We start from the raw sequence: 55,010 nt of genomic DNA, 5'->3' as shown, positions 1-55,010 counted from the left end.
TCAGCGCGGACACCGCCGCGATGAGCACGACGGTGACGAACGATGCCATCGTGTTCGCACCGCTGAGCAGGCCCGCGGCGAACCCCGCGGAGGCCGCCGCGGTCGCTCCGCCCAGCCGGACCGCGCGATAGCGATATGGCCCTGCCGACTCGGCGAGCACCGTCGGCAGGGCGCCCGTGGAGACCAGGGCACCCGCGCCGATGTCGCCGAACGCGTAGCCGACGGCCATGGGAACCGCCATCGCCAGCGCGGCACGGACCGCCCTGGTCCACGGGATCGGCGCCGGAGTGCTGCGCAGGAGCTGGACCAGCCAGATCGGGGCAGCCAGGTCTGCGCGGTTGGACCGCACGACATCCTCCTCCCCCTGTATTCGTTAACTTGACGATCAACAACGAGCCAGGAGGCATCGATGCCGGCGAGGACATTCTCCTTCGAAGTCAATCGGCGCAGCAGCGCGAGCGCCACCGAACTCTTCCGGCTCGAGACCGACGGGGAACTGTGGTCGAGCTGGGCGCGGCCACTCGTACCGCAGTCCGGTTGGGAACGTCATGGGGATCCCGCACCCGGTGGCGTCGGTGCCGTCCGGAAGGTCGGGCTGTGGCCGTTGCTGTTGCGTGAGGAGACCGTCGAGTACGAACAGGACCGCCGCCACGTCTACACCTTCGCAGGCCCACCTGCCCCGGCCAAGGACTACCGGGCTGAGGTGTTGTTCACCCCCAACGCCGAGGGCGGCACGGACATCCGCTGGAGCGGCACGTTCGTCGAGGGACTACCGGGCACCGGGCCGGCGACCCTTGTCCTGCTGCGAACCGCGATCATCTTCCTCGCGGCGCGCCTGGCGCGAGCGGCAGAGCGAGCCTGAGTCACCCGACCGGCGCGACGGCCGCGAGCTGTTCACCCCATGCCCGGTACCCGGCGGGGCCCGGATGGAAGCCGTCGGCGGCGAACGAGTCAGCGGCGAGCAGCGCAGGCGGCAGCGGAGAGTGCGTCACTCCTGGCAGTGCGGCCAGCTCGGCCGCGGCCGCGTCGAGTACCCGCGAACGCAGGCCGAGTACGTAACGCAGCGGCTGCGGCAGGGTCGGGAACCCGCCCATCGGCGGCACTCCCGCGAGCAGAACGGGTGGTGCACCGAGGCGCGTTCGTAGCGCCGTGACCAGCCGAAGCAGGTCTCCGCGATAGCGGGTGGCGCTGTGCAGCCCGATCGTGTCGTTGACGCCGAGGGCGACGACCACGAGATCGGCGGGGCGATCACAGGCGGTGTCCAGCAGGTGGGTGTGCACGGCTCGGGCGTCGGCGCCGGAGCGGCCGACCGCCCGCCAGCGCACCGAGCGCCCCGAACGGGCGGCGAGCGCCGCGCCGATCTGCCCGGTCAGTGCCTCCTCGTGATCGCGAGCTCCGACACCGGCCACCGTGGACTCGCCAAGAACGAGCAGGTCCAGCGGCTCTCCCTGGCCAACGCTGCCGTCGGCCGGGCCCGTCGCGTCGGGCAGCCGGGGAGTGGTGCGCCGCACCCGCTTTCCCTGGACCGCGAGTGCCGGGGCGAGCAGGAGGGTCGCGGCTGTGGCGAGCAGCGGCTGGGCGAGAGGAGTCATATAACGACGTTATCGTATGGCGGTCAGCCAGCTTTGCGCTGTTCCTCCTGGCGTTGCTGGTGCCAGCGCTCGAACATGGCGGGCAGTTCCCTGATCATGAAGTCGAGGAAGCTGCACATCTCGCCGAGTCGCCTGCCCGCCGGGGTTTCTTCACCGAGAACGGACATTCCCTCGACGGTCGCGTCCCGCCACATGATCATCATGCGGTCGCGCTTGAGGAACGTCGAGTACCAGAGGTCGTCGACGAGGCAGTAGTGGTCGCGGCGGCCGCCGGGCTCCCGGCGTTTCGCGACAAGGCCGAGCTGGTCGAGAAACCGCACCGCGCCGGAGACCGCCGCGGGACTGACCGACAGCCGCTCGGCGAGCTCGGCAGCCGTGAGCTGACCGCTGTCAGTGGACATCAGGGTGGCGAAGACCCGGGCGGCCATCCGCTGGAAGCCCATCTCGGTCAGCACCATCGCGAGCCTTTCCACGTAGTGCTGGACCTCCGGTTCGTCCCGTTCGATGTTCGGATCACGCTGAGACTGCGGCCTGCTCGACATGACTCCATCCTCTCCGACGACGGTGGAAGGCCCCACCCGTTGTATACGTTTTCTTAACTTCACAACTTTGTGAAATGACAGTACAGTCTGATGCATGACCAACGCCATCTCGATCTCCGGCCTCCACAAGTCGTTCGGCCCCACCAAGGCCCTCGACGGGCTCGATCTGAACGTCGCCACAGGCGAGGTACACGGATTCCTCGGCCCGAACGGGTCGGGAAAGTCGACCACTGTCCGGGTGCTGCTCGGCCTGCTGCGCGCCGACTCGGGCGACATCCGGCTGCTCGGCGGCGATCCGTGGCGCGATGCCGCATCCCTGCACCGCAGGCTCGCCTACGTCCCCGGCGACGTCAACCTCTGGCCGAACCTGTCCGGCGGCGAGGTGATCGACCTGCTCGGGAGGTTGCGGGGCGGCCTGGACCCGCGACGCCGTAAGGATCTCATCGAGCGGTTCGACCTCGACCCGAGGAAGAAGGGGCGCACCTACTCCAAAGGAAACCGGCAGAAGGTCGCCATCGTGGCGGCACTTGCGTCCAATGTAGAGCTGCTGATCCTGGACGAGCCCACGGCGGGGCTCGACCCGCTGATGGAGGCGACCTTCCAGTACGCCATCCAGGAGGAGCGTGAGCAGGGCAGGACCGTGCTGCTCTCCAGCCATATCCTCGCCGAGGTCGAGGCGCTGTGCGATCGGGTGAGCATCATCCGCAACGGCCACACCGTCGAGAGCGGCACCTTGGCCGAGTTGCGCCACCTCACTCGCACTTCGATCTCCGCCGAACTCGCCGGCCACCCGAACGGGCTGACGAACCTGCCGAATGTGCACGACCTGCGCATCGACGGCAACACAGTGCACTTCGACGTCGAGACCACCGGACTGGACGTCGTGCTGCGCCAGCTGGCGGAGGTGGGCGTACGCAGCCTCACCAGTCAGCCGCCGACGCTGGAGGAATTGTTCCTGCGGCACTACACGAACGAGGCGTCGACAGCGAAGCCGGAAGCGAGGACCCGATGAACCGGCACACGGGCGCGACAGTCAAGGCGAGCCCCAACGTCGGGACCAGACACCTGGTCCGGCTGGCACTACGCCGGGATCGGATCATCCTTCCACTGTGGATCCTGTTGCTCGGGATCATGCCCGCGAGCACGGCGGGGACCTTCGAGCAGCTGTACCCCACGATGGCCGAACGTGCGGGACTGACCGCGGCGATGCAGGCGAACCCGTCGATCGCGGTGCTTTACGGGCCGGCGTTCGACCTCTCCACCGCCGGTGGTTTCGTCGCCTGGCGGCTCGGCGGGTTCATGGCCGTATTCGTCGCCCTGATGGCGATCTTCACCGTCACCAGGCACACCAGGGCCGAGGAGGACACGGGCAGGGGTGAACTACTTGGGTCCACTGTGGTCGGACGCTATGCGATGCTCACCGCCGCCGTGATCGTCGCGGGCGGCACGAGCGTACTCATCGGACTGATCCAGGCGGCTTCGTTGAGCGCAGCCGGCCTGCCCGCCGCAGGGTCGTTGGCCTTCGGCCTGGCCACCGCGAGCACCGGTCTGGTGTTCACGGCGGTGTCGGCGGTAGCGGTGCAGGTGGCGGAGTACTCCCGGACGGCCAACAGCATCAGCTCCGCCGTACTCGGCGCCGCGTTCCTGATCCGTGGGGTCGGTGACGCGAACGCCAACGGCGACCTCGGCTGGGTTTCGTGGCTTTCACCGCTGGGCTGGCCGCTGCAACTTCGGGCGTTCGCCGACGAGCGCTGGTGGGCCCTGTCCCTCTCGCTGGTGACGGCCGTCGTGGTCGGCGCGATCGGCTACAGACTGCTGCCCCGCCGCGACTTCGACGCGGGGATACTCCGGGGCAGGCCAGGACCTGCCACTGCCGCGCGGAGTCTGAACAGTCCGCTGGCACTCGCGTGGCGGCTGCACAAGGGCTCCCTGATCGGCTGGTCGGTCGGCCTGGCCGTGTCCGGGCTGATGATGGGGGCGATCGCCAACGGAATCGGCGACATCATCGGCGACAGCGAGCAGGGCCGGCAGATGTTCGAGCGGATGGGTGGCTCGGGCGGGATGATCAACGCCTTCCTCGCCGCGATGACCGGCATGTTCGGCATGGTCGCCGCGATCTACGGGGTCCAGGCCACCCTCCGCATGCGCGCCGAGGAGGTGGCCGTCCGAGTCGAACCGCTGCTGGCGACCAGGGTGAGCAGGCTCAGCTGGACCGCCAGTCATCTTGCGTTCGCGTTCCTCGGCACGGCACTGATCACGCTGATCGCGGGGTTCACCACCGGCCTGGCACACGGGCTGCAGGTGGGCGATGTTTCGGGAGCGGTCGGCGACGTACTGGCGGGCACGCTGGTGCAGCTGCCCGCGATCTGGGTGATCGTCGGGATCGCCGCGGCGATCTTCGGCCTGCTGCCGAAGTACACGTCCGCCGCATGGGGGATCGTGCTGGCGGCGCTGTTGCTCAGCATGTTCGGTCCGGCGGTGCAGCTGCCACAGGTACTGATGAACATCTCGCCGTTCACGCACATCCCGAAGATCCCGGGGTCGGAGTTCACCGCCGCTCCGCTGATCTGGCTGACCGCGATCGCCGCGGTGGCACTGGTCGGCGGCCTCGCCGCCTTCCGCCAACGCGACATCGGCTAGCGGCGCCGGGGTACCGCCCACCCTGCCCGCGTCGGGGCAGGCAGGGTGCCCCTTTCCCGGGAAAGCGCGAGTTCACACGCCTCGCACTTTCCCGGGAAAGCGCGAGTTCGGGATTGGCGTTAGGGCGTTAGCTCACGGATCTGGCGGATCAGCTCCACGCGCTCGTCCGCGGTATCGCCGAGCGGCTGCACCAGCAACGTGGTCACACCCGCCTCTGCGTGCGCGGCAATCCGTTCCCTGACGTGCCCCTCCGGACCGACCAGCGAGATGGCCCGGAGCAACTCGGCGGGAACCGCGGCTGCGGCCTCGACCTTCTTGCCCTCCAGGTAGAGGTCCTGGATTTCCTTGGCCTCCGCCTCGAAGCCGTACCGGCAGGCGAGATCGTTGTAGAAGTTCTTGCCCTTCGCGCCCATACCGCCGACGTACAGGGCGATCATGTGCCGATACGGCTCCAGCAGGTGGTCGACGTCCTCGCCGATGGCCAGCGGCATACTCGCGATCGTGTCCAGCTCGCCGAGTTCGGGGGCACGCTTGGCCTTTCCCTCGGCCAGCGAGGCGCCCCAGACGTCGGCGGCCTTCTCCGGATAGTAGAAGATCGGCTGCCAGCCGTCGGCGATTTCCGCGGTCAGCGCGACGTTCTTCGGGCCGAGGGCGGCGAGCTGGATCGGGATCCGCTCGCGCACCGGCTGGTTGATCAGCTTGAGCGGCTTGCCGAGACCGGTGCCCTCCTCCACCGGCAGCGGGATCCGATAGTGCTTGCCCTCGTGTACGAGCCGCTCGCGCCGCCACACCTGCCTGCAGATGTCGACGATCTCGCGGGTCCGGCCGATCGGGGCGTCGTAACGCACGCCGTGGAAACCCTCGATGACCTGCGGGCCGGAGGCGCCCAGACCGAGCGTGAACCGGCCACCGGACACATAGTCCAGGCCCGCGGCGGTCATCGCCGTGAGGGTCGGCGTGCGCGTGTAGATCTGCAGGATCCCCGACGCGAGTTCGACCCGTTCGGTCCTGGCCGCAAGATAGCCGAGCTGGCTCACCGCGTCGAAGGAGTAGGCCTCCGGAACGAACACGATGTCGAGACCGGCCTGCTCCAGCCGCACCGCCTCCTCGGCCATGTCGATGAAGTTGCCCGCGTAGCTGAGCTGAGTGCCGATCCGCATGCTGCGCCCTCCACGTTATTTACATGCCGCGTGGAACGTAACACTTGGAGACGTTCGGCAGTGCGTGAGTTCAGTCGCGCTGCTGCACCGAGCCCGACGCGTCGACCACGAGATGGGCCTGCACACCGCCCGGCGGGCAGTCGGGGCCGTTCGGATAGGTCGCGGCGGGGGTGGCCTCGGCTTCCTGTTGCAGCACCTGCCCGTCGGCACCGGTCAGCGTGAGCGTCGCCCGCACCGGAGCCTGCGGCAGGTTCTGGACATCGACGAACGCGTTCTTGCGCCCGTTCTCCCCCAGTTGCGCGGAGCAAGCGTCCGTCGGACCGTCGCCGGTGCACGTGGTGTCGCCCGCCTCGGTCGAGTTCATCAGCTGCAGGTCCCGGCGCACACACTCGCCGTCCCAGCAGACCTCCAGCGTCCCGCCGGTCACTTTCCCGGCGATCGGGGCAGCCACATCTACCCCGACACCGGTGGGCGCACCTATCTCGGTGCAGGCCTCCGATTCGACCCCGCCCGACCCAGCGCCACAGCCGGTCACAGCGACGAGGAACAACAGCAGCCACGGGTATCTACGCATATCCCCAAGACGGTGCGGGCCGTTCGCGGGGTTGCATGGGACAGCGCTGCATGCGTCGAGGCCATATCGGGTAACCACGGTCATGAGCGAACTGAGCGAGCAGATCCCCACCCAGCTCTTCGTCTACGGGAAGTGGCGGGACGCGGCCTCGGGCGCCCGGTTCCCGGTGACCGACCCGGCCACCGAGGACACGCTCGCCGAGGTGGCCGACGGGCAACACGAGGATGCCGTTTCAGCGGTGGACGCGGCTGCCCGCGCGCAGGCCGAGTGGGCCGCGACGCCGCCTCGCGAACGCGGGGAGATCCTGCGCCGCGCCTGGCAGCTGATGACCGAGCGCGCCGACGAGCTCGCCCGGCTGATGACGCTGGAAATGGGCAAGAGCCTGGCCGAGTCGCGCGCGGAGGTCACCTACGCGGCCGAGTTCTTCCGCTGGTTCTCCGAAGAAGCCGTACGCATCGACGGCCGGTACGCGCAGGACCCTTCCGGCGCCAAGCGCACCATGGTCACGAAACAGCCGGTCGGCCCTTGCCTGTTGATCACCCCGTGGAACTTCCCGCTGGCGATGGGCACTCGCAAGATCGGCCCCGCCATCGCCGCGGGCTGCACGATGGTGCTCAAACCGGCCCAGCTCACCCCGCTGTCGATGCTGAACCTGGCCGCGTTGCTGACCGAGGCAGGACTGCCGGACGGGGTGCTGAACGTCGTGCCGAGTACCTCCGCGAGCCGCATCGTGTCCCCGGCGCTGGAGGACCCACGGATCCGCAAAATGTCCTTCACCGGCTCGACCGAGGTCGGCAAGAAGCTGGTGGAGCAGTGTGCTCCGAACCTCCAGCGGATGTCGATGGAACTCGGCGGGAACGCGCCGTTCCTGGTGTTCTCCGACTGTGATGTGGACGTGGCGGTCGAGGGCGCTGTCGCCGCGAAGATGCGGAACAACGGTGAGTCCTGCGTCGCGGCCAACCGCTTCCATGTGGCCGAACCGGTCGTCGAGGAGTTCACCCGGCGGCTGACCGCCGCGATGGCGGAGATGCGGACCGGACCCGGCACCGAGGAAGGCGTCTCGGTCGGCCCGTTGATCAACATCGGCCAGCGCGACAAGGTCGTGGAACTGGTCACCGACGCGGTGGACGCGGGCGCGACCGTGACCACGGGCGGTGAAGTGCCCGAAGGCAAGGGTTTCTTCTACCCGCCGACCGTGCTCGCCGACGTGCCGGCGAACGCGCGGATCCTGCGTGAGGAGGTGTTCGGGCCGGTCGCCCCGATCACCACCTTCACCGACGAGGAGGACGCGCTGCGCCAGGCGGGCGACACCGAGTTCGGGCTGGTTGCCTACCTCTACACCCGCGACGCCGGCCGTGCGGTGCGCGTCGGCGAAGCGCTGCCGACGGGCATGGTCGGTATCAACACGGGAATCGTGTCGAACCCGGCCGCACCGTTCGGCGGCATCAAGGAATCCGGCTTCGGCAGGGAAGGCGGCGCCGAGGGTATCGAGGAGTACCTGGACACCAAGTACATGTCGCTGGCCCTCGGCTGAGCAGGCCTAGGGCGTGTCGTGCGTCAGACACGCCCTAGACCCGGGATCTGCGCCTGCGAACGTCGACCTGCCCGGATTTGACGTCACCGCGCAGATCCTTCACGAAGCCCACGCACATGGCGATGAGAACCAGCACAAAGGGCGAGGCGACCACGATCGCGCCCCACTGGAGGGCGTCGAGGCCGCCGACGATGAGCAACATCAGCGCCACCATGCCGACGAGCAACCCCCAGCCCACCGTGAGCCATTTCTTCGGTTCCGGGTTGCCCTTCGACGAGAACGTTCCCAGCACGATGGCACCGGCGTCGGCGCCACTGACGAAGAACACCGCGGCAAGGATGATCACCGCGATACTGGTCACCGTGGCCAGCGGGAACGCCTGAAGCACCTCGAACAGCGCGGCCTGCGCGCTCTCTCCCGCCGCGGCCGCGACGTCGACCTGCCCGGAGATCTGCAGGTCCAGCGAGGTGCCGCCGAGCACCGAGAACCACACCACCGTGGCGAGACTCGGCGCGATCAGCACACCGACCACGTACTCGCGGATCGTTCGCCCACGAGAGATCTTGGCCAGAAAGCTGCCAACGTACGGCGCCCAGGAGATACCCCACGCCCAGAAGAAGATGGTCCAGTTCTGCATCCAAGTGCCGTCGTCGAAGGCGCCGGTCTCGAAGGACATCGGCAGGAAGTTGAACAGGTAGCCACCGAGGGCTTCCGACAACAGGTCGAGGATGAACTTGAACGGCCCGAGCAGCAGGAGAAACAGCATCAACCCGATCGCCAGCAGTACGTTGAAGTCGGCGAGCCGCTTGATGCCCCGGTCGACGCCGGCCACCGCGGAGAACACGAAGGCGATGGTGAGCGAGCCGACGACCAGCACCAGCAGGAGGGTCGAACTCTTGATCCCCCCGACGAACCCCAGGCCCGCGATGATCTGCAACGTGCCGAGCCCGAGGGTCACGGCGTTGCCGACCAGTGTGGTCACGATGACCCAGGTGTCGATACTCCTGCCCACACCGCCGTCCGCGTGGTTGCCCAGCAGCGGCCGCAGCGTCGAGGTGACGAGGGAACTGCGCCCCTTGTTCATGGTGCTGTAGGCGAACGTGAGGCCTGCGACGCCGAAGAACGCCCACGGGTGCAGTGCCCAGTGGAAGATCGAGTACTGCATCCCGACGACCGCCGCCTCCTCGGTGCGCGGAGCCGGGCCGCCCGGCGGCGGCTCCGCGTAGAGCAGGACCGGTTCGTAGGCACCGTAGAAGATCAGCCCGATGCCCACGCCGAGGGCGAACATCATGGAGATCCAGGAGAACGTGGAGTACTCCGGCTTGTCCTCGGCCTTGCCGAGTTTGATCTTGCCGAATCGGCTGAACGCCAGGTAGAGAATGAAGAAGACAAATCCGGCGGTCGCGAGCACGAAGACCCAGCCGAACCAGTCGGCGATGAAGGCGTAGACGTGCAGCCCCGCGATCCGCAACTGGTCGCTGAATATGAGACCGATCGCGAGGAAGCCGAGCGCGAGGGTCGCCGCGACGATCGTCACGGGTAGGTCGATCCCGCTGCGCCATCCCTTCCCTTGGGAGTTCTCACCCTTGGACACGCCGGTCACCTCGGCAACGGGTCGAGGTAGGCGCCCGCGGTACCGGTCCGGCACAACTGCTCGGTCGTGACGTCCGCAGGCGGCATCTCGGCCTCGGTGAAACCGTACGGTTCGGTCAGCTTCAGGACTCTGCCCTCCCGTCGAAGCGCCGTCAGTTCGGTGTTGAACGCGTCGCGCAGCGGCTGGTCGGTTTTGCGGAACGCCGCGCCGCCGCAGCCGAGCTGGGGTTGCCCGTCGACGGTAGGCACGAACGGGTCGAGGACCTGTACCCGCGCGGCAGGGTTGGAATTGTCGAGTGCCGGATCGTCCGGCGTGCCGGGTGGTGGTTCCTGCGCGCGTAAGAGGTCGACGAGCGCCCGCAGGGAAACGCTGGTCAGGGTGAAGGCGTCCGCACGATCTTCCGCCACGGCCTCCACACCCGCACGCTGGGAAGCGACCACCTTCAACCGTTCCCGGTTGACGCCGGCGGCAGCGGCGAAGCCCTGTTCCGCGGTCCCGCCGAGCACGGCCAGCGTGGCACCCTCCGCCGCGACCGATGCGTAGTCACTCAGCCCCAGCGGGTTGTCCTTCCGGACGAGCAGCGCCGAGCGGGCACAGTAGATCGGATCGGAGAACAGGGCCTGATCACACCGGGGGCCGCCGATGAACATCCCGGCAGCGACAGCGTCGAACCTGCCGGAGTTGAGGCCTTCGAGCAGGTCCCGGAAGAGCGTCCGGACACCCACGACCTCGACTCCTTCACCAAGGATCCGCTCGAAGATCGTCCGATGCACCGCGGGCATCGCGCCGAGCAGTCCGTTGTCCTCATAGGCGTAGGGCCGCTCACCCGCGTGACCGAGCCGGACGACTCCCTCGCTCCTGATCCGTTCGAGCGTGTCACCGAAACCGAGTTCGGCGCAGGCCGAGGTGAGGCCGGAGACGGCGGCGACAGCTCCGGTAGCGAATCCGGCTCGGAGAAAGCCCCTCCGGGACCAGTGGCCCTGCACTGACACAACGCCTCCTCCCGGCTGGTGAACAGCCACATCCGCACTACCCGCTTCCGGCGGGCTCAATCTTCGGCCCTGCCCGCCGACCGTGCAGTGCGACTAGGGTCGGGACGAACAGCACCGCCGCCGTCCCGGGGAGGGCCAAATGAAACCGTGGTTGCTGCTCACTGCTGGAATCCTGCTGCTCACCCTGGGTGCGATCTGGGGGCTGCAAGGCCTCGGCGTGATCACCGGGAGCCCGATGACCGGGCAGAAACTCTGGTTCGGCATCGGTCTGGTGTGCGCGGTCGCAGGCCTCGCGCTGATGGCTGCCGGAACCCGCCGCACCAGCCGCTGAGCCCACCCGTCACCCAACCACCACCCCCCAACGAGACGCTTCGCGCCGCTGAGTGCGCTCGTCACCCAGCCACCACCACCCGGAACACCGGATAGCCCGGAGTGATCTCCAGCAGCTTCTCGGGGGAAGCCTTTGCGTCGACTCCGTCGAAGAACATGCCGACCTCGAACGCCCAGCGCTTGAGGTAGGCGCGGAGCAGTTCCGGCTTGGCTTCGTCGTCCAGCTCGATGGCGGTGAACGCCTCCGCACGCTTGCCCAGGCGCAGTTCGCCGCCACCCGCGACGCGCAAGTTGCGCACCCACTGGGTGTGCCCCCGGGGCGCGACCAGGTACCGCTCACCCTCGAAGGTCATCAGGTTCACCGGGTTCGTACGCCAATGCCCACTCTTACGGCCGCGCACCGCGAGGACCCGGCTGCCCCACAGGCTGATCCCGAGACGAGTCAGCCCGGAGACCGACCTGTGCAGGATTGCCTCGTACCTCTTCGGCTCGATGTAGCGAGTCGCGTTGTCCTGTGCCATCCCAGTCTCCCTCGGCATCGCGAGAGCAGTGCTCTCTGTTGATGGGCAAGTCAAGCAAGAGCGCTGCTCTCTGTCAAGAGCGATGCTCTCGAATTGGTGCACCGCTCTCCTTTCTGGCACAGTGTCGGAAATGACTGGCAGCCGCACGGCGCGACAGCGAGCGCGAGCCGAACTGACGCAGGAAATCAAGGACAGGGCTCGCGAACAGCTCGCCGAGGTGGGCGCCGACGGACTCTCCCTGCGAGCCGTGGCCCGGGAACTCGGCATGGTGTCCTCGGCCCTCTACCGCTACTTCCCCAGCCGGGACCAGCTGCTGACCGCGTTGATCATCGACGCCTACAACGCGCTGGGCGACACCGCGGAAGCGGCCGTCAAACAGGAGGACACCCCTCGGGGACAGTGGCTTGCGCTCTGCCATGGCGTACGCGTGTGGGCAAAGCACAACCCGCACGAGTACGCGCTCATCTACGGTTCGCCGATCCCGGGATACCAGGCGCCGCAGGACACTGTCGCCCCCGCCAGCCGGGTTGCGGTCGCCTTCGTCGGGATCCTGGCCAGAGCCGAGGCCGAGCACGGGCTGCGCCCACCGCTGACCGCACCCGAACTCACCCCGGTACTCGACGATCAGCTTCGGCGCCTGGCCGCCGACCTGGCACCCCAACTGCCGCCCGCCGCGGTGGGCAGAGCCATATTCGCTTGGACCCAGCTGTTCGGCATGATCAGCTTCGAACTGTTCGGGCAACTGGTCGGCAGTGTCGACCCCGCGGACGAGTTCTTCGCCCACTCGGTCGATCAGCTCGCCGAGTTCGTCGGACTCCGGCCCCCACAGGGAGTCTGACTCCCGAGTCGGCAGCCGACCGCAGGTGAGGCACAGGCAGGACCGCGGGTCGGCGGTGAACAACCCGGCTCATGAATAAGACACAGGGAGAATCGTGCACGCAGTAAAGACAGTCAGCGCTTTCGTCGGCCGCTGGTTCGCGCTCATCGTCGTGCTCGCGGGAGCCCTCGCGATGGCGCTGCCCAGCGCCTTCGACGACTGGGGCCCCGCCGTTCCCTGGCTGCTCGCGCTCATCATGTTCGGCATGGGCATGACGCTGCGGGGCAGCGACTTCGCCTATGTCGCCAAGCGTCCGATCGCGTTCGCCATCGGAGTTGTCGCACAGTTCGTGGTGATGCCCGCGCTGGGCTGGGCGATCGCCAACGGGTTCCAGCTCTCCCCGGACCTCGCGGCCGGGGTGATCCTGGTCGCGTGCGCGCCGGGCGGCACGGCCTCCAACGTGATCGTGTACTTGTCCAAAGGGGACACGGCGCTGTCGGTGGCGATGACGTCGGTGTCCACTCTGCTCGCACCGTTGCTCACCCCAGCGCTGGTACTGCTGCTCGCGGGCGAGTACCTGCCGGTGGGCTTCGGCGATCTCTTCGTCTCGATCATCAAGGTCGTCCTCGCCCCGGTGCTGCTCGGCCTGCTGCTGCGCCGGATCGCGTCGCGGGCCATCGAGCACCTCCTGCCCGCACTCCCCCTGGTCTCGGTCACCGGGATCGCCCTCGTCGTGATGATCGTGGTCGCGGGCAGTGCCCCTACCCTGGCCACGGTCGGCGTACTGGTCCTGGTGACCGTCGTCCTGCACAACCTGCTCGGCCTGACGGTCGGCTACACCGTGGCGCGCGTCTGCGGACTCGGGGAGCCGGCCCGGCGAGCGATCAGCATCGAGGTGGGCATGCAGAACTCCGGCCTGGCGGCCAGCCTCGCCACGACCCACTTCAACCCTGCGGCCGCACTCCCCGCAGCCATCTTCTCCGTCTGGCACAACGTCTCCGGATCACTGCTCGCGAGTTACTGGGCGCGCAAGTAAGTTGCGCACAATTTAATTGATGTCTAGGTTAGTGGCATGTCCGACGCCGACCGCGCGCTGCTGCTCGAGGAGCAGGTGTGCTTCGCGCTCTACGCGGCTTCCAGGGCGGTCACCGATACCTACCGCCCCCTGCTGTCCGAGCTAGAGCTGACCTATCCCCAGTACCTGGTCCTGCTCGTGTTGTGGGAACGCGACGGGCGACCGATCAAGGAGATCGCCGCCGAGTTGCGCCTCGACTACGGCACCGTGTCGCCGTTGCTGAAACGGCTACAGGCAAGGGGATTGCTGACCCGCGAGCGGCAAGCGGGTGATGAGCGCAGCGTCACGGTGAACCTCACCGAGGAAGGCAGGGCACTGCGCGAGCGCGCGGCGGGAATTCCCTCGACGATGAGCTGCGCCATGGGCCTCGACGAGACCTCCCGGCACGAACTGATCCGGACCCTGCGCGACCTCACCGAGGCCACGCTGTCCACAGCAACAGAAGGAGATCGCAATGCCAAGTCGTGACGCCACAACCCACTGGGAGGGCGGACTTCAGTCCGGTAAGGGCAGTGTCACCCTCGACTCCTCGAACGCAGGGCAGTTCCCGGTGTCGTTCCCGACTCGTGCAGGTGACCCCGAGGGTCAGACCAGCCCGGAGGAACTGATCGCGGCCGCACACTCATCCTGTCTGGCCATGAACCTCTCCGGCGTGCTGGAGAAAGAGAATCTGACCGCGACCTCGCTGGACGTCAGCGCCGAGGTGACTCTCGGGCCGGACACCGAAGGGTTCAAGATCAGCGGTATCGCCATCACGCTGCGCGCCGAGGTGGCCGGCGTGGACGCGGAGAAGTTCAAGCAGCTCGCCGAAACGGCGAAGGACACCTGCCCGGTGAGCAAGGCGCTCACCGGCACGACGATCACGCTGGACGCTTCACTCGTCTGAGCGGCGAACGCGGTGGGGGTGGCGAGAACTCGGCCGCCCCCACCGCTACCGCTACTTGCCCGACTGAAGTGCGCCCCACGTCCTGGGGCCGACGATCCCGTCCGCGCCAAGACCCCGGGCGGACTGGTAACTCTTCACCGCAGCCGTGGTCTTCGGGCCGAACTGGCCGTCGATAGTCAGCGCGGCACCGGTGGCCGCGTTCAACGAGCGCTGCAATCTGCTCACCGCGCTACCACTCGACCCGTCCTGCAATATCGGTGTGCTGCCGCGGGACAACAGCGCCGTCCAGGTATGTGCGGCGACCACGCCCGTCGCGGGAAGACCGGCCTTCGCCTGGAACTGCTTCACCGCCGCGACAGTCGCATCGTCCATCGTGCCGCTCGGGTCACCGTCGCCGATGTCGTGTCCGGCCGCACGCAGCAGGCACTGGGCGACCGTCACCTGAGCATTGGCGGCACCGGGATCCAGCTTCGAGTAACTGCTGCGGTTCAGCTGAACGCTGATGCAGCCCTTACGACCCGCCACGAGATCGGCGGCTGCCCGCTGCCCCTTGCTGACCGCATCGGCATGGTTTTCGATGGGCTTCGCGGTGACACCGGGAAAGGCGATGTAGTCGACCACCTTTCCCGAGATGCCACCGGTGCGGGGGTTGGGGTTGATGCCGAGCGCCTTGGCCAGCGCGTAAGAACCCTCACCGATCGCGTCCTTCGGACCGCGGTCGCCCACGACCGCGTACACGACCTTTCCTTTGTAGACAACCGCGACGACGGTTCCGCCAGGAACCCCGGATCGATCGTGGTTCCACGTCGACGAAGCCTGCGGCACGACAACGAACGGCAACTTGTCCGCGATCAGCGGCTTGCCGTCGGACTGCGGGAACGAGGTCGCCGGTTGGAAGTACGGATCCGTCGACTTGTTGCAGTTCGTGGTGCGCTGACCATCACAATCGATCGTCATCCCGGAGCGCCAGTGCACGGCGTTTCCGGTGGCGCACACCGGAACCGTCCGGGATCGACCGCTGCGCTCGCCGTACTTTCCGTTTGAGATCTGCTCGGTGCAGTTCTGCACCGCCCCGCTCAACTGGTCGCCGGTGGGCGGATCGGCCGCCTGCGCCGGGACGGTCACGGCCACCGTGGCTCCGCCCGCGAGCAGCAACGCGACTGTCAGTTTCGCCAGCATCCTGCGCATGCCCTTCTCCCTTCCGTGGTCACTTGCCCGCCTGCAGAGCCGCCCAGGTGTTCGGTCCGACGATTCCGTCAGCGCCGAGGTCGCGCGAGGACTGGTAGCTCTTCACCGCTGCGGCGGTCTTCGGGCCGAACTGACCGTCGACGCCGAGCCCCGCGTTCGTCGCGGCGTTGAGCGATCGCTGCACCCTGCTCACCGCACTGCCCGTCGATCCGTCCTGCACGGTCGGTGTGCTGCCCCGCGACAACAGTGCCGTCCAGGTGTGTGTGTCCACGGTGCCGTCCGAGGTCAGGCCGACCTTGGTCTGGTACTGCTTGACGGCGCTGGTCGTCGTAGCGTCGAAGGTGCCACTCGGGCCGTCTGTGCCCGTGTTGAACCCGGCTCCGGCAAGCAGGCACTGGGCCGCCTTGACCAGTTCCCCCTTTGCCCCCTCGGCGAGCTGCGGGTAGGAGGTGTGGTTCTCGTTCACCACCGCGCAGGTCTTCGCGTCACCCTCGATCACGTTGTTGTAGCGGATGGCGTTGAAGCTCGCGGTCCTGCTTGCCGACCAAGTGCGCTGGGAGGCAACGGTTCCGGTCCGATACTCCTCGCGGACCACGGCCTTGGTCTTGCCCGAGTCCGCCCAGCGGACGAACAGCGCGATGTGCTGGGTACCGCTCGAGTGCAACCAGAGCGCGTCACCGGGAAGCAGGTTGGACTTACTGATCCTGGTGGCCACCTCCATAATGTTGCCGGTCCAGCGGACGTTCTTGAGCCCCCAGGCCATCGAGACGTATCCGGAGCAGTCCTGGCGGTAGCGACCGAACTGGTTGGTGTGCCACCTGCTCTGGCTGTACGGCACCCGCTCATCGATCCAGCTCTGTGCCCGGGTAAGAATGTCCGTCCGCGTCAGTTTCAGGTCGGCTGTGGGATGACCTGCGATCCCGGCCTCGGACCGGGTGGTGGCTGACTCGTGCGGCGGCGCGGACGACTGCGCCGCCGCCGTCGGGCTTCCCGCACACAGCAATCCTATGAGGACTGTCGCGACTCCCGCCACCCGCACCCTGTGCTGCATTGAACGACTTACTCTCATTTGCCCTCTCCTCACGAAGCGGATAGGACATATCTACCGGAGAAAATGCGTACTACGGCCATCCGGCAGGAAAGAATAAAGCGGCCAAAACAATCGAAAAACCAGCTCGGACCGACGTTGGTTTAATTTATGGATTCACGTATGGAAACCGGTCAGCTCGCACTGGACCAGCTGCGGGTTCTGGCCAGCGCCCTGGCCGCATCCTGGCTGTACCAAGGCATCGACAGGTCGTCGAAGATCGCCAGTGCCGCGCGAAGGGATCGTTCGGCTTCCCGCCACCGGCCGGTTCGAACGTACAGCCCGCCGAGACTCCGCAGTGTGTATGCCTGCCCGCGACGATCGCCGAGCGCCTCGAACATCGATTTGCACCGGTTCAGGCTCTCCGCCGACTGCTCATGTTCCCGGACCTGAGCCTGCAAATCCCCAAGGCTGCGCAGAGAATACGCGACCGCATGGCGATGCCCGTGTTCGGTGAAGAGTTCGAGCGAGCGGACGAGGCTGGTCCGGGCTTTGCCCGTGTCCCCCTGGAAACGCTGGACCTCGCCGAGGCTGCGCAGCGCATGGGCCTCCCAGTGCGCGTCGCCCGCAGCCCGCGCCATGGCCAGTGCCTCGTCCAGCAACGTGACGGCGCGGTCGTAGTGGCCCGCTCTGCGGAGCACGTCGGCCAGACGTTTGAGCACGCTCACCCTGGCCCGCTCGTCGCCCACCCCGCTGGACAACCGCAGCGCCTCGGCGAAACAGCGCTCCGCCGCCGCGAACTCGCCCGCGTCGGAGTGCACGCCGCCCAACTCGTCCAGCGCCGCGGCCTGCGTACGATCGTCGCCCGCGGCCTGGGCGACCTCGATGGCGGTACCGAGCCGGGTCCTGGCCTCGCGGACCCTGCCGGTCTCGGCCAGCACGTCGGATTCGGCTACGAGCGTCCTGGCAAGCTCCACCTGATCTCCGAGGTCGCGGTAGCGCTGTGCGGCAGCGGACAGGTAGCGCATCGCGCTGCCCACCTTCATCTGCTGCCAGTGCAGTTCGCCGAGCCTGCGCAGACTGCGGGCCTCGGCCCTCGGGTCACCTGAGCACCTGCCCGCCCAGACAGCGAGCACGGTGACGTTGCGGGCCGAGGCCGAACCCGGCCGCACGGTCGCGAGTTCGGCGAAGGCGTCGGCCAGCTGCCAGGCGCGTTCCCACCACCCACGCTCCAACGCGGCGTAGACGGCGACGAGCACGTTGTCCGCCTCGGCCATGCACCAGCGGGCTGGATATCGCCTGCCGCAACCCGCGTTCACCGCCTCGAGGTAGTGGATGATCATCGCGGACAGCGCGGCGTCGCGCACCTGCTCGGAATCCTCTGTCCTGGACTTCTCCTCGGCGAACTCGGCGATGAGGTCGTGCAACTGGTACCGCAGCTCACCGAAGGCGTCGCGGCCTGCGACCTGCAGCAGCTGGGCTTCGACGAGAGATTCGGCGACCTCGGCTCCGGTGGCGCGGTCCACTCCGAGGAGGGTGGCGACCGCGGCCCTGGACACGGCAGGCAGACGCACCGTGCCCAGGAGCCTGAAGGCCTGCCTGGTTCGTTCGGCACATTCGGCGTAGCTGAGTTCGATCGTGGCTCGTACGTCGAGATCGCCAGCGCGCATCTCCGCCAGCCGGGACCGGCCCGCGCCGATCCGGTCGGCCAGCTCCACCAGTGTCTCATGTGGACGAGCCGCGAGTTTGGCGCCGACAATGCGCACGGCCAGCGGCAGTCCCGCGCACATCCGCAGCAACTTTCGCGCGGCCTCGGGCTCGGCGACGACCCGCTCCCGCCCGGCGATCCCGGACAGCAGTTGCCAGGCGTCCTGCTCGGCGAACGCCGCAACCGGAATGGTTTTCGCCCCGGCGAGGCCGAGCATCCGCCGCCGTGACGTGACCAGTACTCCGCATTCCTCGCCCGCGGGCAGCAAAGCGCGCACCTGACCTTCGTCCCTCGCGTCGTCCAGCAGCACGAGCACGGTCGCATCGGCCGTCCGGCTGCGCCAGAGTTGCTGACGTTCGACGAATCCGTGCGGGATCGTCTCCTCGGCCTCGCCGATGGCGAGCAGGAATCTGCGTAACACCTCGCTCGGCTGGCCGGGCTCGGTGGCGAGATCGGCCACCACCTGGCCGTCGCCGAACTCTCTGCGGAGCAGGTGCGCGGAGCGGATCGCGAGCGTGCTCTTGCCGATCCCGCCCGGCCCGCTCAGCACGACGAGGCGCGGCCCGCGTCCGGTGAGTTCGCCGCGGATGCGTTCCAGCAACTCACCACGGCCGGTGAAGTCGGGCAGTTGCGCGGGGACCTGTGCGGGACAAGCGGCACCCCCGCCGTATCCGGCTGTGCCCTGGCCTGTTCTCGTGCGTTCGCCACCATGGGCCAGTGGCACAGCAGGCGGTTCGGGGAGCAGACGTCCCGCCGCCTGCTCCAGTCTTGTTCCGGGCAGGACACCGACGGCGTCGAGCGCGATCCTGGTGTTCTCGAACACGTCTCGCGCGGCGGCGCCCCTGCCCGCCGCGACGAGCGCCTCGATGAGTAGCGCGGCGAAGTTCTCTTGCGCCGGATCGTGCGTGAGCTGCTCGGTGAGGCCGCTGATGGCGCCGGTGAGATCGCCGAGTGCGATGTCGATCTCGAAGCGCTGTTCCAGAGCCGCCAGTTTGTGCTGTTCCAGGACACCGGCGTAACCGGACAGCAGTGGTCCCCTGCCGGTGTCCTGCAACGCTTTACCGCGCCACAGTGCCAGCCCCGCTCGCAGGTGCCGGCTTGCCTGGGGAAGATCGCCCTGGGCGGCGGCCTTCCGGCCTGCCTCGGTGAGCCGGAGGAACTCGGTGGCGTCGAGTTCCGCGTCGTCGAGCATCAGGGTGTAACAGCCCTGCCTGGTGCGAATGAGTTGCCGCGGGGAACGGGCGGGCAGTTCTGGGCAGAGCAACTTGCGCAGTGTGGAGATGCGGCCCTGCAACACGGCGCCGCTGGAGCCGGGGGCTGGACCGCGCCAGAGTTCGGCCGCGAGCATCTCCGTGGTCACCGGTTGGTTCGGACTGCTCAGCAGCACAGCGAGGACAGTGCGGACCTGTCGCGGACCGACGGATGCGCCCGAGACAAGAGTGGATCCGAGAATGCCGTATCGCACACGCACCCCCGCCGTGTGAAAGTTGCTCACTTACCAGCTAGCTGCGCGAACGGTCATGTTCCCACAGTGCGCACAGCATCGAGGTTCAACGGCAGGAAATCAAGCAACTCCGGTCGGTCATTTTCACCATTCGGCAAAATTCACCTATTGCGCGGCGACTAACACACTCCTGTAGCGCGTACGTAGCGCCTGACCTGCCGCAGAACAGTTGAACATTCGAAAACAACTACCGATGAACAACTGTCGCACAGAACGCGGGAGCGGATCGAAACGCCGAGCCGGGGTGCCTGTGCAGCACGGCCTGTTCGGCCGAATCACAGGCACCCCGTCAGCACGCGGCACCCAGCCATACCTCCCCCGGACCCCCAGGACCGGGGGTGGCGGCTCGCACTCCTGTGCAGAGGATTGCCACCCAACTGCTTCACACGAGTGGAGCCGGGTACGCGAAGAGCCTAGACTGGACCCGCGAGGGTTTCAACCAACAGAGAAGTAAAAACTCGGACGGTCGTTTCCATGAGTGGAGACCCGCCGGTGACATGGGGAGTTCACGATGGTCGACGAGGCAGGCGCGGGTCGGACGTTGGCCAGCAAGCTCAACCACCTCTTTGTCAACAAGACGCCACGTGACGGGCAGGAATACAGCAACGAGCAGGTCGCGGCCGCGATCACGGCGCAGGGCGAGGTGAAGATCTCGCAGAGCTACATCTGGCAACTGCGCAAGGCGAAGAAGGACAACCCGACATTCAAGCACCTGCAGGCGCTCGCGGGCTTCTTCGGCGTCCCGGTCAGTTACTTCTTCGACGACGAGGTCACCGATCGGGTCGATCAGCAGCTGGCGACACTCAAGTCAGAGCAGGCCAGGCTGAACGAGATCGCCGGCAGTAGCGAGGCCCAGTTCATGGCGATGCGCGCCGGGGAGCTCTCACCGGGGCGACGCAGGCTGGTGATGGAACTGCTCGACGTGGTCTACCGCGAGGAGCAGGCCGCGCGTCCGGACGCACCTGGCGAGTAATTCCCACTCGGCCTTAACCAGCCCCGGCCGGAACCGCTACGGTTTACGACGACGAAGCGGCGAAGCAGGGGTGATGAACGGTGCGGGAACGACAACTGCGGCGCCGCTGCAAGCGCCTGTTGAACGAGCTGGACATCCGCCCTCCACTCGACGTCGCCGAACTGTGCAAGCGCGTCGGTGAGCAGCGCGGTAAGCCCATCCGGCTGCTCGGGCACCCGATTCCGGTACCTGGACCATTCGGGGTCTGGATCGCGACCGAGACCGCGGACTACATCCTCTATCAGGCGGAGACGAGCAAGTCGCACCAGCGGCACATAATCCTGCACGAACTCGGCCACATCCTGGCCGGGCACAGCAGTGATCAGGACGACGACAGCCTGCTCGCCGACCTCTATCCGGACGTCGAGCCGGACACCCTGCGCTCGAAGTACCCGGACCTCGAACCCGACGCCGTACGCAGGGCGCTGCGGCGCACGTCGTACGACACAGAGCACGAGCGCGAGGCGGAGACGGTGGCGACCATCATTCTCGAGTGGGCCTCCGTGCTCGACCGGGTCACGCCAAGGGACACCGGCGACTCGAAGGACACCAACCAGAAGGTGGAGAGCGCACTCGGCGACCGCCTCGGCTGGCTGTGAGGTTCAGTGCTTGTCTGAGAACTCGGATCACTATTACCTCGCAATCCGCGATTCTCGACACGCCCTCTCAGGGCTCCCTGCGCCACACGAACGCGGCCGACACCGGGTGGTTACGGAACCGCTCCCACTTCGGCTTGACGGCGATCCACTCTTCGTCCACCACGCGCTCCCGTAGTTCTGCCAGCTGCCAGCCTGCGTCCAGCCCGGCGCTGACGTGGTCGCTGAGCAGGTGCACCGTCGTGCTGATGGCGACGTCCTCACCCGTGTCGCTGCGGTAGTGCGTCGGCATTCCGGTGGCCATGATGAAGTGGGGATGGAAGGCCACGACGACGAAGTGCGCCTTGTCCGCCGCGAGCCGCCGGGCCTCCCGGTAGAACGGCCGCAGGTCGCTCAGGTGCTCGTCCACGAGAGACGAGATCAACAAGTCGTAGCTGCCCGAGGCGAGCCCGGTCTCGGTGACGTCACCCTCGATCAACCGGTCATGGGCTCCGCGTTCGCGGGCTACGGCGAGCATCTGCGGGGTGAGGTCGACGCCGTCGACCGTCCGGACACCGTGTGCGCGCAGCCAGGCACCGGTGCGACCGGTGCCGCAGCCGAGGTCGAGCGCCCGCTCGGCCGAGGCCCACGAGGGCTCGGTCAGCCGATCGAGCAGTGCGATGTCCATTGTGTCCTGGACGGTGTCCTCGTAGCTGGAAACCCACTCGCCGTACCCGGTGCGGACGTCCACGGTGCGGTAGCCACGCGAGTCGAAATCGCCGAAGTCCATGGCGGCCAGTGTGGCCGCCATGGACGATCCGGCCAATCTGTTTTCCACCGCCGCGGCCTCAGTGCGCCTTGAGTCGCTTCCGGCCGAGGAGGATGTCGATCACGAGGAACGCCAGCAGGCTGATCCCGAGCAACGGCACGAACCAGCCCACCACGGCCGCCACTGCCAGCCCGGCGAGCAGTGGGAGACGTGGTGCTCTGCGCCACTGCCCGCGCGGGATCGGCCTGCCGAAGGAGAAGCCGGTGGTCCTGGCCGGCCTGCGCTGCCACCACATCCGGTAACCGAGGACCACGAGCGTCGCAAGGCTGGCTCCGAGTGCGACGAGCAGGAGCTGGTTGGGCCAGCCGAACAGCACACCCATATGTCCGTCGATACCCCAGCGGGCCAGCTTGGCGGCGATGGGGAAGTCGGCGAAGCGCACCTCGTCGACGACCTGCCCGGTGGCGCCGACGACGGCGACCGCGTCGACCTGCGTCGGCCAGCCGCGGTCGATCTCGGTGACCGACCACGCCTCGCCCGGCCCGCCAGGCGGCGCGATCTCGATCAGCCCCGCGTCGATCTCCGCCGCGCGGGCAGTGGCCAGCACGCCGTCCAGTTGCGTCACCGGATCCTCTGTGGACGATTCGGCGCCTGCCGCGTGGCCGGCGTGCTCTGCGTGTTCGGCGTGTTCGCCTGCGCCCTCGGTGTCGAGAGAAGGAGTGCTCCAGCTCAGCGCGGCGCGCAGATCGGCGACGTTCTCCCCGGCATAGGTCGACCAGGTGAGCCCGGTGGCGGACAGGAACAGCGCGCCGAGCAGCACCCAGGTGCCGAGCGCGCCGTGGCGGCCCATCGTGCGGCGGCGCCCCGTCGTTCCCGGTTCGGGCCGCACCAGTGTGGCCGGTCGGCGGCCACGGCGGCGCGAGACCCAGAGCACGATGCCGCCGAGCGCGACGACCCAGAGCCAGGAGGCGGCGAGTTCGCTGTAAAGACGTCCCGGTTCGCCGAGCAACAAATTGCGGTGCAGCTGGTCGAGGGTCATCCGCAGGGGCAGGGCGCCGCTGGTGCCGTAGGTGGTGAGGTCACCGGTGATGTCCCCGGTGCCTGGGTCGACGAAGATCGTGCGGTACTCCGACGAATCGAGCCGGTCGTCGGCGAGGAGCACCCTGGTGGTGTCGCCGGGCTCGGGAGCGGGACGGACTGCGTGCAGTTCGGCCCCCGGCGCTGCGGCCTGGGCGGCGAGTACCTGTTCGGACAGAGGCAATGGTTCGGTTGCCGAGGTGGCGCTGAGTTCGTCGGCGTAGATCCAGGACTCGAGTTGCGGGGTCAGTGCGTAGAGGACCCCGGTCAGTGCGGCGACGAGGACGAACGGACCGACGAGCACCCCGGCGTAGAAGTGCAGGCGGAGGACGAGACCACGCCAGCCAGAGGCAGGCTGGGGATCCGGATCCGGCGGTGCCACGGGCACGGGTTTGGTCGTTTCGGACATGGGCGATGGACTCCTGGTTCGGTGCAGGGTGGAGGACCGCGAGGCGCAGCCGGAAGCCGGGCGCGATGCGGTGCGGGTGGACGACGCTCGATCAGCGGCGCGCCGGCGGCCCGCGTCGGGTCTGCACCCTGCGGCGCAGCACGTTGGAAACCGGCCGCAGAAGAGGCTGCGCGATTGGCGCGAGCCGCAACGGCGCGGTGGCTGGCAGCGGTACCGGCCTGCGTGGCAGCCGGGACATCAGCACGGCAACCAGCAGGAACATCGCGCGCTCTGCGCCGGTCAGCACGGTGACCACGACGAGGGTGGCCAGCACGTGCGCGGCGAGCATGAGCTCCGGGCTGTCACCGGTGTGGCCGTGGACCTGCGGGTGGGAAACGGTCATCGAAAGGAGCGTGTGCATGGCCAGCTGTCCCGCGCCGACCAGGGCGAGAATCGTCCACGGACCGCGTTCGCGGCGACCAAACCCGGCAGCGATCAGTCCCATGAGCAGAACGGGCGGCACGAACACGGCAGGACCCGGCAGCGCAGCCCCGGCCTCGGCGTGTGCCAGCAACGCGAGTGCACCGGTCGAGATCCCCGCGACCCCGCCACGCAACAGCCTTCCTGAGCCGCGGGTGAGGGTCGGGGACATGTCCGGACGATAACCGTGGAACCGATCAAGCAGTACCGCAGGCAGGGGTCAGGGCGAGACAGAAATCGGGACAACGGTGAAGAGCGCTCTGGCGGCTGTGCTGGGGCGGCTGAGCGCGAAGGCCACCGCTTGACCTCAACCAATGTAGAGGTAACAGGATGGCCGAGAAGGCAATCAGAGAGGTGACCACGATGACGTTCACGCAGGAAGAAGCGGGCTACCTGAAGTCGCAGCGACTGGGCAGGCTGGCGACCGCGCAGCCGAACGGGACGCTGCAGGTGTCCCCGGTCGGATTCGGCCTCAACGAGGAGACCGGGACGATCGACATCGGCGGATACAACATGGCGACGAGCCAGAAGTTCCGAAACGTGGCCGCCAACGGCAGGGTGGCGTTCGTGGTCGACGACCTCGCGTCGATCGACCCGTGGCGGGTGCGTTGCCTCGAGATTCGCGGGTACGCCGAGGCGATCGAGAACCCGGCCGACAGCTCGGGGAACTTTCGCGGCCCGATCATCCGCATCCACCCGCAGCGCATCATCAGCTTCGGCATCGACGACCTGGAAACCGAGCCGCACGAACTGACACTCAACAAGCGCGACGTCGGCTGACGGAAGTCCCGCCCGTCCGCCGCCACGGGTGGTGTGGCTCAATGGCACTCGATGAAGAACAGTGGCGGAAGAGCAATGACCTGGCAGGAGTGGTCTGTCCTGCCGGCCGCCGTGATCATCTCCGTACTCGCCCGAGCCGGGCTCTACTACGACTGGCAGTTCCCCGCACGCCTCTGGTGGGAGAGCCTCATCTACGGAGTGCTGATCGGACTACTGCTGGTCTTCCTGTTCCGCTACCTCCGCCGCAGCCGCAGCCGCTGACCGAGCGACGGCCCGTTCGCACTTTCCCGGGAAAGTGCGATCACGGGTAGCGCGTCGTCGGGGTGCCGCGTCCACGACGCGGCCGTATCCGGACATGAAAAAACCGCCCTGACCTGGGTCGGGGCGGTTTTTTGTGGCTCTACGGAAGGTGGCCAGGGCCGGGGTCGAACCGGCGACCTTCCGCTTTTCAGGCGGACGCTCGTACCAACTGAGCTACCTGGCCGGTAACGCCGGCTAGTAGCCGAACGTAAAGCGACCCTGACGGGACTCGAACCCGCGACCTTCGCCGTGACAGGGCGACGCGCTAACCAACTGCGCCACAGGGCCTTACTTGTACTGCGTACTCCCAACGGGATTCGAACCCGCGTTGCCGCCTTGAAAGGGCGGAGTCCTAGGCCGCTGGACGATGGGAGCCCGGTCTGTTTCGGCGAGCCGGACGACCGTGCTCTCAGGTCCCCCCGGGAGCGATTACAAGCATAGGGCATCCGTCCACGCCCTTTACGACGGGGGCGCAAACCTGGCGTGAAGCTCTCCTACCTGGGCATTCTCCCCACATGTTCGCAGATTTCACCCTTGAGCGTATCGACATCGGCGACGTGGAGCTCCGCGTCCGGTGGGGCGGCTCGGGGCCCGCCGTACTCCTCCTCCACGGTCATCCCCGGACCCACACCACCTGGCACCGCGTCGCACCCCTGCTGAGCTCGGACTTCACCGTCGTCTGCCCTGACCTACGCGGCTACGGCCAGTCCTCGAAGCCCGCGACCACCGCCGATCACGCGCCCTACAGCAAGCGGGCGATGGCCGGCGACTGCGCGAAGCTGATGAGTGCGCTCGGTCACACCGGCTTCGCCGTGGCCGGCCACGATCGGGGCAGCTACGTGGCGTTCCGGCTCGCGCTCGACCATCCCGACCGGGTACGTGCGCTCGCCGCGCTCGACTGCGTACCCATCGGCGAGGCGCTCGCCCGCTGCGACGCCCGGTTCGCCAAGGCCTGGTACCACTGGTTCTTCTTCGCCCAGCCCGAGCACCCGGAGCGACTGATCAACGCCGACCCCGATCGGTGGTACGCCACCGGGTCGAAGAACTCACCGGAGCGACTCGGCGCGGAGAACTTCGCCGACTTCCACCGCGCCATCCACAACCCGAACACCGTCCGGGCGATGCTCGAGGACTACCGCGCCGGACTTGGTGTCGACCGCGCCGCCGACGACGCCGACAAGGCCGCCGGGCGGCGCATCCGCTGTCCGGTGCTCGCGCTGTGGTCCCTGCGGGACGACCTCGGCGACCTCTACGACGACATCGGCGCGATCTGGCGCGGCTGGGCCGACGACGTACGGACGGCGACGATCGACTCCGGTCATCACCTGGCCGAGGAGGCTCCGGAGCAGCTTGCGAACGAGTTGCGCACCTTCTTCCGCGACTGATCCGCGCGGCGGCAAACACTCATGCTCGCCCGGCCACCTCGTCCAGGACTCGCAGGCGCTGTCGCAACTCCACCTGCTCCGCGCCGTCGAGTGCCGCGGCCAGCAGCTCGCCCATCCGCTCGTCGGTCAGCCCCTCGGCTCGCCGCCACCGCTCGTGCAGATCCGGAACCGCCGAAGCCCGGGCAATCAACTCGTCCGCGGCCTCCGGCTGCCACGCCGTGCGCAGCAGCCGCCCGCGACCGCCTTCCGGATCCGCGACCACCGCTTCACTGATCGACAGCCCGACCGACCGCAGCGCGGCGAAGTGCAACCCGCCCCGGTACTCCCGCAACATCATCAGTCCGTGCGCCACGCGCTCGGGCTCGCCGGACGGCCACGCGGCACTGCGCCATCCCGAGAACAAGGCCAGTCCACTGGGGTCGGCACAGTCGACGAGCCGTCTCAGCAGGGCCGCCAATCGGCCGGGCTCCTCGACAGCCCCCAGGCGCGCTCGCGCCCATCTGCCGAGCGCCTCCCGATAGGCCTCGACCGCATCCGGCGCGGATATCGCCTGTACGGCCGCGGGCAGCAGCAGATCGAACAACCAGCCGGGAAAAATACCGAAGACGTCGGCAACCACCGCCGGAGCCGGGTCGCCGAGGACCGCCGAACGTCCGCGCAGGTACAGCGCCTTGGACCCGAGCCCGGCCTCCTGCTCGACCTCGGCCATCTCGGGAGCGGTCATGAAGGCGCCGCCCCAACGCTGGACGTATCCGCGTATGTCGCAGGCGAGCTCGGTGGATTCGCTGATGGTCGCGCCCTGGCTCATGCGTGACTCCTCTCGTCACGCATGACCGTAACACCGTTATCAAACTCGTCAACAGCGTATTCGGACAGAACGGGAGATCAGGACACGCTGGACAGAAGCAATCGATTGCCCGAAACGGCGTATCGCAGTACCTTTTCTTGGTGCTGCTCAGGCGCGCGACCAGGGGGTGCGCACCTGGGCAGCACCTGTTCGATCGCCTCTGCGCGGATCAGCGCTGCACTGGTGGATGCCCTTCGCCGTCCGGCGCGAGACCGAGCATGTCCAGCAGCTCGGCGCAGTCGTCGACGCCGTACGCACCCCGAGCCACGGCCAGTCTGGCCCGGCGCACCTGGTCGTCAGAGATGCGAGCGGCGTCGGCGGCACTCGTCCGCTGGGCCGGCACTCCACCGACCACGCCCTCGCCACCCTCCTGCCGCAGGAGGAACTGTCGAACTTCGAGAGACCCGCTCATTGCTCCTCCACGTGCGTCGGAATCACTTGGCCGCGAGGCTAGCGAGCACGCGAACCGCGTCACAGCCCCCCGGAGAGTGAACCTCCTGGCACTCTGCGTGGCTTGAGCCGCCATCCGGTCACTGTTGAAGATGAACGGTCGGCAACGAGCACATGACGGCACGGGAGGTTTTTTCCGCTCGTGCACTCGCCTAGGCGCGCCATGTCATGTAACAATCAACGTGCTGACACACCCCCGGTCAGCGCCTGTGGAGATCCCCTCCGGCCCCCGCGTTCCTCCCCCTGGCGCGGGGGCCTCTCCATGTCTGCACCTTGCACTGACTACTGACAGTCGCTGGCACATTGCCCCTCGCTGCTGCAGCTCAGCCAATCGGCCTAGAGATGTCGAGGTTTTTACGACACACCGTGTGGGACGTGTCACAAGGACGTTTCGGTCGAAACCTTACCGTTATCGTGTCGGGGTGCCTCTTCCATCACTAGGACGACTGAGCAGCCGGAGCGGCCCCAAGGCCGAGAGCCAGGGCCGCCATCGCAACGCCGCACCCACCGAGGCGGAGGAGGCGGCCGAGGACCACGAGCTGACCAGTTACCTCGCCGCACTCGCCCCCGACTCCGATGACCCGGAAAGCACGGGCAGCGGACGGCGTTTCGGCGAGGCCCAGGTCTTCCAGCTCCGGCTGAACCTCATCGCCAGCCAGCAACTCAAGGACATCGCCGCGGCCCGGGACACTTCTCCCCAGGCGCTGGCCCAGGAATGGATCCTGGAACGCCTCTCCTGGGAGGGGCAGGCCTCGGCCCAGCTGCGCCAGTTCGAGGAGCAGCACACCGAGGAGCACTTCTTCGATCAGCAGTGGCCGCAGCCGGTGGACAACCGCCACTGAGTCTGTCCGGCCCGGCAACGAGTTCGGGCCCCGGACGGATTTCTCCGCCGGGGCCCGAACACGTTACGGACAGCCGTTACAGGGCACGAACCTTCTGCGCCTGCGGGCCCTTCTGACCCTGACCGACCTCGAACTCAACGCGCTGGTTCTCCTCGAGAGTGCGGAAGCCGCGCCCCTCGATCTCCGAGTAGTGCACGAAAACGTCGCCTTCGCCACCATCCTGGGCGATGAAGCCGAAGCCCTTCTCGGCGTTGAACCACTTCACAGTGCCTTGCGCCACCGTCTTTACTCCTCGTTACAGATCCGCATCGGCCGTCACCGAGGTGGCGACCGGGCCGTCCCGGGCGGTTCCAACGAGTCGAGCAAAGAGCGCGTGTCCGGCTCTGGGCTCGCGTCAGAAGTTCCGCGAGTGTGAAGCCACGAACACGCAAAACGACGGCCTGCCGAAAAGCGTACCGGGATCTGGCGCGTTCCGGACCCCTCATCCAACGGTTGGACCAACGGCGTCAGTCGATCGGCGAACCATCTCCGCGCATACCCACCGCTCACTCCATAGAGTGACGCGAGTCACGGGCACTCGGGTCAACGCCGCTCCGCTCCGGTGCGTCATGTGTGAGTAACCGGGGAGAAGGGGGCAATCAGTGATCTTGTCGGCATCGTGGAGACGTCCGGCCGTCGCTACAACCAGGAGCGGGCACACATCCGGGCGTCGCAGGTCCCGTCGCAGCACTCCCGCCGCTTTGCTGCTCGCTCTGACGTTGGGTCTCGCGGCCTGCTCTGGCGATGCACCGGACAGCGCGTCGAGGCCCGCGGGCAATCCGGCACCCGCGGCCCCCGAAGCACAGGTGAGCACCGAGCCCGCCGACGGCGCGACGGGCGTGGCTCCGGCGGACCCCGTGCGGATCTCCGTCGCCGAGGGCACGCTGGCCTCGGTCGCACTGACGAACCCGGAGGGCAAGAAGGTCAGGGGCGAGGCGAGCGAGGACGACCACACCTGGACCGCCACGGAGCCGCTCGGCTACGGCAAGACCTACACCTGGTCGGGCACCGCGCTTGCCGGCGACGGCGGCGAAATCCCGATCAACGGATCGTTCACCACCGTGCAGCCACGGCAACTACTGCACGGTCAGCTCAACGTCGGCGACGACAAGACCTACGGCATCGCGATGCCGATCAGCATCACGTTCAGGGACGGCGCGGGCAATCCGGCCAAGGTCACCAACAAAGCCGCGATCGAGCAGGCGCTGACCGTCGAGTCCACGCCGAGCGCGGAAGGGTCGTGGGGCTGGCTGGAGAACGACACAGCGGTGCACTGGCGGCCGAAGGAGTACTGGCCGCCGCACACAAAGGTGAAACTCACCGCGAAGCTGTACGGCCTCGAGCTCGCCGAAGGTGCCTACGGGAAGGCCGACCTGACCGCCGATTTCGAGATCGGCCGCTCACAGATCGTCAAGGGCAACACCCAGACCCACCGGATGCAGGTGATCCGCGACGGCAAGCAGGTCGCGGACTACCCCGTCAGCTACGGGCTCGACTCCGATCCTGGCCGGGTGACCCGCAGCGGTACCCATGTGGTGATGACCAAGCACGCGAAGTACTTCATGAACAATCCGGGCTACGGCTACGAGGACTTCGAGGTCGACTGGGCGGTCCGGATCTCCAACAACGGCGAGTTCACCCACGCGGCCCCGTGGTCGGTGAGTGATCAGGGCAACAAAAATGTCTCCCACGGCTGCCTGAACCTGGCGCCGCAGGATGCCAAGGAGTACTTCGACAGCGCACTGACCGGGGATCCGGTCGAGATCGAGGGCAGCTCACAGCAACTCGGGCCGAGGGACGGCGCCTACCACGACTGGACCTACTCGTGGCCGGAGTGGACTGCGAAATCGGCGCTGACCAGCTAGAAGACGAATCGTCCTGTTTGTCACCACAGTTGCAGGCGGAACGATAATTTCCGACACTGTGCCTCCTCTGTAGGACGTTGTCCTAATGAAGTCCGGGAGGCCGTGCATGACCGATCAAGCAGTGCCCGCGGCCGCGGGTGAACCTGACACGGCCCCTTATGAGCCCGCGCCGAGCGATGTGCGCAAGGCGGTCGCCGGCTCGGCGATGGGCAACTGCATCGAGTGGTACGACTTCGGTGTCTTCGGCTTCATGCCGGCGATCCTCGGACAGGTCTTCTTCAACGCGGGCAGCACCTCGGAGGGTGCGCTCGCCACGTTCGCACTGCTCGCGGTCACCTTCGTCATCCGGCCGTTCGGCAGTTTCATCCTCGGGCCGCTCGGCGATCGGCTGGGCAGGCAGAAGGTCCTCGCCCTGACGGTCATCATGATGTCGGGCTCGACGTTCTGTATCGGCCTGCTGCCGTCGTGGGAGACGATCGGGCCCGCCGCAGCGGTGCTGGTCATCCTGCTGCGCGCGCTGCAGGGCTTCTCGGCAGGCGGCGAGTACGGCGGCGCCGCCACCTTCATCGCCGAGTACGCGCCGGACAAGAAGCGCGGTTTCCTCGGTAGCTGGCTGGAGTTCGGCACCCTCGTCGGCTTCTTCCTCGGCGCAGGCGTCGTCACGGTGTCCACCGTGGTTCTCGGCGACGAGGCGATGCGCGAGTGGGGCTGGCGGGTGCCGTTCCTGATCGCCGGCCCACTCGGCCTCGTCGGGCTCTACCTGCGAAACAAACTCGAGGACACGCCGGTGTTCCGCGAGGTGGAGAAGCAGAAGAAGGTCTCCAAGTCGCCGCTGCGGGAGCTGCTGACCAACCACTGGCGCTCGATCCTGCACCTGATCGGACTGGTGATCCTGCTCAACGTCGGTGACTGGATCATGCTCGCCTACGTCGAGACTTACCTGAAGAACGTGCTCGGCCTGGACGGCAACATCCCGCTGTTCATCGTCATGGGCGTCATCCTGGCCATGCTGGCGGTCATCGTTCCGCTGGGCAGCCTGTCCGACAAGATCGGCAGAAAACCCATCCTGATCGCGTGTTGTGGCGGGTTCCTGATGTTGCCGATCCCAGCTTTCAGCCTGATGCAGAACAGCAAGAACGGCGACGACGTCAACGTGCTCATGCTGGCGGGCGGACTGTCACTCATCGGCGCCTGCCTCGTGCTCTTCCTCTCCGTGGTGGCTTCCACGCTGCCCGCGATGTTCCCCACCCAGGTCCGCTACGGGGCCTTCTCCATCGGCTACAACGTCTCGACTGCCGCGTTCGCCGGTACCGCGCCCTACATCGTCGGCTCGCTGGTGACCTCGACCGGCAACACGCTCTGGCCCGCGTTCTATCTGATGGGGGCCGCCGCGATCGCCGCGATCCCGATTCTGCTGCTGCCCGAGACCAACGGCGTGTCCCTGCGCGGCATCATCAACTCGCGCAAGTGCAAGGCGGACAAGGAGCCGAAGACGGCGGCCGAGGTGCCCAGCAGCTGAACGGCGAGTGCCGAGGATCGCGTATGTCGTACGCCACCGCCGTGCGAGACCCGAAGTGGCGGCGGGTTAGCGTGAGTGGGTGAGCAAACAGGCACAGCAGTGGCCGCCGGTGGAGACCGAGCAGGCCACACCCCACCCGGACGCGCCGATCGCGGGCAGCAAGCTCGGCGTGCACTACGACGAGTGCTTCGGCTGCGGCGATGAGCAGGAAGCAGGGCTGCACCTGCAGTCGACGGTCGGCGAAGGTGCCACTGTGCGCTCCCAGTTCACCGTGACCGAGGCCCACCAGGGTGCGCCGGGCCTGGCCCACGGCGGACTGCTGGCCTGTGCGTTCGATGAGGCTCTCGGTTCCACCGTCGGCAACCTACTGCGCAGGCCCGCGGTGACCGGGCGACTGGAAACCGACTTCCGCAGGCCGGTTCCGGTGGGATCGACGCTGCACATCGTGGCCAAACTGGACGGTGTCGCGGGCCGCAAGATCTACGTCAGCGCCGACGGACACCTCGACGCGGAGGACGGGCCGGTCGCGGTGCGAGCGCGCGGCCTTTTCGTGACGGTCGAACTCGAGCACTTCACCTCGCACGGGGACGCCGATGCGCTGGAGAAGATGCGCGCGGCGGGCCGGGCCAAGCATGAGGACTGGGACATCAACCCCTGAGCGGACGCCTGGAAAGCTGTCGCAGACAAGCACTGATCAGTCCCGTAAGGGCCAGAACGAAAGGCGCCTTCGGTGCTGTTCTTCGTTGCGCTGAGCGCGATCGTCCTCCTGGTGCACGGCTACCTGTGGCGCAGACTTGTCCGCGATACGACCCGCAAGGGCGCGGCTCGCCGAGCCGGCACGGCGGTACTCGTCGCACTCGCGCTGTTGCTGGTCGCGGCGCTGGCGCTGGGCACCCGTATCGATCCCAGTATCGCCCAGTGGTTCGCCTGGCCGGGCTACCTCTGGCTAGCGGTGTTCTTCTACCTGCTGCTGATCCTGCTGGTCCTGGAGATACCCCGGTTCGCGCTGCGCGGTTGGCTGCGTCGGGGCGAGCGGGCCGAGTCTGGTGATTCTTCGGCGAACTCCAGGGAACTGAGCAGGCGGGACCTGCTCAGCCGCGGCTCCGCCGTGCTCGCCGGTGTCGTGTCGGTGGGCGTGGTCGGCTACGGCACCACAGTCGCGCTTGGCCCCCCGAGCATCACCAGGTTCCCGATCACGCTGCGGCGACTCGATCCGCGGGCGAGTGGCTTTCGGATGGCTCTGATCAGCGACATCCACCTCGGCCCGATCCTCGGGCGCTCGTTCACACAGCGCATCGTGGACCTCGTCAACTCCGAGCGTCCGGACGCTGTCGCGATCGTCGGCGACCTCGTGGACGGCGACGTGCCCGAGCTGGCCGACGCGGCGGCTCCGCTCGCAGAACTGCGCAGCACACACGGGACCTTCTTCGTCACCGGGAATCACGAGTACTACGTGGGTTACTCGCAATGGGTCGAGCACCTGCCCACACTCGGGATCAACGTCCTGCGCAACGAGCGCACGACGATCACCCACAACGGCGGCAGTTTCGAACTCGCCGGGGTGAACGACGCGACGGCAGACCAGTGGCAGGACGCGGCCGATGTCGATAAGGCGATGCGCGGGCGGGATCCGCAACGCGCGGCCGTCCTGCTGGCACACCAGCCCGTCGACGTGCAGGACGCCGTACGGGCCGATGTGGACCTGCAGCTGTCCGGGCATACGCACGGTGGCCAGCTGACCCCGTTCGAACTGGCGGTGAGTCTGCAACAGGGCGCGGTGGCCGGCTTCTACGAGATCGAAGGAACGAAGCTGTACGTCACGCGAGGTGCCGGATTCTGGGGCCCGCCCGTCCGCATCGGCGCTCCCCCGGACATCACGATCATCGAACTCCGCGCCGCACCTTGATCCATCCCCTCGCATTTTCCCGGGAAAGTGCGAGGGGGTGAGTGGGATCAGGTGAGGGTGCGGGGGCGGATCGAGTTGGCCCTGTCCACCAGTTCGATGCGCTGTTCGGCGCTGCCTGCCTGCCTGGCCAGCGTGCGGTAACACCGTTCGAGCCCGAATCGCAGGTCGCGTTCGGTCAGTTCGCAGCCGAGTACCTTCGCACCTGGCTGCTGCCTGCCCTGCCCCTGACCGGAACGCACCCAGTTGAACGCTGCCTCGAGGACCTCGGCGGAGAGCCGGGTCCTGCGTTCGGCGTCCAGGCTCAGCTGCTCCAGCCGGGCGGCGGCTTCCACGAGGTCCCGCTCGTGCACCGCGGCCGGTTCCCGGCCACCACCACCGCGGGCCTTGATCTTGATCGCTGCCACCTGCGCGGCGACATGGTGGGTCGAGGACGCGGGAATCGATTCGAGCACCTCGATGGCGCCGGCCTTACCGCCCTGCGCGAGATACACCCGCGCCAGGCCAAAGGCCGCGCTGACGTAGGAGTGATCGGTTCGCCACACGAGCTCGTAGAAGCGGGAGGCACCGAAGTAGTCGCCATTGGTCTCGGCACTGACGGCCAGCGCGAGTTTTGGCGCGATCTCGCCGGGAAGCTCGTCGTAGACGGCGTCGAAGGCGACCTGAGCGACCCTGGGCCGGTTGCCCGCCAACTCGATCAGGCCGCGATACCAGTCGATGCGCCAGTCGTGCGGGTACCCGGCCTTGATGGCGAGATACTGCGCGGCCTGCAACTGGCGGTTCGCCTCGGCGAGCTCACCGAGTTCGATCCGGGCTCGCACGATGCGCAGCCGCACCTCGATCGACTCTCGTGGGGCACCCGCGAGCGAGGCGATGGCGGTATGCGGATCCAGCGCCGAGGTCGTCGCGAGCACACCCGCCCCGGGGTCGTCGGTGTCCACCTGTGGCACCGGTAACCCGGCGATCACCTCGGACGGCGCGGGCAGTGGCACGCTGTGGCCTGCCTCCGGCACCACCATGTCCACGCCGAAGGTCCTGCTCTCCGGGCCGTACACAGTGGACGAACCAGGGCGAGGTCTTCCGGTGCCGAGCGCCATGATCTCGCGCAACACACCGGTGAGCTGATCGGCCATGTCCTCGGCCGAGATGAACCGGCGGTCCGGATCGGGATGGGTCGCCCTGCGCAGGAACCGATGGTACGAACCGAACAGGGCGAACAGCGGCACCTCCTCGGCGGAAGGCAGACTGTTCTTGTACTTGCTGGTGTAGCCGGTGAATTCGAAGCTCAGTACGGCCAGTGTCCGGCCAACCGTATAGAGGTCCGAGGCCACGGACGCGCCCTGTTTGGGCAGTTCGGGGGCGCTGTAACCGGTGGTGAAGAACAACGGGCTCTCGTAGTCGTCCGCCCGGCGGACGGCCCCCATGTCGATCAGCTTGAGCTGCTCGTGGGTCTGGATCACGTTGTCCGGTTTGAGATCGCAGTAGAGCAGGCCCTGCCCGTGCAGGTAGCCGAGTGCGGGCAGAATCTCCAGCCCGTAGGCGATCACCTGGCCGATGGGCAACGGCTCGGCCCTGCCGGTCTCGCGGTGGTGCGCGAGCGCGAGCTGGCGCAGCGACTGACCGCCCACGTACTCCATGACGATATAACCGACGGTGGTGCCGGAATGGGCATCCGGATGCTGCACGAAGTTGTAGATCTTGACGATATTCGGGTGCTCGACCTCGGCGAGGAAGCGCTGCTCGTTCACCGCGGCTGCCATCGCCGTGGCGTCACCGGTGTCGATCAATCCTTTGAGGACAACCCAGCGATCGCTGACGTTGTGGTCCTGCGCCAGGTAGATCCACCCGAGGCCACCGTAGGCCAGCGCGCCGAGCACCTCGTACTGGCCGCCGACGATCTCCTGTGGACGCAACTTCGGGATGAAGGAGAAGGGAGTGCCACAGTCGGCACAGACTCCCTCGCGCTCGCCCGGCTGACCGTCCTTGCCACGGCCCACCTTCGCACCGCAGTTGCTGCAGAAACGCTTTTCCTCGGAAACCACCGGATCGGCCAGTACCGCGGAGGCCGGATCCCGGTAGGGCACCTGCGGCACCTCGACCAGTCCCGCGCCGAGTCGGCCACGCCGCGAGCGGCGGGAGGACGTGCGCCGGGAGGTACCGGGAAACGCACCGGATCCAGTACCTGCCCCGGTGCCGGATCCAGTACCGGATCCGGTCCCGCTGCCGGTGCCGGAACCACTGCCGCGTCCCGAACCAGGGTGGATGCCGTCGCTGGTGCTGCGGGGCAGCACGCTCTCGGTGCCCGGGTCCGGCAGCACGAGCGGGTCGGCGGCCTGTGTGGGGGCGGGTGGGCGGACGCTCTGGGTCGCCGGCGCGGCTACCGACAGCACACTGGTCGGCTGTGGTTCCGCACCTGGTTGCCGCACCTGGGGTAGCTGCCAGAGTGCGGGTGGGCGCTGCGGCTGCGACGAGGACTCGCGCTCGTCGTCCGGTACGGCATGCCGTGGTTGCGGCTCATCCGTCACTACGTGTCACCCCTACTTGTACTTCGCGGCGGGCGGCTGGGCCGAACCGAGCGGGCCCGCGAGCCAGCGGTCGTAGCTCTTCTGCCACTCGCCGCCCCGGACGTCCTCCAGGACCGCGTTGACGAACCGCACCATGTCCTTGTCCTCCTTCGGGATGCCGATCCCGTAAGGCTCTTCGGTGAACCGCTCGCCGACGATCTTGGTCGTCGGGTCCTGCTGGGCCATGCCCGCGAGAATCGTGTCGTCGGTGGAGATCGCCTCGACCTGCCCCTGCTGCATCATCACCAGGCAGTCGGACCAATCGTCCACCTGAATGGGGATCGGCTTGCGCTCCGCCTTCGCGATGTTCTTCAACGAAGTGGATCCCTTGCTGGCACACACCTTCTGGCCTTCAAGGTCGGCAAGAGTCCGCACATCGGAGTTCTCGTCGACCAGGATTCGCTGACCCGCGACGTAGTAGACCGAGGAGAAGTTGATTTCCTTGAGCCGTTCACAGTTGATCGTCATCGTGCGAACCACGATGTCGACGTCGCCGGCGGTGAGCGCCGGTATGCGCTGGGCGGAGGTGACGGCCCTGAACCGGATCTTGCCGGGGTCACCGAAGATCGCCTTGGCCACGGCCTTGGCCATGTCGATGTCGAAGCCCTCAAGAGTGCCGGTCGTCGGGTTACGGAAGCCGAAGAGGAAGGTGTTCTGATCCACACCCGCGACCAGGTAGCCGCGCTCCCTGATCTCGTCCATTGTGGATCCGCTGGGAATTCCGCCCTGCGGTGGCAGACTCGCCGTGGCGTTGCAGTCCTCGGCCGCGGCCCCCTCGACATCCACCTGAGCAGGCCCGGCGTTGGCTGGCTTCGGCTGCTCCACCGAACCCACCGGAGCCGGATCCACCGGCGCGCCAGGGGATCCGCAGCCGGCGGCGACCACAGCCAGCGCCGACACCACCGCCACGAGCCGCTTCACACCCACACTCCTCACCCGCACTGAACTCGCCCGTCCCCGGCTCATCGGTACTCCAGCAGACGTTCCCGGATGCCCATGGTCGCGCCGAGGGCCGCGATCACGGCAAGGACCGCGAACCCGGGTGTCAGCAGTATCAACGCCCGCGAGCCGTTGGTCGTGTCGTCGAGGAAGGCCTGCCGCGCCACGCCGATGGCCTTGGAGAGGTCGTTGTCGAGCCGGGAGAACGCCGCTGCCGCGCTGGCCTCGTCCTGGCCGTCGATCGCCATGGTCACCGCGCTGGCGTGGTCGCCGGTGTCGTCGCGCTCCCGCAACTCCGTGTGCGCCGCTAGCCAGGCTGCCGCGTTCTCCGTTGCCCGGTCGAGATGCTGGGTCGCCTCCTGGCCGTCGGCGCGGTCCCTGGCCTCCTGTAACAACCCGCTGCGCCCGTCCGGACCGGCAAGCTGAGTGGCCAGTTGCCCGAACTCCTTCTCGTAGTCCGAACCTCCGCCCCTGGCCACCAGGGTCAGGGTCTCGTCCGCGCGGGCCTGCAGTGCGGCGATCCTTGCCCGCACGAGGACGTCGACCTGCTCGGTGCCGTCCTCGCTACCGCTGCTGACCAGCACGCTCTGCACGGTCATCGCGACCGTGCTCCAGAGGATCGCGATCCCGACGGCGACGGTCGCGATGACCAGGCCGACGTTGAACACGCGATTGGTCCTGCGGCGCAGATAGACCTGTGTGTAGATCAATGCGCCCAGCAGGCCGAACGTCAGCAGTGCGGTGATCCAGGGGAAGTCCGTCGCGTCGTCCTGCTCGGCGAAGAGGCGCTCGGTGTCGATCCGGTAGAGACTCTCCGCGGCGGGCAGGATGGTGGCCCGCATGAGTTCCGATGCCTCGCGCAAGTAGGACGCGCCCGCGGGGAAGCCCTGCCGGTTGTTCGCCCGTGCGGTCTCGACCAGTCCGGCGTAGACCGGTAGCCGCTGGCTGATGATGTTCACCTGTTCGGCGGCCGCGGGAACACCGGCCGAGTCGGACGCGGCCTTGGCGAGCGCGGCGCCTGCCCTGGCGATGTCCTGCTCGTACCTGCTGCGAAGCTCGGGTGGCTCGGCGCCGATCGAGAGGAAGGCGCTCGCCGCTGTCGCGTCCGCATCGGACAGCGAGCGGTAGACCTCCTGCGCTGCGGCGGCCAGTGGTTCGCGGTGGTCGATCAGCCCGTCGATCGTGTCCTTCTTGTCCTGCACGGCGAACGCGCCGACAAGTGCGGTCAGCAACGCGAGCACCACAAGGCCGACGGCGATCACCGAGAGCCGGCCCGGTGTGCTGCCCGCGGAGCGTACGACCGATCGATACGCCTGCCCTGGTAGGTCGAGCATCCCGGCGAGGCCGGACCTGGCCCCGGGATCTCGGCGGCCTGCGGGTTCCATGGCGGCGCCGGCGGGCGGCTCGGTGCCTCCATAGGCCCCGGCGCGGGTCGCGGTGCTCGTCATCGTGTCCATCCTCCCAGTGCCGACACCGGATGAAGGTATCCGAGAGCGCACGGCCACGAGACGGTTACCTCCGCATTGGGGCGGAGTTGATGCGGTATGGATGCCTACCGGCCGGAGACGGGCAGGCGAAGAGGTTGTGCGACCCCGAAAAGAAACGGAGCCGCCACCTCGAGTGAGGTGGCGGCTCCGTTTGTTAAGGCGTTGGGGTCAGATAACGCTGACCGAGGTGGCCTGGGGGCCCTTCTGGCCCTGGCCGATCTCGAACTCAACGCGGGCGTTCTCCTCCAGGGTGCGGAAGCCGTTGCCCTGGATCTCCGAGTAGTGGACGAAGACGTCGCCGCCGCCGTTGTCCGGGGTAATGAAGCCAAACCCCTTCTCGGAGTTGAACCACTTTACAGTGCCCTGCGTCATGAAAAATCTCCTGTATGACAAAAAATAAGGATGACATCAGCTCCGACAAGCCGTCGCTGACGTCGTAATAAGTCAAGCACACCCGGTCGGCAAAAGCCAATGTTTTCCAGCCGAACGGGTGTGTGATAACCCTCTTGCACTATTCGGCAGGACGGGAGTTGCCTTCCCCGAAGGGCGAGCGCCGCATGGCGTCGCGTGCCTCGGTGGAGTGCAGGGCGTCACCCTGCGTCGTGTCCGAAGTGCCTTCAGGGGCACTGAACCGGACCGGAGCGACGCCCGACTGGCGGGCGTGGTCCTGCTGTGTCGTCTCTGTGGACATGTGTTCTCCCAATCGAGAATGACGGGCGCAACTGAACGCGCCCGGAAGATGTTGCGAGGCTCGCCGCCGACACTCAGCGTGCCGTCGAGATGCGGTCGAGCCTGGTGGGCGTCGGCCACCGCACATTCGAGGCCCAGCCGAGCTTTTCGAAGATCCAGATCACCCGCGCGGAGATGTCGATCTGCCCCCGCAGCACTCCGTGCCTGGCGCAGGTCGGGTCCGCGTGGTGCAGGTTGTGCCACGACTCGCCGAACGAGATGATGGCCAGCGGCCAGAAGTTGGCCGCCTTGTCCCTGCTGGTGAACGGCCGCTCGCCGAGCATGTGGCAGATCGAGTTCACCGACCAGGTCACGTGGTGCAGCAGTGCGACGCGGACGAAGCCTGCCCAGAAGACGGCGGTCACCCCGCCCCACACCGACCAGGTGATGAGGCCACCCAGCAAGCCGGGCAGCAGGAAGGTCGCCAACGTCCACACCGGGAACAGCCGGTCCACGGTGCGCAGGTCGCTGTCCGCGACGAGGTCGGGCGCGAAGCGCTCGGCGTTGGTCACGTCCCTGCTGAACAGCCAGCCCATGTGTGCATGCCAGAAACCCTTGGCCAGTGCGGCCGGCCCGGTTCCGAACAGCCACGGGGAGTGGGGGTCACCCGCACGATCGGAGTAGGCGTGGTGCCTGCGGTGATCGGCGACCCAGGTGGTCGTCGGCCCCTGCGCGGCCATGTTGCCCGCGATCGCGAGCGCGATCCGCAGTGGACGCTTGGCCTTGAAGGAACCGTGGGTGAAGTGCCGATGGAAGCCGGCGGTCACACCGAGTCCGGTCACCACGAAGAAGAAGGCACCGAGACCGATGTCGACCCAGCTGAGTCCCCAGCCCCAGGCGAAGGGCACCGCGGCCACGATCGCCAGCAGCGGCAGCAGCACGAACGCGGTGACCAGCACGTGTTCGGACGTCGGGCGCGGCGCGGCGAGCATGGGCTTCGGCGTACGGGCTGCCGGGGGATCTGGCTTGGTCGGTGTCTCGGTTGCGGACATGCACACCTCTGGTTTTTCTGGCGCCCAGAACTAGGTCACCGCGAATATGCGAATAGGCTTGACAAAGCCACAGCGCAAATTGCGTCAGGACTTACGTCAAGAGCAGGAGTGTCAATAGCACGAAGGTGAATTCAGAAACTACGCAATTCCTTACGCAATCGCCCCGCCGACAAATGAAGTTCTCATTGGGGCGCCGGTGGTGTACCCACGCCGTCGGGGTGGCTCCGATCTACCGAGCGGTCGTGCCGCGAACCTGCCTACACTTCCGACGGTACCCGATAGCCAAGCCCGACGCCATGGCCGCGCCCTGCACCCTGCGGGTGAGAGCGCGGTCACACCAGACCCGGCGCTCGCAGTGGGTTAACTTCAGGCCATGCGGCAGGACTATCCCCACTGGCAACAGGTACCGACCCGGTGGAAGGACAACGACGTCTACGGGCACATGAACAACGTCGTGCACTACTCACTGATGGACACCGTCATCAACGAGTGGCTGATCCGCTCGGGCGGGCTGGACATTCATGATGGTGACCTCATCGGCCTCTGCGTGGAGTCACACTGCAACTACCACGCCTCGGTGGGCTTCCCGGACACGCTCGCCGTCGGCCTGCGTGTGGGCCATCTCGGCCGGTCGAGCGTCCGCTACGAGATCGGTATCCACACAGAGGACCGGCAGACCCTGGTCGCCGATGGGCACTTCGTGCACGTCTTCGTGGACCGGGCGACTCGCGGGCCGAAAGAGGTAACCGGGCAACTGCGCACAGCACTGGAGCGGTTGGTGCTCGAGGTGCGGCCGCCTGCCTCCTAGAGGCCGCCCTGGTTCGGCGACTTCACGGACCAGGGCATCGGGCGAATGGCCTGGACAAGGCGATCAGTAATCTACGGGCGTAGTAAGCAGTACGTCCGGACGGAGTATCGGTGATCACTGGGTTCGCTGTGGCGGTCGCGTTGAGCTCGCTGGCCGTCGCGGCCTGGAGTTTCGTCCTGGTCCTGCGAAACCGGCCACCCGAGCGGCCACTACTCATCGGTCTCGCTGTGGTCGAGGCACTACTGGTCGTCCAGCTGGTCATCTCCACGGTGCTGCTGATCTCGGGGGAACGTCCGGGGAGCCTGGTCACCTTCCTCGCCTACCTCATCGGTTCCCTGCTCGTCCTGCCCATCGGAACCGTCTGGGCGCTCGCGGAACGCACTCGCTCGAGCACCGCCGTCCTCGGCGTCGCCTGCCTCACCGTGCCCGTGCTGATCCTGCGCATGTCCGAGGTGTGGGGAGGAGCCGGTGCCTGACAGCCTGTTGATGAACTGGAACTACGGGGTAACGGTGACCGAGAGAACGCGCGCGGCGAGGCGGGGCGGATGACTTTTTGTGGTGAGTATCGTGCGTGAGCCCAAGCCCCGCCGAGTCGATCGTGACGGGCGTTTGCCAACAAACACTGGCCGATCCACCGCCAGCGGACCGGGTCGCGTGCTGATCGCGATCTACGCGATCTTCGCCGTGGGCGCCACGTCGAGGGCAGCCGTGCAGATCGCGACCCGCTTCGGCGAGGCCCCGCTCGCCTACGTCCTCTCGGCGTTCGCCGCGGTCGTGTACCTGCTCGCGACCTTCGCGCTCGCGCGCTCGGGCACCGCGTGGTGGCGGGTGGCGCTCGCCGCGTGCAGTGTCGAACTCGTGGGCGTGCTCACCGTGGGCACCCTGACCGTCCTCGACGCCGCAGCGTTCCCGGACGCCACCGTGTGGTCGAACTATGGTCGCGGCTACCTGTTCATCCCGCTCGTGCTGCCGGTGATCGGCCTGCTCTGGTTGCGCAGGACCGCGCCCTCGCGCTGACTCGTCTGCTGTACCAGGGCGTGTCGCAGAGTATCGGCCTCGTCCGTACTCACCGAATGCGCGAATCGGGTGAGCGCGGAGTCCCGGTCGCCGGTCAGCGCCAGTGCCTCGAGCATCAGTCCTGCCACGTACTCGTCCCTGCTCGTGCGCGGCGTGTACAGCCAGGCGCGCCCGGCTCGCTCCCTGCGCACAACGTTCTTCGCCGCGAGCCTGGTGAGCACCGTCATCACGGTGGTATAGGCCAGGTTCCGGCCGGTCAGTTCCTCGTGCACGGCACGCACACTCAGTGGTTCCCGATGCCCCCACAACACGTCCATCACCGCACGTTCAAGTTCGCCGAACTTGGCCACCTGCACCCCTTGCCTTCGTCAGCGCCGCGGAAAGCCGCCACGATCATCTTGGCACCGCGAGGCGCTGCTGCATTCCGCCTACCGGGCGGGGTTGGCCTGCTCCGCCCGGGTCACGACGAGCAGCAACTGGAGATGGCAGAACTGCCGCTCCCTCGGCTCGTCGAGGTCGATCCCGCTCACCGCGCTCGCCCTGCGTACCCGGTGGCGCAGGGTGTTCGGGTGCACATGCAGCGCACCCGCCGCGGAACGCACGTCCCCAAGTGCGTCGAGATAGGCCAGCAGCGAGACCACGAGTTCGGTGCCGTGCCCCTTGTCGTGCTCGACGAGGGCTGCGACGCCTGGATCACGCAGGTCCGCCGCCCCTTCGAGCAGGCTCAGCACCTCGCCGAGGAGCACCTCTCCGCGTAGTTCGGCGATCGTCGCCACCGTGCGCCGGGGATCGCGGGCCATCACCTCCAGCACCCGGTCCGCCTCCGATCTCGACCGCACCACCTCCGCGAGAGCCGGCACCGGCGCACCGACACCGACCTGCACGCCGGTACCGGTCCGTTTCCGGAGTACGCCCGCGATGTCCTCGGCAAGGGTGACCAGCGCGGGTTCCACCGCACCGAGAGGGACGCCTGGCAGCACCGCGTACACCCGCGAACCGATCGCGCCCACCAGGGCGGAGCGCCGATACGCGGTGGCGTGTACCGAGACGACACTGAGCATCTCCGCCTTGTGCAACTCCCTCGCGGAGTGATCGGACTCGGCAGGTGCGGTCACCGCCGCCACCACGGCGGGAGTCGCAGGGTCGAGACCGAGGTGCCCGGCGACGAGGTCCGGACTGGCTCTGCCGTCGAGCAGCCCGGACACCAGATCCTGCTGGGACCGGCTGCCGGGCGCGCCTTCCGCACGGAAGCGCAGCAGATGTGTTGCGGCGACCCTGGACGCTCCGAGCAGGGCGCTCTCGGCGCGTTCGGCGAACGGCTCGCGGCCCTGTTGCACCCAGATCGTGCCGAGGTGCTGCACCCCGGCCCTGATACCCACCGCAAGCCTGCGCCGGATGCCGAGTTCAGGGTGCTCGTCGATGTGCACCACTTCACCGTCGCGCAGCCGCTGGTAAACGCCCCATTCGCGGAGCATCGCCAGGTAGGACTCCGGGCCCTCCCAGCCGAGGATGGAAAGCCTGCGCAGCTCGTCGACCTCGTCGTCGGAACGGGAGTAGGCGAGGACCCGGTTACCCGCGTCCTCGATGCTGACGCTGCCGCCGGTGAGCACGGCGACGGTCTGCGCCAGGGCGAAGAGGTCACCTGTGCCGCCCTCCGAACCAAAGCCGGCGGAGAGGGCGGCCGCGTCGAGTACCTCGCGCACCAGCGTCTCCAGCTGCTCCCAGCGCACGCGAGGACGCACCGCGAGCAGGGCGATCCCGGCCTCGGACGCGGCGGCGCGCAGCTCGGGCACACTGCCTTCCGCGTCCACCTTCACGGCGGCGGCGACGGCACCACGCCGGGCAGCGGCACGTACGAAGCGAACGGCCTCCCGGCCGCGAGCGCCGATGATCAGCACCAGTTCGCCGGGATAACTGCCCAGCTCGTCGTCCGGGTCCAGGATGGTGACACCCCGGACCTGTGTGTCCAGCCCGGCGTCGGCCACGTACAGGTCCACCAGCGGCTCCCCGATCGCGACCAGGAGTCCGCGCAGGGTCGGAGCGGTTGCTGTCTGAGCGTCGTCGCGCTGGGAACCGGACACCAGAAACCTCTGTTCGATCGAACAATGCCGATCGTCGCACGTTAGCGGATGAAACAATCCGCGGCGAACTCGAGCTGCTTAGCGTGTTCAGGACACGTACCCGGCGAGAGGCAGCTCGATGGACGCCATCACCACCACACCCGCGCCCCGTAACGAGCCCGTGCGGGACTATGCGCCCCGCTCCGCGGAGCGGGAGAGCCTGTCCGCGAAGCTCACCGAGCTGGCCGGGCAGCACACCGAACTGACGATGACCATCGACGGCGAGCAGCGGCTCGGCGGCGGCAGGCAAATCGACGTCGTGCAGCCGCACAAGCACAGCCACGTGCTCGGAACCATGGGCAACGCGACCCAGGAGGACGCCAAGGCCGCGGTCGAGTCCTCGCTGCGGGCGGCGGACAGCTGGCGCAGGCTGCCCTTCGATGAGCGGGCCGCCGTGCTGCTGCGCGCCGCCGACCTGCTCTCCGGACCGTGGCGGGACACGGTGAACGCGGCGACGATGCTCGGACAGTCGAAGACAGCGATCCAGGCCGAGATCGACTCGGCCTGCGAGCTAGCCGACTTCTGGCGGTTCAACGTGCACTTCGCCAGGCAGATCCAGCAGGAGCAGCCGGTGAGCTCCCCCGGCATGTGGAACCGGCTGGACTACCGCCCGCTCGAGGGCTTCGTCTACGCGATCACGCCGTTCAACTTCACCGCCATCGCGGGCAACCTGCCCACCGCACCCGCACTGATGGGCAACACCGTGGTGTGGAAGCCCTCGCCGACCCAGGGCCTCGCCGCGCACCTGACCATGCGGCTGCTCGAGGAGGCGGGAATGCCGCCGGGCGTCATCAACCTGGTCACCGGTGACGGTCTGGACGTCTCCGAGGTCGCCCTGACGGACCCGGCACTGGCCGGGGTGCACTTCACCGGTTCCTCGCGGACGTTCCAGCACCTGTGGTCGACCGTCGGCGCCAACATCTCCGGCTACCGCACCTACCCCCGGTTGGTCGGTGAGACCGGCGGCAAGGACTTCGTGCTGGCCCACCCGTCCGCCGACGTCGACGTGCTGCGCACGGCACTGGTGCGGGGAGCGTTCGAGTTCCAGGGGCAGAAGTGCTCCGCGGCCTCGCGGGCGTTCGTTCCGCGCTCGGTGTGGAACCGCATGCGCGACGACCTGGTGTCCGAAGTGGAATCGCTCGCGGCCGGCGATGTCACCGACTTCCGCAACTTCATGGGTGCGGTGATCGACCGCCGCAGCTTCGACAAGCTGGCCGCCGCGCAGCGACTCGCCCACGAGGAGTCCACTCTGGACGTCATCGCCGGTGGCACGGCGGACGACTCGGAGGGCTACTTCGTCCGGCCCACGGTCGTGGTCGGCACGGACCCGACGCACGAGGTGTTCAACACCGAGTACTTCGGCCCCTTCCTCGCCGTGCACGTGTATGAGGACGGTGACTTCGACAAGGTGCTGCGGCAGGTGGACCAGGGTGCGGCCTACGGGCTCACCGGTGCCGTCATCGCCCAGGACCGCGCCGCCATCGCGCGGGCCAGCGAGGCACTGCGGTTCTCCGCGGGCAACTTCTACGTCAACGACAAGCCGACCGGCGCGGTCGTCGGACAGCAGCCGTTCGGTGGCGCACGGGCCTCTGGCACCAACGACAAGGCGGGTTCGATCTACAACCTGCTGCGCTGGATCAGCCCGCGCACGATCAAGGAGACCTTCGTCCCGCCGGTGAACTCCGGTTACCCACACCAGGGAGAGTGAGATGTTGCGTTCGGCTCTGCTCGCGGCGGCCAAATCCCCTGCCTGCCGTTCCCTGGTCGAGAACACGCCGCCGGTGCGCCCGATCGTCGACCGGTTCGTCGCGGGCGACGACCTGGACGACGCGGTGCGCGCGGCCGCGGAGATCAGCACCGACCGGCTGGTCTCGCTCGACCACCTCGGCGAGGACACGACCGACCGCGAGCAGGCCGGCGCGACAGTACAGGCTTACCAGGCGGTGCTTGGTGCGCTCGGGAATCGCGGGCTCGCCGGGCGTGCTGAGGTGTCGGTGAAGCTGTCGGCGCTGGGCCAAGCCCTTCCGGTGGACGGCGAGAAGATCGCGCTGGACAACGCCCGGCAGATCTGCGCGACAGCGGCTTCCTTCGGGACCATGGTCACGGTGGACATGGAGGACCACACCACCACCGACTCGACCCTGTCGATCGTGCGCGACCTGCGTGTGGACTTCCCGTCGACGGGCGCGGTGCTGCAGGCCTACCTGCGGCGCACTGAGGCGGACTGCGCCGAGCTTTCCGGACCCGGTTCCCGGATCCGGCTCTGCAAGGGCGCATACGACGAACCCGAGTCCGTGGCGTTCCGGGACAAGGCGGAGGTGGACGCGTCCTACGTCCGCTGTCTGCGGACTCTGCTGGGCGGGCAGGGCTACCCGATGATCGCGACGCACGATCCTCGCCTGATCGAGATCGCCGAGCACCTCGCCGTACAGGCCGGTCGCGAGCACGCGGACTTCGAGTTCCAGATGCTCTACGGCATCCGGCCCGACGCGCAGCAGCGGCTGGCCACCCGGGGACACCGAATGCGGGTGTACGTGCCCTACGGCGCCGAGTGGTACCCCTACTTCATGCGCCGTCTCGGGGAGCGCCCGGCGAACATCGCGTTCTTCCTGCGCTCGCTGCTGAGCAAGGGGTGAGGCCGGCTGTTCCCAATGTGGCGTTGGGGACGTTGGAGTTCCCCAATGCCACATTGGGGAACTCCTGAGGCCGGCCTAGCTGGTGCTCACCGCGTCGCGGATCTTCTCGCTGCCCACGCTGCTCTGCCTCGAGCAGTGCGCACAGCAGAAGAAATGTCCGTCCACCTGGACACCGTGACCGACCACGCGGCAGCGGCAGTGCTCGCAGATGGGGGCAAGCTGATGGATCGCGCACTCGAACGAGTCGAAGGTGTGCTTCGCGCCGTCGCGGGTGTGGATCTCGAACGACTGATCGTAGGTGTTCCCGCAGACCTCGCAGACGTCCATGGTGATCCTTTCCTTCACTGGGGCATGCTCGGATAGGGATGACCGCATACGTCCAGCCCGAAACCTCGGGCACCGAGGAGGCCACGATGACCACTCCCGACGTCGACCAGCTCACCGTCTACGGCGCGGGGTGGTGTCCGGACGTCCGGCGCAGCCGCGCACTGCTGGACCGCGAGGGCGTGAACTACTCCTACGTCGATGTCGAGGCCGATGAGGCCGCCGCGGCGGCGGTGCGGCGACTGCAGGGTGGTCAGCGGCGGATCCCGACCGTCGTCTGGCCCGACGGCACCCACCTGGTGGAGCCGTCCGACGCGGAGCTCTCCGCGGCACTGCGGCGTTGAGGCACCGCGGCGTTGAGGCGGTCAGGGCCACCGGAGCCGGTGGCCCTGACCGCTGATACGACTCAGCGGCCGGTGAACTCGGCCTGCCTGCGCTCGACGAAGCTACGCACGCCCTCCTCGGCGTCCTCGCTGCCGACGATGCCGGGCAGCAGGCCACTCAGGTGCTCGGCGGCCTCCCGTTCGGAGCCGGACCGCAGCGCCACCCGCGCGTTCGCCAGCGTCCCCTGCACGCCCATCGGGGCCTGCGCGGCGATCAGCGTGGCGAGCTCCTTCGCCCTGTCGAGCTGCGTTCCCGCCGGGACGACCTCCTGCACGAGGCCGATCCGGTGTGCCTCAGCCGCGCCGAACTCCTCGCCGGTCAGCAGGAACCGCATGGCGTTGCCCCAGCCGAGCTGTGCGGGGGCACGCAGGGTCGCACCGCCGAACGGGATGATCCCTCGGCCGATCTCCAACTGCCGGAACCGCACGTCCTCGGCCGCCACCACGATGTCGCTGGCGAGCGCGAGCTCGATGGAGAGGGTGAACGCGATGCCCTGCACGGCCAGCACGATCGGCTTGCCGACCGGCTCCTTCCACAGCCCGAACGGATCGTGCTTGCCATCGCCGGAGAGCGCACCGGGTCCGTGCTCTCGCACAGCCGGGAAGACGTCGGTGAGGTCGAGGCCCGCGCTGAAGTGCTCGCCGTGCCCGTAGACGACCCCGACTCGCAGGTCGTCGTCGGCGGCGAGCTGGTCATAGGCCGCGCCGAGCTCGGAGATCGTCCGCAGATCCCAGGCATTGCGTTTGGCCGCGCGATCGACGCCGATGAGCAGTACGTGACCGTCTCGCTCGACTGTGATCCGATGGGACATGGGCGATCCTCCCGTGATTGGCGCAGGCGTGCTACTCGTCGGTAACTATCGCTGCCACCCTAACGGAACGAGCACGGTCACGGCGCGAGGACGACCTTGCCGGTGGTCGCCCTGTCCTCCAGTGCGGCGTGCGCGGCGGCGGCTTCGGCGAGCGGGTACGGCGGGTGTATCCGCGGGGACAACCGCCCTGTCGCGAGCGCGGCGAGCGATTCGGTCTCCAGACCACGAAGGCCCCCGGGCCGGCGCAGGATGCGCGGGCCGACGGCGACGGACGCCGTAAGACCACGCGAGTAGAGGATCTCCGTGGTGATCCGGATCGGCTCACCCGACGACCAGCCGAACGTGATCACCCGGCCGCCGATGCCCAGTAGTTCGAGTGCGGTCTGCCCCACGCTGCCGCCGACACCGTCGAGTACGACGCTGAGCTCGCGCCCGTCCAGCGCGGCCCGCACCTCCTCCGGCCAGTTCTCCTCGGTGTAGTCGACGGCGGCGTCGGCGCCGAGCGAGCGAACCAGTTCGATCTTGGCCTGCCCGCCGGCGAGGCCGATCACCGTCGCACCCACCCTCCGCGCATCCTGCACGAGCAGATTGCCGACACCGCCCGCGGCGGCGGGCACCAGAACGACGTCGTCCGCCGAGAGTGCGGCGACATCCAGGACGCCCATGGTCGTGCGGCCGGTGCCGATCATCGCGACGGCCGCCGCGAAATCTGCCTCCGCGGGCAACTCGTGCAGCGACGCGGCCTGCACCACGGCGAGTTCGGCGTAGCCACCACTGGCCTGCCCGAGGTGTGCGACCACCCGCTTGTCCAGCCAGTGCTCGTCCACGCCTTCGCCCAGTTCGTCGACCACGCCCGCGACCTCCCTGCCCGGGGTCATCGGCAGTTCCGGCAACGGGAACGGCCCGCCGGAGCGTCCGGAACGGATGACGGTGTCCAGGAGGTGCACCCCCGCCGCGGCGACCGCGATCCGAACCTGTCCGGCTTCCGGGCGCGGGTCTTTCATCTCCTCGTGACGCAGGGTCTCGACGGGACCGAATTCGTACTGCCGGATGGCGTGCATGTGGATCTCCCGAGGTCAGTGAGTTCCAACGCTAGAACCTCTACAAAGCTCGAGGTCAACATCAATGGCGAATGTCACGTTCTGTGACGTCATCCACCAGAAGAAGAAGTGTTAGCAGGTCAGGACCATAGAATTGCGACCATCACAGATGAGGGTGCATACGCGGGGTGACCGGTAGCGTGGCGTCGCCCGGGGAAAGCCGGGGCATATCGATCATCTCCCGCTGGGTCCGCTGCCCCTGAGCGCGCGCTCCGGCTCCCTGTGAAAGGACAACTCTTGCGGCGAAATCTGCCGCCGATGCTGCGTGCGCTCGGAAATCACAACTACCGCCTCTGGGCCACGGCCGATCTGATCTCGGTCACCGGAACGTGGATGCAGGTACTCGGCCTGAACTGGGTGGTGATGGACCGGACCGGGTCCGCTGCCTCGGTGGGCCTTTCGGTGTTGTTGAGCACCCTGCCCTCGCTGCTTCTCGGCCCATGGGCGGGCGCACTCGCCGATCGGTTCAAACCCCAGCGGATCATCGTGCTCGGGGAGTCGTTACACCTGGTCATCGCCCTTCTTCTCGCGCTGATGGTGTTCACCCACGTGCCGTTGAGCGCCATCTACGGACTCACCGTCGTCTCCGGGCTCATCGGCACGTTCGAAGGACCGGCGCTGGGCCGGTTCGCGGGACAGGTGGTGCCACGGAAGGATCTCGGTAACGCGCTCGCATTGAACTCGATCATCAGCTCGACCGGCCGCGTGCTCGGCATGAGCCTCGCGGGCGTACTGGCGGCCGCGACGGGGGCCGCCCTGCTGTTCGTGTTCAACAGCGCGACCTTCGTCGCGGTGATCGTGACGATTCTGGTGATGCGCAAGGGAGAACTGCACGAACTCGCGGTCAGTACCCCGGAACGCGCCGGCGTACGGGCCGGGCTCGCGTACCTGCGACGGCAACGAGTACTCGTACTGCTGTTCACCCTCGGCTTCGTACTGTCGAGCCTCGGCCGGAACTACCAGGTCACCATGGCCGCGATGACCGAGGGCCCGCTGGGGACTGGTGCCGCGGGGTACGGAATGTTGTCGTCGATCTTCGCTGTCGGCACGGTGATCGGCGGGATCTTCGCGGCGCGGGCGCGCGAACTCACCATTCCGCTCCTACTCGGCGCCGCCGCTGTCACCAGCGTCCTGCAGGCGGCCAGTGGGTTGATCCCGGGTGTGCTCGGGTTCGCCGCGCTGATCCTGCCGATCGCGGCCGGAGCCGTACTGATCGACACCACGAAAACCACGCTGTTGCAGCTGGGTTGCGCCGACGACATGCGTGGCCGGGTACTGGCGGTCGAGGGTGCGATCGCCGCGGCGGCCGGCGCGACTGGCGCTCCGTTGCTGGGCTGGCTGTGCGACGAGCTGGGCCCCCAGCCGGCGCTGCTGATGGCGGGTCTCACCACCCTGATCGTCACCGGAATCGCCGCCACCGTCCTGCGCAAGCCCAGCGGTAGCAAGGCACGCGACGCCGAGCCTGAAACGGCTACGCCGGAGCTGGCGGCGGCGGCTGCCTGAGTACCCGTCAAGCCGGAGCCACCCCGATGCGTTCCGGATCGGCCGGCGTGCGGGCGTATGCCGCGAGTTCGGCCTCGAGGCTGTCCTGCGCGCCCGCACGCCGGAGCCGGGGTGGCCCGGCCTGGCCGGGCCAGCGACCGCCGAACATCGCCCTCACGAAGTCCGCCACGGCGGCGGGTGACGGGATGACCTCGCCGCCGAGGTGGGACAACACGACCAGGGTGAGGCCGCTGTGCGCGTCCACGCCGAGAGCCCAGCCGTGCTCCTCGTCCCAAACCAGTGCGGCGTCTCTGGTCGGAAAGGCGGCCAGCCGTCGTTGCAGGTCGAGGTAGGCACCTGCGGGTGAGTCGAGTTCGTAGTAGCCGTGTGCGGCGTTGAGGCCGAGTTCGCGGGCGACGTCTCGTACGTACTGCGCCAGCCCCTGTGCGGTCGCGCTCTGCGGATCGGTCAGCATCTGTTCGCTCCGGCTTGGTCGTCGGTTGTGCGCGGCTTCGCCCGTTTCAGGTACCCGGAGGCGCGCGGATCATGCCTGTGACATCGGACTCGTGTTTAGCTGATCCGCATGAAGTTCGAGTCGGTGGCCGACGAGCTCTACGGCGGCGCGCGGGAGGAGTTCACCGCCCTGCGCAACGAACGCGCCGACGAGGCGAAAGCGGCGGGCCAGCAGCAGCTGGCGACGAGGATCCGGGGGCTGCGTAAGCCGACTACCGCGGCCTGGCTCGCGAACCAGCTGGCCAGGGAACGCGCGGAGGAGGTCGGCAGGCTCGAACAACTCGGCGAGGCACTGCGCAAGGCACACACCGAGCTGGACGGCGACGAGCTGCGCACGCTCTCGCGACAACGGCACGACCTGATAGAGGCACTGACGGACGAGGCGCGGGCCGTGGGGAGGGCACTCGGAGTACGGGTCAGCGATGCCGTGTCGAGGGAGATCGCCGAGACGTTGGAGGCAGCGCTCGCCGATCCAGGCGCGGCCAGGACCCTCATCGAGGGCAGGTTGGCCACCACGTTGAACCCCGGCGAAGGCACTCCGGAGCGCTGGCTGTCCGCCGCGACAGCCGCCAGGGGGAAGGCGCCGGCTCGTCGCCCGCCGGAACGAAAGCAGGCAGCGGCCAAACCTGCGCCGGCAAGGCAAAAGCAGGACGAGCGGGCCGCACAGGACAAAGAGGACAGACGCAGGGAGAAGGCGGCGGAGCGGGCCGAACTGGCCCGGCTGAAGGCCGAACGCACGAAAGCACGGGAAGCGCTGCGCGACGCGAAACAAGCGCGCGACGACGCCAGAAAGCGGCTGCGGGAGGCCGAACGGGCCGAGGAGAAGGCGCATCGCGCGACGGAAACGGCGAGAGCGGACACAGAGAAGACCGAGCGTGCCTTCGCCGAGGCCGAACGGAACCTTTCCGCCCTGGACTGACGGCGTACGCATTCGGCTGCCGTTTATCGCCTCGACTCACGGGTAACCGCCTGCAGTTCGACGCACAACCGTTCCGCGAACAACCAGAGTTCGCCCAGGGAGGAAATCGATGAGCGCCGTGACGAAGTCGGTGGAAGTCAACGTGCCGGTGCGGGCCGCGTACAACCAATGGACGCAGTTCGAGTCGTTCCCCGAATTCATGGAAGGCGTCGACAGGATCGAGCAGCTGGACGACCAGCACACCCACTGGGTGGTCAAGGTCGGTGGCGCCACGCGCGAGTTCGACGCGACCATCACCGAGCAGCACCCGGACGAACGAGTCGCGTGGACGACCGAGTCCGGGCCGAAGCACGCCGGTGTGATCACGTTCCACCGGCTGGACGACGACAAGACCCGGGTCACCGCGCAGATGGACATCGACCCGGAGGGCTTCACGGAGAACGTCGGCGACAAGCTCGGCGTCGTGGACGCCCGGGTCTCCGGAGACATGAAGCGCTTCAAGAGCTTCATCGAGGAGCGAGGCCAGGAGACCGGCGCCTGGCGCGGCGACGTGGAACGTCCGGGCAGCTGACCGGCGAAGAAACGACACGCGCGACCCGCCGCGACACCACCGGTGGAACCTGCTCGGGTGTTCCGCCGCAGGTGTCGCGGCGGGTCGCGATGGGTCTGAGCGGAGATCAAGTCCGGCCGACGCGCTGACCGGACCCAGCGTGCTCACTCGCTGTAGAGCACCCGTTAGACTGGCGGAGGGCCGCTAGCTCAGTTGGTAGAGCAAGGGACTTTTAATCCCTGTAAACGCCGTGTCACTGGATGTCAAACAGTGTCGCCTAGGGCTGATCTGTGCATGTCAGGCGGTACATTTTGCCAGCGTTGGTGTCGGGCAGTGTCGCGGCGTAACGGACGCTCTGTGAGCAACGGAGCCCAATCGGAGACCGACATCGGCCTTGTCGAAGGGCCCCAAAGGACACCACTCCAGGGGTCTTGCGTTGCGTCGGGGTGTCCAAGCATCTCGATCAGTTAGCGTGTGCCTGCCGATCGCCTGGTTAAGGCCGTCGAAGCAGGTTCGTTCTACGTACCGACGCCGCACCCGAACGTGCGGTAGTAAACCCTGCGGTTGCACGATGGCGGGTCATGCCACCTCATCCTCGATTAACCCGTACGGTGGCTGGTCAGCTCGTCGCGAGAAGCGGACGACGATGTCGTTGTCGGCTGAGGTTGGTGGGGCGTTGTCGACCACGAGGATTTGGGCGCCCTGACCGGGCCCTGTTAGCCAGTGGTGTAGGTGTTTGTAAAAGTCCGCGACGGCCACACTGTCGGCGAACTCGGCGTCACGGTCGCCGCCTTGGCCGGGGTTCTTCTGCGGGCTGTCGATCATGAGGAAGCCGGGGTGAGCACTGCCGGTCTCCCATGCGATTTCGAAGACGGACAAGATCCATGCCAATGAGATCAGGGTGCGCCCACCCGATGAGGCGTGGATATAACTCGAGCCTCACATGTAGGGCACGAGGTTGTTGTCCACGAAGGCTTGTTCGAGCTTGGGGTATCGCCACGAGGACAGGATTCCCGCGTACCGCTCGCTGATGCGGTGGATGACGTCGTTCCGGTCGGGTTGCACTGTGGCTTGTTCCAGCTCCCCGCGCAGGGCCTTGAGGGCGGTTTCGAGCCGTGTGACTGCAGCGCCGCGGCGGTCGAGGCTATCGAGCATCTTGATCGGCGGTGCATGCCCGTTCGAGGTTGGCGGCTGCGGTCTGTTGCTGACGCATTAGGTTGTTACGTTGGCTGAGGAATGTGGGGTGCTTCCCGGAGGGTGGTTAGGCATGCCGGACACACCCTCACCTGCGCTGCCGCTTCTTCACGATCACCGGGTCAAACGACCCCTCCCGGTCCCGCAGCACCGCCACCTCGACTTCGCCCACCGCGTCCGACACCACCGTCTTCGACCGAACGCCATTGCGCTTGTTCCTGCCGACGCGACCGGGCTCATCCTGGTGCTTGGCATGCCCGAGGTGATCGGTCATCTCCGCGTTCAACGCGGTCTCCAAGACCGTCTTGGTCAGCTGCTTCAGCAGCCCGTCCGGGGTCAGGGCCAAGCCCTGCTCCTGCGCCTGAGCAACCATCGCGGCCGCCAACTGCTCCTGCGCCGACGACGTCCTCGCCGGCCTGGTGGTCTTCTCCTCAGCGCTCACAACATCAGATGTCATCACTCACTGTGCCCATCCCGCCGGAACCAGTCCGGCGTGTCCGAGCCAAAGACACCGATCCTGAGACAG

General features: G+C 67.6%; 59 protein-coding genes, 3 tRNA genes and 1 pseudogene (1 of these 63 running past the window's edge). 28 read left to right on the top strand and 35 right to left on the bottom strand.

All coding sequences use genetic code 11. The features are described 5' to 3' along the window. On the bottom strand, positions 1–349 hold the 5' end (the start) of the coding sequence (locus tag D0C15_RS18170; RefSeq protein WP_116046892.1) for an FUSC family protein. It extends 1,604 nt beyond the left edge of the window; 349 of the gene's 1,953 nt are visible here — the first part of the coding sequence; its start codon is at positions 347–349; its stop codon lies off the left edge, out of view. 60 nt (positions 350–409) lie between these two features. On the opposite strand from D0C15_RS18170, the gene D0C15_RS18165 reads away from it, so the two are divergent. Beyond that, a complete protein-coding gene (locus D0C15_RS18165; RefSeq protein WP_116046890.1) occupies positions 410–862 on the top strand; it encodes an SRPBCC family protein in 453 nt (150 codons plus the stop codon). 1 nt (position 863) lies between these two features. On the opposite strand, the gene D0C15_RS18160 is transcribed toward D0C15_RS18165, so the two are convergent. After that, on the bottom strand, positions 864–1,592 hold the full coding sequence (locus D0C15_RS18160; protein WP_116046888.1) for an SGNH/GDSL hydrolase family protein: 729 nt from the start codon (positions 1,590–1,592) through the stop codon (positions 864–866). A 23-nt stretch (positions 1,593–1,615) separates the two neighbouring features. Beyond that, complete coding sequence (locus D0C15_RS18155; protein WP_116046886.1) at positions 1,616–2,134, bottom strand: GbsR/MarR family transcriptional regulator; 519 nt, start codon at positions 2,132–2,134, stop codon at positions 1,616–1,618. A 94-nt stretch (positions 2,135–2,228) separates the two neighbouring features. Here D0C15_RS18155 and D0C15_RS18150 point away from each other — a divergent pair, with 94 nt between their 5' ends. Both D0C15_RS18150 and D0C15_RS18145 read left to right on the top strand, forming a co-directional pair. Further along, the gene (locus D0C15_RS18150; RefSeq protein ID WP_116046885.1) at positions 2,229–3,146 is read left to right on the top strand and encodes an ABC transporter ATP-binding protein; all 918 of its coding nucleotides are present in this window, start codon (positions 2,229–2,231) and stop codon (positions 3,144–3,146) included. Continuing rightward, the gene (locus tag D0C15_RS18145; RefSeq protein WP_116046883.1) at positions 3,143–4,774 is read left to right on the top strand and encodes an ABC transporter permease; all 1,632 of its coding nucleotides are present in this window, start codon (positions 3,143–3,145) and stop codon (positions 4,772–4,774) included. The genes D0C15_RS18150 and D0C15_RS18145 overlap by 4 nt, the downstream gene beginning before the upstream one ends. A 119-nt stretch (positions 4,775–4,893) precedes the next feature. Here the strand turns inward: D0C15_RS18145 and D0C15_RS18140 are convergent, their stop codons facing one another. Both D0C15_RS18140 and D0C15_RS18135 read right to left on the bottom strand, forming a co-directional pair. Further along, positions 4,894–5,934: an LLM class F420-dependent oxidoreductase gene (locus D0C15_RS18140; RefSeq protein WP_116046881.1), complete on the bottom strand. Its 1,041-nt coding sequence runs from the start codon at positions 5,932–5,934 to the stop codon at positions 4,894–4,896. 70 nt (positions 5,935–6,004) lie between these two features. Continuing rightward, positions 6,005–6,508 (bottom strand): hypothetical protein, encoded by a 504-nt coding sequence (locus D0C15_RS18135; protein WP_116046879.1) that lies wholly within the window; start codon positions 6,506–6,508, stop codon positions 6,005–6,007. 82 nt (positions 6,509–6,590) lie between these two features. Here D0C15_RS18135 and D0C15_RS18130 point away from each other — a divergent pair, with 82 nt between their 5' ends. Further along, entirely contained in the window at positions 6,591–8,042 is a 1,452-nt protein-coding gene (locus tag D0C15_RS18130) for an NAD-dependent succinate-semialdehyde dehydrogenase (RefSeq protein WP_116046878.1), read from the top strand. A 34-nt stretch (positions 8,043–8,076) separates the two neighbouring features. Here the strand turns inward: D0C15_RS18130 and D0C15_RS18125 are convergent, their stop codons facing one another. Together D0C15_RS18125 and D0C15_RS18120 are read right to left on the bottom strand one after the other, a co-directional pair. After that, positions 8,077–9,636 carry a BCCT family transporter gene (locus tag D0C15_RS18125; protein ID WP_116046987.1) on the bottom strand — a complete coding sequence of 520 codons (1,560 nt, stop codon included), beginning with the start codon at positions 9,634–9,636 and terminating at the stop codon, positions 8,077–8,079. A gap of 5 nt (positions 9,637–9,641) precedes the next feature. After that, positions 9,642–10,628, bottom strand: coding sequence for a transporter substrate-binding domain-containing protein (locus tag D0C15_RS18120; RefSeq protein WP_162830124.1), 987 nt, complete (start codon positions 10,626–10,628; stop codon positions 9,642–9,644). 139 nt (positions 10,629–10,767) lie between these two features. Between D0C15_RS18120 and D0C15_RS18115 the strand changes: the two genes are divergently transcribed. Next, complete coding sequence (locus tag D0C15_RS18115; RefSeq protein WP_116046874.1) at positions 10,768–10,959, top strand: hypothetical protein; 192 nt, start codon at positions 10,768–10,770, stop codon at positions 10,957–10,959. Between the two features lie 61 nt (positions 10,960–11,020). On the opposite strand, the gene D0C15_RS34170 is transcribed toward D0C15_RS18115, so the two are convergent. After that, complete coding sequence (locus D0C15_RS34170; protein WP_162830123.1) at positions 11,021–11,479, bottom strand: nitroreductase family deazaflavin-dependent oxidoreductase; 459 nt, start codon at positions 11,477–11,479, stop codon at positions 11,021–11,023. Between the two features lie 130 nt (positions 11,480–11,609). On the opposite strand from D0C15_RS34170, the gene D0C15_RS18105 reads away from it, so the two are divergent. From D0C15_RS18105 to D0C15_RS18090, 4 genes are all read left to right on the top strand, one after another. Further along, positions 11,610–12,317 (top strand): TetR/AcrR family transcriptional regulator, encoded by a 708-nt coding sequence (locus tag D0C15_RS18105; RefSeq protein WP_162830122.1) that lies wholly within the window; start codon positions 11,610–11,612, stop codon positions 12,315–12,317. A 94-nt stretch (positions 12,318–12,411) separates the two neighbouring features. Then, complete coding sequence (locus D0C15_RS18100; protein ID WP_116046869.1) at positions 12,412–13,332, top strand: bile acid:sodium symporter family protein; 921 nt, start codon at positions 12,412–12,414, stop codon at positions 13,330–13,332. Positions 13,333–13,368: 36 nt separating this feature from the next. Further along, positions 13,369–13,839, top strand: coding sequence for a MarR family winged helix-turn-helix transcriptional regulator (locus D0C15_RS18095; protein ID WP_116046867.1), 471 nt, complete (start codon positions 13,369–13,371; stop codon positions 13,837–13,839). Then, a complete protein-coding gene (locus D0C15_RS18090) occupies positions 13,826–14,257 on the top strand; it encodes an OsmC family protein (RefSeq protein ID WP_116046865.1) in 432 nt (143 codons plus the stop codon). The genes D0C15_RS18095 and D0C15_RS18090 overlap by 14 nt, the downstream gene beginning before the upstream one ends. 51 nt (positions 14,258–14,308) lie before the next feature. Here D0C15_RS18090 and D0C15_RS18085 read toward each other — a convergent pair whose 3' ends face one another. From D0C15_RS18085 to D0C15_RS18075, 3 genes are all read right to left on the bottom strand, one after another. Then, positions 14,309–15,445, bottom strand: coding sequence for a peptidoglycan-binding protein (locus D0C15_RS18085; protein WP_116046863.1), 1,137 nt, complete (start codon positions 15,443–15,445; stop codon positions 14,309–14,311). A gap of 19 nt (positions 15,446–15,464) precedes the next feature. Further along, a complete protein-coding gene (locus tag D0C15_RS18080; RefSeq protein WP_245975933.1) occupies positions 15,465–16,496 on the bottom strand; it encodes a C40 family peptidase in 1,032 nt (343 codons plus the stop codon). Between the two features lie 170 nt (positions 16,497–16,666). Next, positions 16,667–19,567 carry an ATP-binding protein gene (locus D0C15_RS18075; protein WP_162830121.1) on the bottom strand — a complete coding sequence of 967 codons (2,901 nt, stop codon included), beginning with the start codon at positions 19,565–19,567 and terminating at the stop codon, positions 16,667–16,669. 628 nt (positions 19,568–20,195) lie between these two features. Between D0C15_RS18075 and D0C15_RS18070 the strand changes: the two genes are divergently transcribed. Next, positions 20,196–20,657, top strand: a complete 462-nt coding sequence (locus tag D0C15_RS18070; RefSeq protein WP_116046857.1) for a helix-turn-helix domain-containing protein — start codon at positions 20,196–20,198, stop codon at positions 20,655–20,657. 80 nt (positions 20,658–20,737) lie between these two features. Next, entirely contained in the window at positions 20,738–21,295 is a 558-nt protein-coding gene (locus D0C15_RS18065) for a M48 family metalloprotease (protein ID WP_116046855.1), read from the top strand. 67 nt (positions 21,296–21,362) lie between these two features. Here D0C15_RS18065 and D0C15_RS18060 read toward each other — a convergent pair whose 3' ends face one another. The 3 genes from D0C15_RS18060 to D0C15_RS18050 form a co-directional block, all read right to left on the bottom strand. After that, entirely contained in the window at positions 21,363–22,082 is a 720-nt protein-coding gene (locus D0C15_RS18060; protein ID WP_245975931.1) for a class I SAM-dependent DNA methyltransferase, read from the bottom strand. Positions 22,083–22,119: 37 nt separating this feature from the next. Then, positions 22,120–23,526, bottom strand: coding sequence for a PepSY-associated TM helix domain-containing protein (locus tag D0C15_RS18055; RefSeq protein WP_116046853.1), 1,407 nt, complete (start codon positions 23,524–23,526; stop codon positions 22,120–22,122). A 91-nt stretch (positions 23,527–23,617) separates the two neighbouring features. After that, positions 23,618–24,157, bottom strand: a complete 540-nt coding sequence (locus D0C15_RS18050) for a hypothetical protein (RefSeq protein ID WP_245975929.1) — start codon at positions 24,155–24,157, stop codon at positions 23,618–23,620. 158 nt (positions 24,158–24,315) lie between these two features. On the opposite strand from D0C15_RS18050, the gene D0C15_RS18045 reads away from it, so the two are divergent. Both D0C15_RS18045 and D0C15_RS18040 read left to right on the top strand, forming a co-directional pair. After that, positions 24,316–24,765, top strand: a complete 450-nt coding sequence (locus D0C15_RS18045) for a PPOX class F420-dependent oxidoreductase (RefSeq protein ID WP_245975927.1) — start codon at positions 24,316–24,318, stop codon at positions 24,763–24,765. A 75-nt stretch (positions 24,766–24,840) separates the two neighbouring features. Next, entirely contained in the window at positions 24,841–25,026 is a 186-nt protein-coding gene (locus tag D0C15_RS18040; protein WP_116046851.1) for a hypothetical protein, read from the top strand. 149 nt (positions 25,027–25,175) lie between these two features. Here D0C15_RS18040 and D0C15_RS18035 read toward each other — a convergent pair. From D0C15_RS18035 to D0C15_RS18025, 3 genes are all read right to left on the bottom strand, one after another. Further along, a tRNA-Phe gene (locus D0C15_RS18035) sits at positions 25,176–25,249 on the bottom strand. Positions 25,250–25,279: 30 nt separating this feature from the next. Continuing rightward, positions 25,280–25,353: transfer RNA gene (locus D0C15_RS18030), tRNA-Asp, on the bottom strand. Positions 25,354–25,367: 14 nt separating this feature from the next. Then, a tRNA-Glu gene (locus tag D0C15_RS18025) sits at positions 25,368–25,440 on the bottom strand. 140 nt (positions 25,441–25,580) lie between these two features. Between D0C15_RS18025 and D0C15_RS18020 the strand changes: the two genes are divergently transcribed. Further along, positions 25,581–26,450, top strand: coding sequence for an alpha/beta fold hydrolase (locus D0C15_RS18020; RefSeq protein WP_116046849.1), 870 nt, complete (start codon positions 25,581–25,583; stop codon positions 26,448–26,450). A 19-nt stretch (positions 26,451–26,469) separates the two neighbouring features. Here D0C15_RS18020 and D0C15_RS18015 read toward each other — a convergent pair whose 3' ends face one another. Next, positions 26,470–27,258 (bottom strand): SCO6745 family protein, encoded by a 789-nt coding sequence (locus D0C15_RS18015; RefSeq protein ID WP_116046847.1) that lies wholly within the window; start codon positions 27,256–27,258, stop codon positions 26,470–26,472. Between the two features lie 208 nt (positions 27,259–27,466). Next, entirely contained in the window at positions 27,467–27,709 is a 243-nt protein-coding gene (locus tag D0C15_RS18010) for a hypothetical protein (RefSeq protein ID WP_116046845.1), read from the bottom strand. Between the two features lie 460 nt (positions 27,710–28,169). Here D0C15_RS18010 and D0C15_RS18005 point away from each other — a divergent pair, with 460 nt between their 5' ends. Then, positions 28,170–28,589 carry a hypothetical protein gene (locus tag D0C15_RS18005; RefSeq protein WP_116046843.1) on the top strand — a complete coding sequence of 140 codons (420 nt, stop codon included), beginning with the start codon at positions 28,170–28,172 and terminating at the stop codon, positions 28,587–28,589. 76 nt (positions 28,590–28,665) lie between these two features. Here the strand turns inward: D0C15_RS18005 and D0C15_RS18000 are convergent, their stop codons facing one another. Further along, on the bottom strand, positions 28,666–28,869 hold the full coding sequence (locus D0C15_RS18000) for a cold-shock protein (protein WP_009156738.1): 204 nt from the start codon (positions 28,867–28,869) through the stop codon (positions 28,666–28,668). A 460-nt stretch (positions 28,870–29,329) separates the two neighbouring features. On the opposite strand from D0C15_RS18000, the gene D0C15_RS17995 reads away from it, so the two are divergent. The 4 genes from D0C15_RS17995 (at position 29,330) to D0C15_RS17980 (ending at position 33,918) form a co-directional block, all read left to right on the top strand. Next, entirely contained in the window at positions 29,330–30,493 is a 1,164-nt protein-coding gene (locus D0C15_RS17995) for a L,D-transpeptidase (protein ID WP_116046841.1), read from the top strand. A 106-nt stretch (positions 30,494–30,599) separates the two neighbouring features. Then, positions 30,600–32,012 (top strand): MFS transporter, encoded by a 1,413-nt coding sequence (locus D0C15_RS17990; protein WP_116046839.1) that lies wholly within the window; start codon positions 30,600–30,602, stop codon positions 32,010–32,012. A 79-nt stretch (positions 32,013–32,091) separates the two neighbouring features. Further along, positions 32,092–32,670: a PaaI family thioesterase gene (locus tag D0C15_RS17985; RefSeq protein ID WP_211323248.1), complete on the top strand. Its 579-nt coding sequence runs from the start codon at positions 32,092–32,094 to the stop codon at positions 32,668–32,670. Between the two features lie 75 nt (positions 32,671–32,745). Beyond that, on the top strand, positions 32,746–33,918 hold the full coding sequence (locus D0C15_RS17980; RefSeq protein WP_116046976.1) for a metallophosphoesterase: 1,173 nt from the start codon (positions 32,746–32,748) through the stop codon (positions 33,916–33,918). Between the two features lie 47 nt (positions 33,919–33,965). Here D0C15_RS17980 and D0C15_RS17975 read toward each other — a convergent pair whose 3' ends face one another. The 6 genes from D0C15_RS17975 to D0C15_RS17950 form a co-directional block, all read right to left on the bottom strand. Further along, positions 33,966–36,440: a serine/threonine-protein kinase gene (locus tag D0C15_RS17975; RefSeq protein ID WP_116046837.1), complete on the bottom strand. Its 2,475-nt coding sequence runs from the start codon at positions 36,438–36,440 to the stop codon at positions 33,966–33,968. Positions 36,441–36,452: 12 nt separating this feature from the next. After that, positions 36,453–37,445: a glutamate ABC transporter substrate-binding protein gene (locus tag D0C15_RS17970; protein ID WP_116046835.1), complete on the bottom strand. Its 993-nt coding sequence runs from the start codon at positions 37,443–37,445 to the stop codon at positions 36,453–36,455. Continuing rightward, the gene (locus D0C15_RS17965; RefSeq protein ID WP_116046832.1) at positions 37,442–38,866 is read right to left on the bottom strand and encodes a hypothetical protein; all 1,425 of its coding nucleotides are present in this window, start codon (positions 38,864–38,866) and stop codon (positions 37,442–37,444) included. Before D0C15_RS17965 ends, D0C15_RS17970 begins: the two co-directional genes overlap by 4 nt. 207 nt (positions 38,867–39,073) lie before the next feature. Next, positions 39,074–39,277 carry a cold-shock protein gene (locus D0C15_RS17960; RefSeq protein ID WP_116046830.1) on the bottom strand — a complete coding sequence of 68 codons (204 nt, stop codon included), beginning with the start codon at positions 39,275–39,277 and terminating at the stop codon, positions 39,074–39,076. A gap of 139 nt (positions 39,278–39,416) precedes the next feature. Further along, entirely contained in the window at positions 39,417–39,596 is a 180-nt protein-coding gene (locus D0C15_RS17955; protein ID WP_116046827.1) for a hypothetical protein, read from the bottom strand. Positions 39,597–39,669: 73 nt separating this feature from the next. After that, positions 39,670–40,626 (bottom strand): acyl-CoA desaturase, encoded by a 957-nt coding sequence (locus D0C15_RS17950; protein WP_116046825.1) that lies wholly within the window; start codon positions 40,624–40,626, stop codon positions 39,670–39,672. 373 nt (positions 40,627–40,999) lie between these two features. Between D0C15_RS17950 and D0C15_RS17945 the strand changes: the two genes are divergently transcribed. The 3 genes from D0C15_RS17945 to D0C15_RS17935 all read left to right on the top strand — a co-directional run bounded on the left by D0C15_RS17945 (position 41,000) and on the right by D0C15_RS17935 (position 42,451). Next, a complete protein-coding gene (locus tag D0C15_RS17945; protein ID WP_116046823.1) occupies positions 41,000–41,434 on the top strand; it encodes an acyl-CoA thioesterase in 435 nt (144 codons plus the stop codon). Positions 41,435–41,544: 110 nt separating this feature from the next. Next, on the top strand, positions 41,545–41,910 hold the full coding sequence (locus D0C15_RS17940; protein WP_116046820.1) for a hypothetical protein: 366 nt from the start codon (positions 41,545–41,547) through the stop codon (positions 41,908–41,910). A gap of 178 nt (positions 41,911–42,088) precedes the next feature. Continuing rightward, positions 42,089–42,451, top strand: a complete 363-nt coding sequence (locus tag D0C15_RS17935; protein WP_245975926.1) for a hypothetical protein — start codon at positions 42,089–42,091, stop codon at positions 42,449–42,451. On the opposite strand, the gene D0C15_RS17930 is transcribed toward D0C15_RS17935, so the two are convergent. Next, positions 42,379–42,807 carry a BlaI/MecI/CopY family transcriptional regulator gene (locus D0C15_RS17930; protein ID WP_116046818.1) on the bottom strand — a complete coding sequence of 143 codons (429 nt, stop codon included), beginning with the start codon at positions 42,805–42,807 and terminating at the stop codon, positions 42,379–42,381. The two genes, D0C15_RS17935 and D0C15_RS17930, sit on opposite strands and share 73 nt — an antisense overlap. Positions 42,808–42,879: 72 nt before the next feature. After that, positions 42,880–44,532: a PucR family transcriptional regulator gene (locus tag D0C15_RS17925; protein WP_211323247.1), complete on the bottom strand. Its 1,653-nt coding sequence runs from the start codon at positions 44,530–44,532 to the stop codon at positions 42,880–42,882. A gap of 118 nt (positions 44,533–44,650) precedes the next feature. On the opposite strand from D0C15_RS17925, the gene pruA reads away from it, so the two are divergent. Together pruA and D0C15_RS17915 are read left to right on the top strand one after the other, a co-directional pair. After that, the gene (pruA, locus tag D0C15_RS17920) at positions 44,651–46,279 is read left to right on the top strand and encodes an L-glutamate gamma-semialdehyde dehydrogenase (protein ID WP_116046815.1); all 1,629 of its coding nucleotides are present in this window, start codon (positions 44,651–44,653) and stop codon (positions 46,277–46,279) included. A 1-nt stretch (position 46,280) separates the two neighbouring features. Beyond that, positions 46,281–47,207 carry a proline dehydrogenase family protein gene (locus D0C15_RS17915; protein ID WP_116046813.1) on the top strand — a complete coding sequence of 309 codons (927 nt, stop codon included), beginning with the start codon at positions 46,281–46,283 and terminating at the stop codon, positions 47,205–47,207. Between the two features lie 75 nt (positions 47,208–47,282). On the opposite strand, the gene D0C15_RS17910 is transcribed toward D0C15_RS17915, so the two are convergent. After that, complete coding sequence (locus D0C15_RS17910; RefSeq protein ID WP_116046811.1) at positions 47,283–47,534, bottom strand: Prokaryotic metallothionein; 252 nt, start codon at positions 47,532–47,534, stop codon at positions 47,283–47,285. Between the two features lie 38 nt (positions 47,535–47,572). On the opposite strand from D0C15_RS17910, the gene D0C15_RS17905 reads away from it, so the two are divergent. Beyond that, positions 47,573–47,875, top strand: coding sequence for a glutaredoxin domain-containing protein (locus D0C15_RS17905; RefSeq protein ID WP_245975924.1), 303 nt, complete (start codon positions 47,573–47,575; stop codon positions 47,873–47,875). A 62-nt stretch (positions 47,876–47,937) separates the two neighbouring features. Here the strand turns inward: D0C15_RS17905 and D0C15_RS17900 are convergent, their stop codons facing one another. Beyond that, positions 47,938–48,726: a crotonase/enoyl-CoA hydratase family protein gene (locus D0C15_RS17900; protein ID WP_116046809.1), complete on the bottom strand. Its 789-nt coding sequence runs from the start codon at positions 48,724–48,726 to the stop codon at positions 47,938–47,940. Positions 48,727–48,803: 77 nt separating this feature from the next. Continuing rightward, complete coding sequence (locus D0C15_RS17895; protein ID WP_116046807.1) at positions 48,804–49,787, bottom strand: zinc-binding dehydrogenase; 984 nt, start codon at positions 49,785–49,787, stop codon at positions 48,804–48,806. Between the two features lie 297 nt (positions 49,788–50,084). On the opposite strand from D0C15_RS17895, the gene D0C15_RS17890 reads away from it, so the two are divergent. Beyond that, positions 50,085–51,329: an MFS transporter gene (locus tag D0C15_RS17890; protein WP_116046805.1), complete on the top strand. Its 1,245-nt coding sequence runs from the start codon at positions 50,085–50,087 to the stop codon at positions 51,327–51,329. Positions 51,330–51,336: 7 nt separating this feature from the next. Here D0C15_RS17890 and D0C15_RS17885 read toward each other — a convergent pair whose 3' ends face one another. Continuing rightward, on the bottom strand, positions 51,337–51,783 hold the full coding sequence (locus tag D0C15_RS17885; RefSeq protein WP_116046802.1) for a DUF6292 family protein: 447 nt from the start codon (positions 51,781–51,783) through the stop codon (positions 51,337–51,339). 108 nt (positions 51,784–51,891) lie between these two features. On the opposite strand from D0C15_RS17885, the gene D0C15_RS34165 reads away from it, so the two are divergent. Both D0C15_RS34165 and D0C15_RS17875 read left to right on the top strand, forming a co-directional pair. Further along, positions 51,892–52,740, top strand: coding sequence for a hypothetical protein (locus D0C15_RS34165; RefSeq protein ID WP_162830120.1), 849 nt, complete (start codon positions 51,892–51,894; stop codon positions 52,738–52,740). Positions 52,741–52,849: 109 nt separating this feature from the next. After that, positions 52,850–53,311 (top strand): SRPBCC family protein, encoded by a 462-nt coding sequence (locus D0C15_RS17875; RefSeq protein ID WP_116046797.1) that lies wholly within the window; start codon positions 52,850–52,852, stop codon positions 53,309–53,311. 558 nt (positions 53,312–53,869) lie between these two features. Here the strand turns inward: D0C15_RS17875 and D0C15_RS17865 are convergent. From D0C15_RS17865 to D0C15_RS17855, 3 genes and pseudogenes are all read right to left on the bottom strand, one after another. Next, positions 53,870–54,181, bottom strand: a complete 312-nt coding sequence (locus tag D0C15_RS17865; RefSeq protein WP_162830119.1) for a hypothetical protein — start codon at positions 54,179–54,181, stop codon at positions 53,870–53,872. 48 nt (positions 54,182–54,229) lie between these two features. Then, positions 54,230–54,445, bottom strand: coding sequence for a hypothetical protein (locus tag D0C15_RS17860; RefSeq protein WP_116046792.1), 216 nt, complete (start codon positions 54,443–54,445; stop codon positions 54,230–54,232). A gap of 130 nt (positions 54,446–54,575) precedes the next feature. Beyond that, positions 54,576–54,941, bottom strand: a pseudogene (locus tag D0C15_RS17855) (transposase); the annotation flags it as partial. Positions 54,942–55,010: the final 69 nt, after the last annotated feature.

The sequence above is a fragment of the Amycolatopsis palatopharyngis genome (genome assembly GCF_003385185.1).
GTDB lineage: Bacteria > Actinomycetota > Actinomycetes > Mycobacteriales > Pseudonocardiaceae > Amycolatopsis > Amycolatopsis palatopharyngis.
This window is presented reverse-complemented; position numbering and strand designations above follow the sequence as displayed.

Bases quoted from the DNA above. Each gene is read 5' to 3' on its own strand.
- D0C15_RS18105 (WP_162830122.1), top strand. From the start codon at position 11,610: ATGACTGGCAGCCGCACGGCGCGACAGCGAGCGCGAGCCGAACTGACG.
- D0C15_RS17875 (WP_116046797.1), top strand. From the start codon at position 52,850: ATGAGCGCCGTGACGAAGTCGGTGGAAGTCAACGTGCCGGTGCGGGCC.
- D0C15_RS17860 (WP_116046792.1), bottom strand. From the start codon at position 54,445: ATGCTCGATAGCCTCGACCGCCGCGGCGCTGCAGTCACACGGCTCGAA.
- D0C15_RS18085 (WP_116046863.1), bottom strand. From the start codon at position 15,445: ATGCGCAGGATGCTGGCGAAACTGACAGTCGCGTTGCTGCTCGCGGGC.
- D0C15_RS17970 (WP_116046835.1), bottom strand. From the start codon at position 37,445: ATGAGCCGGGGACGGGCGAGTTCAGTGCGGGTGAGGAGTGTGGGTGTG.
- D0C15_RS18145 (WP_116046883.1), top strand. From the start codon at position 3,143: ATGAACCGGCACACGGGCGCGACAGTCAAGGCGAGCCCCAACGTCGGG.
- D0C15_RS17950 (WP_116046825.1), bottom strand. From the start codon at position 40,626: ATGTCCGCAACCGAGACACCGACCAAGCCAGATCCCCCGGCAGCCCGT.
- D0C15_RS18015 (WP_116046847.1), bottom strand. From the start codon at position 27,258: ATGAGCCAGGGCGCGACCATCAGCGAATCCACCGAGCTCGCCTGCGAC.
- D0C15_RS18115 (WP_116046874.1), top strand. From the start codon at position 10,768: ATGAAACCGTGGTTGCTGCTCACTGCTGGAATCCTGCTGCTCACCCTG.
- D0C15_RS18010 (WP_116046845.1), bottom strand. From the start codon at position 27,709: ATGAGCGGGTCTCTCGAAGTTCGACAGTTCCTCCTGCGGCAGGAGGGT.
- D0C15_RS17960 (WP_116046830.1), bottom strand. From the start codon at position 39,277: ATGACGCAGGGCACTGTAAAGTGGTTCAACTCCGAGAAGGGGTTTGGC.
- D0C15_RS17890 (WP_116046805.1), top strand. From the start codon at position 50,085: ATGCTGCGTGCGCTCGGAAATCACAACTACCGCCTCTGGGCCACGGCC.
- D0C15_RS17905 (WP_245975924.1), top strand. From the start codon at position 47,573: ATGACCGCATACGTCCAGCCCGAAACCTCGGGCACCGAGGAGGCCACG.
- D0C15_RS18165 (WP_116046890.1), top strand. From the start codon at position 410: ATGCCGGCGAGGACATTCTCCTTCGAAGTCAATCGGCGCAGCAGCGCG.
- D0C15_RS17915 (WP_116046813.1), top strand. From the start codon at position 46,281: ATGTTGCGTTCGGCTCTGCTCGCGGCGGCCAAATCCCCTGCCTGCCGT.
- D0C15_RS18140 (WP_116046881.1), bottom strand. From the start codon at position 5,934: ATGCGGATCGGCACTCAGCTCAGCTACGCGGGCAACTTCATCGACATG.
- D0C15_RS17965 (WP_116046832.1), bottom strand. From the start codon at position 38,866: ATGACGAGCACCGCGACCCGCGCCGGGGCCTATGGAGGCACCGAGCCG.
- D0C15_RS18095 (WP_116046867.1), top strand. From the start codon at position 13,369: ATGTCCGACGCCGACCGCGCGCTGCTGCTCGAGGAGCAGGTGTGCTTC.
- D0C15_RS18130 (WP_116046878.1), top strand. From the start codon at position 6,591: ATGAGCGAACTGAGCGAGCAGATCCCCACCCAGCTCTTCGTCTACGGG.
- D0C15_RS17895 (WP_116046807.1), bottom strand. From the start codon at position 49,787: ATGCACGCCATCCGGCAGTACGAATTCGGTCCCGTCGAGACCCTGCGT.
- D0C15_RS18160 (WP_116046888.1), bottom strand. From the start codon at position 1,592: ATGACTCCTCTCGCCCAGCCGCTGCTCGCCACAGCCGCGACCCTCCTG.
- D0C15_RS34165 (WP_162830120.1), top strand. From the start codon at position 51,892: ATGAAGTTCGAGTCGGTGGCCGACGAGCTCTACGGCGGCGCGCGGGAG.
- D0C15_RS17900 (WP_116046809.1), bottom strand. From the start codon at position 48,726: ATGTCCCATCGGATCACAGTCGAGCGAGACGGTCACGTACTGCTCATC.
- D0C15_RS18060 (WP_245975931.1), bottom strand. From the start codon at position 22,082: ATGGCGGCCACACTGGCCGCCATGGACTTCGGCGATTTCGACTCGCGT.
- D0C15_RS17910 (WP_116046811.1), bottom strand. From the start codon at position 47,534: ATGGACGTCTGCGAGGTCTGCGGGAACACCTACGATCAGTCGTTCGAG.
- D0C15_RS18070 (WP_116046857.1), top strand. From the start codon at position 20,196: ATGGTCGACGAGGCAGGCGCGGGTCGGACGTTGGCCAGCAAGCTCAAC.
- D0C15_RS34170 (WP_162830123.1), bottom strand. From the start codon at position 11,479: ATGGCACAGGACAACGCGACTCGCTACATCGAGCCGAAGAGGTACGAG.
- pruA (WP_116046815.1), top strand. From the start codon at position 44,651: ATGGACGCCATCACCACCACACCCGCGCCCCGTAACGAGCCCGTGCGG.
- D0C15_RS18135 (WP_116046879.1), bottom strand. From the start codon at position 6,508: ATGCGTAGATACCCGTGGCTGCTGTTGTTCCTCGTCGCTGTGACCGGC.
- D0C15_RS17945 (WP_116046823.1), top strand. From the start codon at position 41,000: ATGCGGCAGGACTATCCCCACTGGCAACAGGTACCGACCCGGTGGAAG.
- D0C15_RS18150 (WP_116046885.1), top strand. From the start codon at position 2,229: ATGACCAACGCCATCTCGATCTCCGGCCTCCACAAGTCGTTCGGCCCC.
- D0C15_RS17990 (WP_116046839.1), top strand. From the start codon at position 30,600: ATGACCGATCAAGCAGTGCCCGCGGCCGCGGGTGAACCTGACACGGCC.
- D0C15_RS18040 (WP_116046851.1), top strand. From the start codon at position 24,841: ATGACCTGGCAGGAGTGGTCTGTCCTGCCGGCCGCCGTGATCATCTCC.
- D0C15_RS17955 (WP_116046827.1), bottom strand. From the start codon at position 39,596: ATGTCCACAGAGACGACACAGCAGGACCACGCCCGCCAGTCGGGCGTC.
- D0C15_RS18090 (WP_116046865.1), top strand. From the start codon at position 13,826: ATGCCAAGTCGTGACGCCACAACCCACTGGGAGGGCGGACTTCAGTCC.
- D0C15_RS18080 (WP_245975933.1), bottom strand. From the start codon at position 16,496: ATGCAGCACAGGGTGCGGGTGGCGGGAGTCGCGACAGTCCTCATAGGA.
- D0C15_RS18020 (WP_116046849.1), top strand. From the start codon at position 25,581: ATGTTCGCAGATTTCACCCTTGAGCGTATCGACATCGGCGACGTGGAG.
- D0C15_RS18155 (WP_116046886.1), bottom strand. From the start codon at position 2,134: ATGTCGAGCAGGCCGCAGTCTCAGCGTGATCCGAACATCGAACGGGAC.
- D0C15_RS18050 (WP_245975929.1), bottom strand. From the start codon at position 24,157: ATGTCCCCGACCCTCACCCGCGGCTCAGGAAGGCTGTTGCGTGGCGGG.
- D0C15_RS17885 (WP_116046802.1), bottom strand. From the start codon at position 51,783: ATGCTGACCGATCCGCAGAGCGCGACCGCACAGGGGCTGGCGCAGTAC.
- D0C15_RS18055 (WP_116046853.1), bottom strand. From the start codon at position 23,526: ATGTCCGAAACGACCAAACCCGTGCCCGTGGCACCGCCGGATCCGGAT.
- D0C15_RS18045 (WP_245975927.1), top strand. From the start codon at position 24,316: ATGGCCGAGAAGGCAATCAGAGAGGTGACCACGATGACGTTCACGCAG.